55 protein-coding genes (1 of these 55 cut by a window edge) are annotated in these 57,671 nt (G+C 31.6%); 20 read left to right on the top strand and 35 right to left on the bottom strand.

From position 1 onward, the window contains the following. Window positions 1–26 precede the first annotated feature (26 nt). Both SM9_RS02425 and SM9_RS02430 read right to left on the bottom strand, forming a co-directional pair. Window positions 27–1,100, bottom strand: coding sequence for a heparan-alpha-glucosaminide N-acetyltransferase domain-containing protein (locus SM9_RS02425; protein WP_058738619.1), 1,074 nt, complete (start codon window positions 1,098–1,100; stop codon window positions 27–29). Window positions 1,101–1,796: 696 nt separating this feature from the next. Further along, complete coding sequence (locus tag SM9_RS02430) at window positions 1,797–2,939, bottom strand: metallophosphoesterase (RefSeq protein ID WP_083495813.1); 1,143 nt, start codon at window positions 2,937–2,939, stop codon at window positions 1,797–1,799. A gap of 706 nt (window positions 2,940–3,645) precedes the next feature. On the opposite strand from SM9_RS02430, the gene SM9_RS02435 reads away from it, so the two are divergent. Continuing rightward, window positions 3,646–4,554: a virulence RhuM family protein gene (locus SM9_RS02435; RefSeq protein WP_157064646.1), complete on the top strand. Its 909-nt coding sequence runs from the start codon at window positions 3,646–3,648 to the stop codon at window positions 4,552–4,554. A gap of 254 nt (window positions 4,555–4,808) precedes the next feature. On the opposite strand, the gene SM9_RS11895 is transcribed toward SM9_RS02435, so the two are convergent. Next, window positions 4,809–5,045: a hypothetical protein gene (locus SM9_RS11895; protein ID WP_157064647.1), complete on the bottom strand. Its 237-nt coding sequence runs from the start codon at window positions 5,043–5,045 to the stop codon at window positions 4,809–4,811. A 47-nt stretch (window positions 5,046–5,092) separates the two neighbouring features. Here SM9_RS11895 and SM9_RS02440 point away from each other — a divergent pair, with 47 nt between their 5' ends. Then, a complete protein-coding gene (locus SM9_RS02440) occupies window positions 5,093–7,081 on the top strand; it encodes an ABC transporter transmembrane domain-containing protein (RefSeq protein WP_058738621.1) in 1,989 nt (662 codons plus the stop codon). 285 nt (window positions 7,082–7,366) lie between these two features. Here the strand turns inward: SM9_RS02440 and SM9_RS02445 are convergent, their stop codons facing one another. Both SM9_RS02445 and SM9_RS02450 read right to left on the bottom strand, forming a co-directional pair. Next, the gene (locus SM9_RS02445; RefSeq protein WP_058738622.1) at window positions 7,367–8,971 is read right to left on the bottom strand and encodes an ABC transporter ATP-binding protein; all 1,605 of its coding nucleotides are present in this window, start codon (window positions 8,969–8,971) and stop codon (window positions 7,367–7,369) included. Continuing rightward, window positions 8,961–10,616 carry an ATP-binding cassette domain-containing protein gene (locus tag SM9_RS02450; RefSeq protein WP_058738623.1) on the bottom strand — a complete coding sequence of 552 codons (1,656 nt, stop codon included), beginning with the start codon at window positions 10,614–10,616 and terminating at the stop codon, window positions 8,961–8,963. The genes SM9_RS02445 and SM9_RS02450 overlap by 11 nt, the downstream gene beginning before the upstream one ends. Window positions 10,617–10,917: 301 nt before the next feature. Here SM9_RS02450 and SM9_RS02455 point away from each other — a divergent pair, with 301 nt between their 5' ends. Then, window positions 10,918–11,811: a phosphatase PAP2 family protein gene (locus SM9_RS02455; RefSeq protein ID WP_083495815.1), complete on the top strand. Its 894-nt coding sequence runs from the start codon at window positions 10,918–10,920 to the stop codon at window positions 11,809–11,811. 55 nt (window positions 11,812–11,866) lie between these two features. On the opposite strand, the gene SM9_RS12300 is transcribed toward SM9_RS02455, so the two are convergent. The 8 genes from SM9_RS12300 to SM9_RS02480 all read right to left on the bottom strand — a co-directional run bounded on the left by SM9_RS12300 (window position 11,867) and on the right by SM9_RS02480 (window position 22,861). After that, on the bottom strand, window positions 11,867–12,877 hold the full coding sequence (locus tag SM9_RS12300; RefSeq protein ID WP_232299158.1) for an ABC transporter permease: 1,011 nt from the start codon (window positions 12,875–12,877) through the stop codon (window positions 11,867–11,869). An 18-nt stretch (window positions 12,878–12,895) separates the two neighbouring features. Beyond that, window positions 12,896–13,486: an ABC transporter permease gene (locus tag SM9_RS12305; protein WP_232299159.1), complete on the bottom strand. Its 591-nt coding sequence runs from the start codon at window positions 13,484–13,486 to the stop codon at window positions 12,896–12,898. Between the two features lie 48 nt (window positions 13,487–13,534). Continuing rightward, a complete protein-coding gene (locus SM9_RS12310) occupies window positions 13,535–13,897 on the bottom strand; it encodes a hypothetical protein (protein WP_232299160.1) in 363 nt (120 codons plus the stop codon). A gap of 14 nt (window positions 13,898–13,911) precedes the next feature. Further along, window positions 13,912–14,136 (bottom strand): hypothetical protein, encoded by a 225-nt coding sequence (locus SM9_RS12315; protein ID WP_232299161.1) that lies wholly within the window; start codon window positions 14,134–14,136, stop codon window positions 13,912–13,914. Between the two features lie 226 nt (window positions 14,137–14,362). After that, window positions 14,363–16,018, bottom strand: a complete 1,656-nt coding sequence (locus SM9_RS02465) for an ABC1 kinase family protein (protein WP_058738625.1) — start codon at window positions 16,016–16,018, stop codon at window positions 14,363–14,365. 27 nt (window positions 16,019–16,045) lie between these two features. Then, window positions 16,046–17,971 (bottom strand): MutS-related protein, encoded by a 1,926-nt coding sequence (locus SM9_RS02470; protein WP_058738626.1) that lies wholly within the window; start codon window positions 17,969–17,971, stop codon window positions 16,046–16,048. Window positions 17,972–18,039: 68 nt separating this feature from the next. Then, complete coding sequence (locus SM9_RS02475) at window positions 18,040–20,382, bottom strand: U32 family peptidase (protein WP_058738627.1); 2,343 nt, start codon at window positions 20,380–20,382, stop codon at window positions 18,040–18,042. Continuing rightward, a complete protein-coding gene (locus SM9_RS02480) occupies window positions 20,369–22,861 on the bottom strand; it encodes a U32 family peptidase (RefSeq protein WP_058738628.1) in 2,493 nt (830 codons plus the stop codon). The genes SM9_RS02475 and SM9_RS02480 overlap by 14 nt, the downstream gene beginning before the upstream one ends. Window positions 22,862–22,994: 133 nt before the next feature. Here SM9_RS02480 and tmk point away from each other — a divergent pair, with 133 nt between their 5' ends. Further along, window positions 22,995–23,573 carry a dTMP kinase gene (gene tmk, locus SM9_RS02485; RefSeq protein WP_058738629.1) on the top strand — a complete coding sequence of 193 codons (579 nt, stop codon included), beginning with the start codon at window positions 22,995–22,997 and terminating at the stop codon, window positions 23,571–23,573. 59 nt (window positions 23,574–23,632) lie between these two features. Then, the gene (locus SM9_RS12320; RefSeq protein WP_157064648.1) at window positions 23,633–24,331 is read left to right on the top strand and encodes a hypothetical protein; all 699 of its coding nucleotides are present in this window, start codon (window positions 23,633–23,635) and stop codon (window positions 24,329–24,331) included. A gap of 502 nt (window positions 24,332–24,833) precedes the next feature. Here the strand turns inward: SM9_RS12320 and SM9_RS02495 are convergent. The 5 genes from SM9_RS02495 to SM9_RS02515 all read right to left on the bottom strand — a co-directional run bounded on the left by SM9_RS02495 (window position 24,834) and on the right by SM9_RS02515 (window position 29,592). Next, window positions 24,834–25,037 carry a hypothetical protein gene (locus SM9_RS02495; protein WP_058738631.1) on the bottom strand — a complete coding sequence of 68 codons (204 nt, stop codon included), beginning with the start codon at window positions 25,035–25,037 and terminating at the stop codon, window positions 24,834–24,836. Next, a complete protein-coding gene (locus SM9_RS02500; RefSeq protein ID WP_058738632.1) occupies window positions 25,038–26,000 on the bottom strand; it encodes a tyrosine--tRNA ligase in 963 nt (320 codons plus the stop codon). A gap of 8 nt (window positions 26,001–26,008) precedes the next feature. Next, window positions 26,009–27,061, bottom strand: coding sequence for a 60S ribosomal export protein NMD3 (locus SM9_RS02505; RefSeq protein WP_058738633.1), 1,053 nt, complete (start codon window positions 27,059–27,061; stop codon window positions 26,009–26,011). Between the two features lie 26 nt (window positions 27,062–27,087). After that, window positions 27,088–27,495: a translation initiation factor IF-2 subunit beta gene (locus SM9_RS02510; protein WP_058738634.1), complete on the bottom strand. Its 408-nt coding sequence runs from the start codon at window positions 27,493–27,495 to the stop codon at window positions 27,088–27,090. Between the two features lie 90 nt (window positions 27,496–27,585). Further along, window positions 27,586–29,592, bottom strand: coding sequence for a minichromosome maintenance protein MCM (locus SM9_RS02515; protein WP_058738635.1), 2,007 nt, complete (start codon window positions 29,590–29,592; stop codon window positions 27,586–27,588). A gap of 117 nt (window positions 29,593–29,709) precedes the next feature. On the opposite strand from SM9_RS02515, the gene SM9_RS02520 reads away from it, so the two are divergent. After that, a complete protein-coding gene (locus SM9_RS02520; protein WP_058738636.1) occupies window positions 29,710–30,129 on the top strand; it encodes a hypothetical protein in 420 nt (139 codons plus the stop codon). A 7-nt stretch (window positions 30,130–30,136) separates the two neighbouring features. Here SM9_RS02520 and SM9_RS02525 read toward each other — a convergent pair whose 3' ends face one another. Further along, window positions 30,137–30,760, bottom strand: a complete 624-nt coding sequence (locus SM9_RS02525; RefSeq protein WP_058738637.1) for an RlmE family RNA methyltransferase — start codon at window positions 30,758–30,760, stop codon at window positions 30,137–30,139. A gap of 1 nt (window position 30,761) precedes the next feature. Then, window positions 30,762–31,292 (bottom strand): metallophosphoesterase, encoded by a 531-nt coding sequence (locus SM9_RS02530; protein WP_058738638.1) that lies wholly within the window; start codon window positions 31,290–31,292, stop codon window positions 30,762–30,764. Window positions 31,293–31,403: 111 nt separating this feature from the next. On the opposite strand from SM9_RS02530, the gene SM9_RS02535 reads away from it, so the two are divergent. Beyond that, complete coding sequence (locus SM9_RS02535; RefSeq protein ID WP_058738639.1) at window positions 31,404–32,495, top strand: formate--phosphoribosylaminoimidazolecarboxamide ligase; 1,092 nt, start codon at window positions 31,404–31,406, stop codon at window positions 32,493–32,495. A 2-nt stretch (window positions 32,496–32,497) separates the two neighbouring features. Here SM9_RS02535 and SM9_RS02540 read toward each other — a convergent pair whose 3' ends face one another. From SM9_RS02540 to SM9_RS02550, 3 genes are all read right to left on the bottom strand, one after another. Further along, on the bottom strand, window positions 32,498–32,908 hold the full coding sequence (locus SM9_RS02540) for a hypothetical protein (protein WP_058738640.1): 411 nt from the start codon (window positions 32,906–32,908) through the stop codon (window positions 32,498–32,500). Window positions 32,909–32,911: 3 nt separating this feature from the next. Further along, window positions 32,912–33,289, bottom strand: a complete 378-nt coding sequence (locus tag SM9_RS02545; RefSeq protein ID WP_058738641.1) for a DUF5518 domain-containing protein — start codon at window positions 33,287–33,289, stop codon at window positions 32,912–32,914. Window positions 33,290–33,351: 62 nt separating this feature from the next. Beyond that, the gene (locus SM9_RS02550) at window positions 33,352–35,949 is read right to left on the bottom strand and encodes an ATP-dependent helicase (RefSeq protein WP_058738642.1); all 2,598 of its coding nucleotides are present in this window, start codon (window positions 35,947–35,949) and stop codon (window positions 33,352–33,354) included. 77 nt (window positions 35,950–36,026) lie between these two features. Here SM9_RS02550 and SM9_RS02555 point away from each other — a divergent pair, with 77 nt between their 5' ends. Continuing rightward, window positions 36,027–36,878 carry a HEAT repeat domain-containing protein gene (locus SM9_RS02555; RefSeq protein ID WP_058738643.1) on the top strand — a complete coding sequence of 284 codons (852 nt, stop codon included), beginning with the start codon at window positions 36,027–36,029 and terminating at the stop codon, window positions 36,876–36,878. On the opposite strand, the gene SM9_RS02560 is transcribed toward SM9_RS02555, so the two are convergent. Both SM9_RS02560 and SM9_RS02565 read right to left on the bottom strand, forming a co-directional pair. Then, a complete protein-coding gene (locus tag SM9_RS02560; protein ID WP_058738644.1) occupies window positions 36,879–37,706 on the bottom strand; it encodes a carbon-nitrogen hydrolase family protein in 828 nt (275 codons plus the stop codon). It abuts the gene before it with no gap. A gap of 40 nt (window positions 37,707–37,746) precedes the next feature. After that, complete coding sequence (locus tag SM9_RS02565) at window positions 37,747–38,439, bottom strand: zinc ribbon domain-containing protein (RefSeq protein WP_058738645.1); 693 nt, start codon at window positions 38,437–38,439, stop codon at window positions 37,747–37,749. A gap of 85 nt (window positions 38,440–38,524) precedes the next feature. On the opposite strand from SM9_RS02565, the gene SM9_RS02570 reads away from it, so the two are divergent. Continuing rightward, entirely contained in the window at window positions 38,525–39,007 is a 483-nt protein-coding gene (locus SM9_RS02570) for a hypothetical protein (protein WP_058738646.1), read from the top strand. Here the strand turns inward: SM9_RS02570 and nucS are convergent. Continuing rightward, window positions 39,004–39,786, bottom strand: a complete 783-nt coding sequence (nucS, locus tag SM9_RS02575) for an endonuclease NucS (RefSeq protein WP_058738647.1) — start codon at window positions 39,784–39,786, stop codon at window positions 39,004–39,006. The genes SM9_RS02570 and nucS overlap by 4 nt on opposite strands. Window positions 39,787–39,854: 68 nt before the next feature. Between nucS and SM9_RS02580 the strand changes: the two genes are divergently transcribed. From SM9_RS02580 to SM9_RS02590, 3 genes are all read left to right on the top strand, one after another. Beyond that, on the top strand, window positions 39,855–40,862 hold the full coding sequence (locus tag SM9_RS02580; RefSeq protein WP_058738648.1) for an alpha/beta fold hydrolase: 1,008 nt from the start codon (window positions 39,855–39,857) through the stop codon (window positions 40,860–40,862). Then, window positions 40,859–41,131: a DUF5750 family protein gene (locus SM9_RS02585; protein WP_058738649.1), complete on the top strand. Its 273-nt coding sequence runs from the start codon at window positions 40,859–40,861 to the stop codon at window positions 41,129–41,131. Before SM9_RS02580 ends, SM9_RS02585 begins: the two co-directional genes overlap by 4 nt. A 146-nt stretch (window positions 41,132–41,277) precedes the next feature. Next, on the top strand, window positions 41,278–42,264 hold the full coding sequence (locus tag SM9_RS02590; RefSeq protein WP_058738650.1) for an alpha/beta fold hydrolase: 987 nt from the start codon (window positions 41,278–41,280) through the stop codon (window positions 42,262–42,264). Window positions 42,265–42,293: 29 nt separating this feature from the next. Here the strand turns inward: SM9_RS02590 and nadA are convergent, their stop codons facing one another. The 3 genes from nadA to rnz are packed head-to-tail and all read right to left on the bottom strand — an operon-like array spanning window position 42,294 to window position 44,843. After that, window positions 42,294–43,211 (bottom strand): quinolinate synthase NadA, encoded by a 918-nt coding sequence (gene nadA / locus SM9_RS02595; protein WP_058738651.1) that lies wholly within the window; start codon window positions 43,209–43,211, stop codon window positions 42,294–42,296. 8 nt (window positions 43,212–43,219) lie between these two features. After that, window positions 43,220–43,948 (bottom strand): mechanosensitive ion channel family protein, encoded by a 729-nt coding sequence (locus SM9_RS02600; RefSeq protein ID WP_058738652.1) that lies wholly within the window; start codon window positions 43,946–43,948, stop codon window positions 43,220–43,222. A gap of 1 nt (window position 43,949) precedes the next feature. Continuing rightward, entirely contained in the window at window positions 43,950–44,843 is an 894-nt protein-coding gene (gene rnz, locus SM9_RS02605; RefSeq protein ID WP_058738653.1) for a ribonuclease Z, read from the bottom strand. 76 nt (window positions 44,844–44,919) lie between these two features. On the opposite strand from rnz, the gene nadC reads away from it, so the two are divergent. From nadC to carB, 4 genes are all read left to right on the top strand, one after another. Then, window positions 44,920–45,741 (top strand): carboxylating nicotinate-nucleotide diphosphorylase, encoded by an 822-nt coding sequence (nadC, locus tag SM9_RS02610; protein ID WP_058738654.1) that lies wholly within the window; start codon window positions 44,920–44,922, stop codon window positions 45,739–45,741. 126 nt (window positions 45,742–45,867) lie between these two features. Then, window positions 45,868–46,134, top strand: a complete 267-nt coding sequence (locus SM9_RS02615) for a hypothetical protein (protein ID WP_058738655.1) — start codon at window positions 45,868–45,870, stop codon at window positions 46,132–46,134. Window positions 46,135–46,246: 112 nt separating this feature from the next. Then, entirely contained in the window at window positions 46,247–47,329 is a 1,083-nt protein-coding gene (gene carA / locus SM9_RS02620; protein ID WP_058738656.1) for a glutamine-hydrolyzing carbamoyl-phosphate synthase small subunit, read from the top strand. A gap of 21 nt (window positions 47,330–47,350) precedes the next feature. Then, window positions 47,351–50,527: a carbamoyl-phosphate synthase large subunit gene (gene carB / locus SM9_RS02625; RefSeq protein ID WP_058738657.1), complete on the top strand. Its 3,177-nt coding sequence runs from the start codon at window positions 47,351–47,353 to the stop codon at window positions 50,525–50,527. Between the two features lie 63 nt (window positions 50,528–50,590). Here the strand turns inward: carB and SM9_RS11900 are convergent, their stop codons facing one another. Both SM9_RS11900 and SM9_RS02630 read right to left on the bottom strand, forming a co-directional pair. Further along, the gene (locus tag SM9_RS11900) at window positions 50,591–50,806 is read right to left on the bottom strand and encodes a transglutaminase-like domain-containing protein (protein WP_157064649.1); all 216 of its coding nucleotides are present in this window, start codon (window positions 50,804–50,806) and stop codon (window positions 50,591–50,593) included. A gap of 78 nt (window positions 50,807–50,884) precedes the next feature. Continuing rightward, on the bottom strand, window positions 50,885–51,478 hold the full coding sequence (locus SM9_RS02630) for a hypothetical protein (RefSeq protein ID WP_058738658.1): 594 nt from the start codon (window positions 51,476–51,478) through the stop codon (window positions 50,885–50,887). Between the two features lie 105 nt (window positions 51,479–51,583). On the opposite strand from SM9_RS02630, the gene SM9_RS02635 reads away from it, so the two are divergent. Genes SM9_RS02635 through SM9_RS02650 form a run of 4 tightly spaced genes read left to right on the top strand, consistent with a single transcriptional unit; the run spans window position 51,584 to window position 54,545 of the window. After that, window positions 51,584–52,723: an amidohydrolase family protein gene (locus tag SM9_RS02635; protein WP_058738659.1), complete on the top strand. Its 1,140-nt coding sequence runs from the start codon at window positions 51,584–51,586 to the stop codon at window positions 52,721–52,723. Window positions 52,724–52,768: 45 nt separating this feature from the next. Next, on the top strand, window positions 52,769–53,191 hold the full coding sequence (locus SM9_RS02640) for a universal stress protein (RefSeq protein ID WP_058738660.1): 423 nt from the start codon (window positions 52,769–52,771) through the stop codon (window positions 53,189–53,191). A gap of 42 nt (window positions 53,192–53,233) precedes the next feature. Next, the gene (locus SM9_RS02645) at window positions 53,234–54,073 is read left to right on the top strand and encodes a CBS domain-containing protein (RefSeq protein ID WP_058738661.1); all 840 of its coding nucleotides are present in this window, start codon (window positions 53,234–53,236) and stop codon (window positions 54,071–54,073) included. Window positions 54,074–54,083: 10 nt separating this feature from the next. Beyond that, window positions 54,084–54,545 (top strand): hypothetical protein, encoded by a 462-nt coding sequence (locus SM9_RS02650; protein WP_058738662.1) that lies wholly within the window; start codon window positions 54,084–54,086, stop codon window positions 54,543–54,545. A gap of 29 nt (window positions 54,546–54,574) precedes the next feature. Here SM9_RS02650 and larE read toward each other — a convergent pair whose 3' ends face one another. The 4 genes in view from larE to SM9_RS02670 are tightly spaced (at most 4 nt apart) and all read right to left on the bottom strand, a layout consistent with a single transcriptional unit that may run on beyond the window. Further along, window positions 54,575–55,588, bottom strand: coding sequence for an ATP-dependent sacrificial sulfur transferase LarE (gene larE, locus SM9_RS02655; RefSeq protein WP_058738663.1), 1,014 nt, complete (start codon window positions 55,586–55,588; stop codon window positions 54,575–54,577). After that, entirely contained in the window at window positions 55,585–56,238 is a 654-nt protein-coding gene (locus SM9_RS02660) for a TfuA-related McrA-glycine thioamidation protein (protein WP_058738664.1), read from the bottom strand. Before SM9_RS02660 ends, larE begins: the two co-directional genes overlap by 4 nt. Window positions 56,239–56,242: 4 nt before the next feature. Beyond that, on the bottom strand, window positions 56,243–57,448 hold the full coding sequence (locus tag SM9_RS02665; protein ID WP_058738665.1) for a YcaO-related McrA-glycine thioamidation protein: 1,206 nt from the start codon (window positions 57,446–57,448) through the stop codon (window positions 56,243–56,245). 1 nt (window position 57,449) lies between these two features. Beyond that, window positions 57,450–57,671, bottom strand: partial view of a site-2 protease family protein gene (locus tag SM9_RS02670; protein WP_058738666.1) — the 3' portion only. Its footprint extends 423 nt past the window's final position; the window shows 222 of its 645 coding nt (coding positions 424–645); its start codon lies off the right edge, out of view; the stop codon is at window positions 57,450–57,452.

The following is a 57,671-nucleotide window of genomic DNA, read 5'->3' on the forward strand; positions in this document are numbered from 1 at the left end:
CCGTAAATTTTATCCCGTGGTATTTTCTATTTTGTTGGTTTATATTTACTATATAATAGTGCAGCAAGAGTTGATATCACTAATATAAATATGCTAATTAATGTAATGGATGAATCAGTGAATACAAAGCCTTTATAAAAGTACTCGATAAAAGTCATGAATAATGGGATAAAATACCATTGAGCAACATAAATTCCAGTTACGTGTTTACTTAACATGGTAAATCCATTAATGGGTATGTCGGGTAGAAATTTAGATATATTCCAACAAAAACCTAATAATCCATGAATTAGAATTATACATACTATTGCATCAAGGGTTGTGATAAAATATGCACGTGCATTATCAGAGATGGATCCTGCAGGTGTGGGGGATAAATTACAAAGAATAAATATTAATGGAATAATTAAAAATACAGGCCATAATTTAAAGAACTGGGATTTGTCTTTGACTCTAATGAAATAACTTCCATAAAATATACCTGCTACTGGAAAGATAAACCAATTGAATAATGGAAATGCCGTACATTGGTGAAGGATGGTTCCTATAAAATATCCGAAGAAATAGTTTAAGAAGATATTATTAAAATCAACAAAGCATACAAAACTTCCGATTATAGAAAATACAATTGCCAGAATCAACATTTTTTCATTAGAAATATTAAATCTTTTAAGAATTCCAATAAGTGTGAATGCAACTCCAGCAAATATTAAAATATCGACCTTAAACAATGGCAATAATGTAATCGGAGTATTAGACATATTTAACATATGGCCTAAAACATTTGGGATTATTTGTTCTCCAATATTTACAAAATATCCAATCAACAATAATTCCACGCCTCTTTTAATAAGAAGATCATATTGATTATGTCTTGAGAAAATGATGCCTATTCCCATACAAAACATGAAAACCGGTGCAGCAATGATTGCCACAGTCTGATTTAAAATCAATTCAAATCCTGGGCTAATTGAAATGTTAGAAAAAGATGCAAAAACTATTGCATGACAAAAAATCATGAAAATAATTGCCAATGCTTTTGCAATATCCAATTCCTTTTGTCTTCCAGTATTAACTTTTTTATCTGCTATGAAATTCATTTTTTAAACCCATAAAATAATAGTATAGTTTTCCCAACTTTCAGTATGATTATGTTTTGATTTTTATTTGATATATAATTATGGAATATATTTTTGAATACTTCATTAGGAAAGATTCATTTCAAACAAAAAACATTTTTTAACAGTTCGATATTTCCGAACAGTCCAATAAAACATTATAATATCACACATAATTTAAATTATTATTGGCTAGTTGTTGATTAACATGTTTTTTGGTTGATGATTAATTTTTTAAAGTTCTTTTAATTACTTATTTTCAGGATTTAAACGAGTTTAATTAAAAATAAAAAAAGCAAGTTGGTTGATGATTAAGGTTGATGATTAATGTTTTGTAAAAAATTTTGTCGTTATTTGTTAAGAATGTGGTAAGTATACAATTATTCTTGTAATTGCTATTTGTAATGAAATTTTAATAAGTTATTTACTTCAAATGTGAAATTTTTTATTAATCAAGTCAGACAAAATAGCAAGTATGCGATTTTTCTATTCATTACTTTTTATAAGTAAAATTTTAGTTAAAAATTTATATAATTTGGAGTCTAATATTAATGCGTAGAGTTAAAAGTACATTATATTTTGTATAGTATACGGGCAACAAAATTTTACAATGATTTCTGGTATTTATAATAATCATAATCTTATTATATTATTAGGATAGTGCGTTTAGATTTAATTTTAATTAATATTGATTAAAACATATTCACATTTAGCTTCATTCCTCATTGGCCATCCCCAACCTGTCAAACCTGATGATACTATCATTTCCATTTTTCCAAAATGAAATTCACCATAAACTAAATGACCAGTTAATCTTTCAAAAATTGAATATGGGAATAGCTGTCCGCCATGAGTATGGCCTGAAAGTTGTAAATCAGCACCTTGTTGCGAATTTTCTTCATACTTAATAGGCTGGTGATCTAAAACAACAACATATTGGGATAAATCACTTTCATTAAGTATTTTGCCTATGTCAATTCTATTATTTTCGCCCTCCCACTGTGCATCGCTTCTACCTACCAGAACAATGTCATCATTGATTGATGTTTTTTCATCATTTAAAATTTTTATTCCATTATTAATTATTGATTTATTTAATTCTCTATCACTGAATGTTCTGTTTCCATTTTCATAGTCGATTGAGTCTGGTTGTGTATCGTGATTTCCAAAGATATAATATGTGCCATATGTTGAATTGATTTTTCCCAATTCTTTAAATATTTCATTCATGTCTTCTTTGGTTGTTCTTTCATCGACTATATCTCCACCTAAAACAACTATGTCTGGTTTTAAGTCATTTATTTTGGAAATACTTTCTTTAACTAGTTGTGGATTTTGAACAGTTCCGTAATGAATATCACTAACCCAAACAATGGAATAAGATCCGTTATTTATCTTATCTGTAGTTAAATTATATTCTGTTAATTCAATATGATTCATTCCGTAAACGCCACTAATTATTATAATTGCAAATATAACTAATGCTAAAATGCCTTTTTCATGGTACTGTGGAATGAAATTTAAATATTTGTCCTTAATTAAATATTTCCATATTATTCTTATTACGTCTGCAAGTATGGATGATAAAAATAAGTATAAAGTTAATATGGCTGCATTTGACCATATATTTAAACAGCATATAAATGCTAAAATCGGAATAATGAAATTTATGATTAATTTTTTATTTTTCGATAATTTGCTATTATTTAAAGCATATTTAACTCTAAAATGTGTGTAAAATCCAATAATAATACCCCATATAATTCCAATAAACAAATATTCTGGATAATATCCTAATGTGAAGAAATGTATGGGGTTCATAATTATGGTTATAATATTATTGGATAAAAAGATTATGTATGATTTAGTTTATATCTACACTATTTTCTTTTCAAAAAATAATGAACTGTATCTTAAGCAAGGAATTAAAACATTATAGTACTTTTAATTAGTGCTGGAAGCAATTATGAAGAACTAAAACATGATGGAAAGCTAAAAGCATTAAATACAATATTTATAGAAGACCGTATGGCTGGAAAAACTGAAAAAAACAAACATGCACATATTTGATAAAACCACATATCATAAAGAACTAATATTAAAAAATCGTAAAAATTATAGTCTAAAAGCGAGAAAATAGGAAAAAATACAATTTAATAATTTTAAAAATTGAATAAGGATAAATTTGTTAAACAAATTTTGACACATCCCCAAAAATCGTGAAATGTAATCTGATAAATATTTTTATCATGTATTAATGTTAGTTACTTAGTTTTGTAAAATTGTTTTCACCATGTAAAATTGTTCTGACTGTGTAATATTGCTTTTGTTTTAAACAAAAATTATATTTACTTTCTAATTTTATATAATGTACTATATTATTTTTAATTAATTAAAAAGAAGATTTATTATGGATGAAACTTTTCAGTTTGTTAATACATTATTGTATGAAAGTGATGAGGGTGCAGTTTCTATAAATGTGGTTATAGATAAGGATAATGAAACAATGTGAGCCACTCAAAAAACTATGGCTGAATTGTTTAATGTTTCTAAATCAACTATTAGTGAACATCTTAAACATATTTTTGAAGAAGGTGAATTAAATAAAAATTCAACTGTTCGGAAAATCCGAACAGTTCAAATTGAAGGAAATCGTGAAGTAAAAAGACAAACAACATTTTATAATTTGGACGCCATTATCTCAGTAGGTTACAGAGTCAACTCTAAAAATGCAACATATTTTAGAATTTGGGCAACTAGAGTCTTAAAAGAGTTTATGGTTAAAGGTTTTGTTTTAGATGATGAATTATTAAAAAATGGAACTCGTTTTGGTAAAGATTACTTTGATGAACTCTTGGAAAGGATTCGTGAAATCAAATCGTCCGAACGAAGAGTTTATGAAAAAGTTACAGATATTTTTGCAACATCTTTTGATTATAATCCTAATGCAGAAATTACAATTGAGTTTTTTAAGAATGTTCAATCCAAACTACATTATGTAGTTTCGGGTTTAACTCCTCCAGAAATTATAAAAAGTCGTGCAAATAGTGAAAAAGAGCATATGGGTTTAACTACATGGAAAGATGCTCCTAATGGTAAAATCATGTTAAGCGATACAAAAGTTGCAAAAAATTATTTATCTGAGGATGAAATTTCTGAACTTAATCGAATTGTAAATATGTATCTTGATTATGCGGAAAACCAAGCTTCAAGACATAAGGCAATGTCTATGAAAGACTGGGCTGAAAGATTAGATAAATTCTTAGAATTCAACGAATATCAAATTTTAAATGGTCGTGAAAAGGTTTTAAGAAAAGCTGCGGATGAGTTTGTAAAGACTGAATTTGAAAAATTTAAACCGGTACAGGATAAAAATTATAAATCTGATTATAATAAATTTGAAGAAAGAACAAGGAAATTGATGCTTGAAAAATAAGAGAATTATTTTTCATATCAATTTTCATTATAAATTTTTTCATATTTCTACAGAAATATAAAGGATTTCAGAGCCAAAAGTACTGAATATTTTGTATAGTATATGGACAACAAGATTTTTAAATGATTTTTAGAGTTTATATTCTTTATTAATGTTCTATAATTATTTTTAATTATTTTAACGTAATGTCAGTTATTGTATGGTTTAATTGATAATCTTTAATTATTATAAAAAGAGTTTTTTAAATAAAATTTTTAAAGGCCGTTTTGGTCGTTTCTAGATGAGAACTTATTTGACATATCTTTCAACAGTGTGTTCCTTGTTTGTTCTAAACTACAATTTGTATCATCTGCAGGTATCTGTGTTCTTATTATTATACAAAATGACTGTTGGGAGGAGTTATAATGAAGTCCTGTAACGAAACAGTATTGAAGCTTTTTCAAATACCCATTGACATATGAATTGAACAGCAAAATAATTTTCATTTTCATGCAGTGATGGAATAACATTTATTATTATTAAAAACTAAATTAGTATTATGAAAAAGTTTTTGAATGTTGCATTAAAATCCCAATGGAAAACAATATTATTTATTGCAGTGTTATCAATTATTCAAACAATATTTCAAGTGGAAATAATTGATCTGTTCAGCCATGCTTTGACTGGAGTTAAAAATCAGAATAGTGATTTGCTTTTCAAATCAGGATTATATATGATAATATTCACAGTCCTTTCAATGATTTCTATGTATGCAGTTTATAGTCTCTCGGTAAGGGTATCTTCAAATGCAACATTTAATATCCGTGAAAAAATCTTTCATATTTTAATGAACTTGCCTGATGAAGAACTTGGCAAATTTAAAAATACATCGCTAATTACCTGGTCAACAAGATCGATGTACATAGAACAGGGATTTATAGTGATGATACTCGAACAGTTAATGCTGATTCCATTTACTTTCATAGCAATTCTATATGAAATAGCATTGATTGATGGTACTTTTGCACTTTTCTTCTTAGCATTTCTTAGCATTCTTACCGGAATCGTATTTTGGAAAATGAAACAACTTGTAGAAATATTCTTTAAAATTAAAAAGACATATGGAAAACTAAACCTATTATTCCTATCCAAAATAACTAATATAGCCAACAATATTCCATTTAAAAAACAGAAGGCGGAAGCCGAATTTGAAAAGGCATGTGAGAATTCCTACGATATAAGCATCAAGTATATCTTAAGTCAGTATTACATCGGACCACTGTTATTATGGGGTTTATATATTCTTGTTTTGATTACATTGGCACTGGTTAATTCCGGATATTCCATTGGCTTTGAAACTGACCGTATAATTGATTCATTGATAATTCTGATTTATGTTGCATACTTCATTTCTACCCTGACGGTTATTCCGGCATTGATTGGTATATGGCCAAGTGCATATTCCAATTCAGTGATTTTAGAGGACATCTTTGATCTTGAAGATAAAATCATAAAATCTAAAAACACAAATGATAATCTGAAAAGAATAGAAATTGTTGAGGAAGACATTGTCCAAGAGGATAAAGACATATGGGTGGAAAGAAAAAACATCTTCCATAAATTCACTAGAATATTAAAAGAGGATAAAACCAAAGTAATAATATCAATGGTATTACTTATGGCATCTACATTGTGCATGGTTTATGCTCCTAAAGTTGCAGGAAAGACGGTTGATTTATTGATTTCTAATTCGAATGCATCCAACGATATTGCAATCTACACTAATATTGCCTTGCTAATTGTTTTATATTCTGTAGGCTTTCTGTTTCAATTACCTCCGAAGAAAACAATGGGGATTATTGGTGAAAAAGTATCCTATAATTTAAGAATGGAACTGTTTGATAAGATTGATGTTATAGGTTCCGAATTCATTCAAGAAAATTCAAAAGGCCATATTCTATCTAGACTAAACAATGATTTAATGGTCATCAAGGGGTTCGTCTCTTCTCGCCTTTCCGAAATCTATGCGCAAATTCTGTTAATAGCTTTTGTATTTGTGTTGATTTTAATGACGGACTGGAGATTCGGTTTGATATATCTGGTGATATTGCCGATTCATGCAATTTGCTTATACATATGTCATGTTAAATCTAAAACCAATTTTAATGGTCATCAAAAGCATTTGGGGCGAATGATGGGCTATTTTGAAAGGGGGCTCGCAAATCGTGATTCATTCCATGAAATAGGGTTTGAAAAAATCAATCAAACTGTAACTAGCTATTATGTCAAATCCAGAAACATTACTAAGGTTATGGGGCCTATTACAACATTTTTAATAAATCTGAGTAATATAACTGTTTATATTGCAGGTATTTACTTTTTAATAGCTAATGAAATACACCTGGGAACCCTATTGGCGATTATTATGTATGGGCAATTATTAACAAATCCTATTAAAAAATTAAGTACTTCGATGGATTCTATTGAAACCGCATTCTCCAGTATCAAAAGGATATTTGCGATTATTGACTATCAAAAAGAAAAATAATCGAATTTAAATTTCTTTTGATTGCTATGGTATTTCAAGGAATTGGTTAGGTTTTGTTTTCATCACCAAACAATCGGTTTGTATTAACAAATCTGATTTTTGTAATGGATTTCACAATAGTTTTTTTTTCTAAATCACAACTGTGTTTTTTCATCAGCTCGCTGTTGGAAAATATTTATATAATTATGAAGCATCAATAATCATTTAAATGAATTATATTTGACAGAAATTTACTAATTTTAAAAATTAATAAAAATAAATTTAGTGGACTCTTAAATAAAAAATCTAATTTAATGATAATGTCTTCATATTTAACATATCTCCCACATCATCATCCGGAGCCAATACAATGGCGGTCCTACTCTCAATAATTTTTATAAGCAAATCAACTCCTAAATTATTATTGTAGTCAATAATCAGCAGTTCAGGATCATGTATCAGTGCTCTTGCGATACATATCAGTTTTCTTTCATGGGTGCTTATATTATTTGAGTCATAAGATATTTTGGTCTCATACTTGTCAGGGAATTTTTCAATTAGGCTATGCAATCCAATCAATTCGCAGACTCCTATTACTTCTTCAGGGTCAAATTCATCTCCGCAAATAATATTTTCCTTAACAGTTCCATCAAACACGTAATTTTCCTCTGTTGAAACTCCAATAAGATTTTTGTTTGAATTTATATCATATTGACTTAAATCAAAATCATTCACTCTGACGCTTCCGTTTTCAGCTTCAAGAAGGCCTAAAAATATCTTAATTAAATTGTTCCTGTTGTCTCCTGTAAGAGAGACATGTTCGCCGGGCATGATTTTTAGATTGAAATCTTTTATCTCACAATATGAAATGTTTTCAAATTTGATTTCATTAATGCCGTCAACTTCCGGAAACTCTTTTTTTCTCTTTTCAGGCATATCCAAAATTTCATATATTCTATCCAAACATGCATATGAAGTTCTTATACTATTCAATGTATTTCCAATTGATATTATTGGTTTTTTCATTAGTTGATAGTATAAGACAAAGGTTGTGAATGTTCCCATATCTATGCTTCCGGTATATACCAAATATCCTCCATAAACATATAGAATCACCTGCAGAGTAATTGTTATAAATGAGTTGACCGGATACATTATCTCAGTATAAAACCGGGACTTTTTATAACTGTCCTTTTGTTTGACATTATATTCTCTGAACCTTTTTCGGGAATATTCTTCACTGTTGAATGATTCAATCATCTTACGATTTTTCAGGAAATCTCCAATGAAACCCATTATATTGCCCAAATCATTTTGATGGATTTTATAGTAGTTTCTTGTTTTTTTGTGGAATGGATATATCACAAGAGGATAAACTATAACCAGCGCAAAAAGTATTCCCGATAATTTGAAATCAATATCACTGCTCATCCAAAGGACAAATATTATTATTGTAATATCACTGAGGAAAAGAATTATCGTGTTACTTATAAATGCCTTGAGGTTGGGAACATCATTGTTGAGTCTAGACATTATGTAGCCGTCGAATTCTGACTTATCAATGTTAATATAGCTTAATTTTGCATATAGCTGATTTCTCAATTTCTGAACTACACTTTCACTTGTTTTAGCCATTATTCTATTGGTAGGTATTCTAATCAGATAGCTTGCGGCAAACAGTATCACTATAAGTATAATGTCATTGTATAAAGTTTTTGATGGAGCATCGCTTAAATCTAACGCATACCTCATTAGTGAATTTATCAATTTTCCGACAAGTTTTGGAGCATAAACTGATAAAACAACAGATATTACCATCATAATGATGGCTGCCAGTATTTGATATTTATAATCCTTAAGAAGATTAATCAGTTTGGAGGTCAGCTGCCTTGTGGAATACTTATAAACCATTAATCTCACCGCCATTTAATTCTATGACATTATCAATTTGAGGATAGCTTTTAGTGTCATTATCGATGAATATTACCGTTTTGTTATCAAGTAGGTTTAGGATATTTTTGATTATGATTTTCTTATCATCAGAATTGATGGAGGAAAATGAATTGTCAAAAACATAGATTTTTCTTTTATGGGCTATGCTTCTTGCAATGGACAGTTTCTGCTTTAGGTCACTATTCAAATTTTCTCCGTTTTCATAAACCTCAAAATCCAAATCCCTGTCAAAAAGTGAAATCCTGCAGGCTTCAGCCGCATCATCTAGATTTATGCGATCATCACCCAGCCGAATATTTTCCAACACGCTGTCCTTTAAGAAGTTGGAGTTGTCCGGAGCATAGGAAATCAATCTTCTTAAGCTTTTGGGAGATACGACTTTATTGTCTACTAGGACTTCTCCTTCAAATTCCCGGTAAAATCCCATAAGGAAATTCATCAGACTGCTTTTACCACTGCCAGCATCACCAGTAATCAATGTATGCGAACCCTTTTTAATTTCAAGAGACATGTTTGAAAGAATATGTCTTTCACCGTAAACAAGTGTTATATCATTTAATCTGATTTCTTTAAAATCATTTATTTTTTCAATTTCATTGTTTTCACTTTTTTCTAAAATTAAAACATCTTCAATACGGGTTGCACCAGTGCATGTCATATGAAAAGTGTTTGTAAATGAAATCAATCCATTCAAGCTTCTTATAAAGTAGCTTATAATCAATAGAATTAAAATTATATCTATGATTTTCAGGGAGTCCAGGCTGAAGTTGGTGATGAAATAGGATATAATAAGAATTAATATAGTGTTCATCACGGTTATAAACACAAGGAAAATGTTCAGTTTGTACTGAAAACGGTAGCCTTTATGGTATGACTCATCTGTAACGCTTTTAAATCCGTTTTCACCCAATTTTTCTTTATTGTATTGCTTAAATAAATTTATAACCATGATTTTATCACGGAATCTCCTGTTGATTTTACCTAGAATTTTCTTGACGGGGTAATAACTGATTGCTAAACTCCGTAGTTTATAAATAAAAATGTTTAAAAAAATCAGTGCGAATAATGCGAAAATTAACGACACCATTGGATCTATATCATACAAACCAATAATTATGCTGATTGTCAAAAGCAAAACGAACAATACTTTCTTAATGAATGTCATCAGTGCAGCTTGGAATGATGCAATTCCCCTTACTGTCCTTGTCATCAAACCGGAAAAAGCGATTTTGTCAAATTCATCCATGGAATCCATACTTGCATATATGTCAAAGAGCTTTTCACGGATGTCATAGCCGAAATCGGATGTGAATCTCACTGAAAGATATGAAACTATTCCTGAAGATATAACCAGCAGTATTAATGTAATAAATGTGGTCAACAATCTCATTTCAAGTAGACTTTGGAGTTCTATCGTATATTCCTTAATAACCAACATCAATATAGGCAAGTCGCTGATAATTTCAATTTGACAGTAGGTATAAATGAACATAAAGATTACAATCAATGTCAGTATTTTCCAATATTCTCTAAGCATATATTTGATTAAGATTTTCATTTCAATATTTCCTGCAGGGTAAGTATAATAAATTTTCTCATCCATTACTGAATATATTAATTTATAATTTTATTTTATATAGATTTTTTTAATTAAAATCCAATCAAAAAATCGGATTATTAGATGAACTAGTTATTATAATTAAATTGAAATTTTAACTAAATTTTCATGTCGTAATATTAAAACTTTATGGATTGTAGTGGTTTTGGTGTGATTCTATGCAAAAAAGGTGTTTTGATAGAAATTTATCAGATTCAAAAATGGGTGGATTGAAAAAATAGAGTTAACATATGGATAGTCCTTTTGTTAGTAATCTTTTTATTAAATATAAACTATAATTAATATTATGTTTGAAACAGTTTTCTATTTTCAATGGGAAGTTTGGCTGATACTATTCATGCAAAGTTCCTTTCCAGATTGGGTATTCGGATTCTTTAAACTTGTAGCAAATGTCGTTTCTAAAAATGTTCTTGCCTTTTTATTCATTTCAATCTATTTGGCATATAACAAGGAATGGGGAAAATTCACATTGCTTTCATTGGGTGTGGCCGGTGTGTGCTGTGAATTTGTCAAGGTGACTGTTGCACGTTTAAGACCATATGCTGCAGTCGATAAAATAAAGTGTATCTATCCCAATGAACCAGGCCAGGATCCTTTAAACTTTAAAATCCAGGGATATTCCTTTCCAAGCGGGCATTCTATGATGGCAACCAATTTGTTTTTGGCCATTCCAATATACGTCAGGAATATTCAATATATCGCTATTGGATTGGTTGGTGTTTTGATTGTTGCACTTTCAAGGGTTGGATTAGGTGTTCATTTTCCGACTGATACTATTGCGGGTTTCATCATTGCTTTGGTGATAATTTTAATATTATCCTGTGTTTTCGACAAGATTGAAAATAGGAAATATATCTATTTGGGTATTGTCGTACTGTCTTTGGTGGGAATCGTATTCTGTCCAGCAATAAGTTATATTAAATATGTGGCTTTGGCTTGTGGAATTTCATTGGGTTTTCTTGTTGAGGAAAAATACGTTAACTTCGAAAACCCTAAAAGCAGGAGGGATGCGATAGTCAGGTTTGCAGGAGCAATTATATTGTTTGCATTGCTTTTTGTCTTAATCCCGAAACTTGCAGGAAACACTGACTTGGTTAAATGTATCGAGTATTCTCTATTTACATTTATAATGCTTGCAATATATCCTTTAGCATTTAAAAAGATTGATAGGGATGGATAATCAACTCCCTTTAATCAATTTTACTTTTTTTGGTTTTTGCATTTTAAAAAACATATTATTCGTTGGCTTTTAGTGATTCAACCATATCCAATTTCTTGATTTTACCTGAAAACATTAAATTTACAAGTATTGACAATGAAAATGTTATTGCAGCAGATATTATGATATTTGTATTAGTTAATGAAGGTATTATATAAAATGAAGTTCCTGAAGACGTCCACATGAGGTTTGGGATATACATGCCTAAAGGTACACCTAATAGGAATCCTATGGCTGTAAATATCAGGTTTTGTGTTAACAATAATCTTCTTAATGCGCTGCTTTTAAATCCCAGAACTTTAAGTGTCGCAATTTCTCTTTCAATTTCTGTAAATGACATCAATCCTAAATTATACAAAACAATAATTGCTAAAACACAAGCGAAGAATGATAATATGTATATGAATAACCACATGTTCTGGCTTATTCCGTCCCAATCTTTTTCAATATCCTCATGTGTATTGGTTGTTTTAATGATATCATATGTTTTATTTACATGATCTGAGGTTATGATGCTAGTTGGTGTGTAATTCAAACCCAACTCTTCCAATTTATAGGGGGACATGATTAAACCCTGTGATATTGGATCTGCATGGATTCTATCAATTTTTGTATTGACCCATTTGTCTGATTCCATGATATGCCAATTAACGGTATCGCCAATGCCTACATTTAATGTATCAGACATTTTTTGTGAAATTGAAACTTCATCATTTCCGATTTCTATATGATTTTTATCCTTATCAGTTGGCGTTATTAAATCCGTGTCATTTAAAACTAGAATCGATCCCGATTTTTTTGCATTGCCAGATTCGAGTTCAATTCTTTCATCCATTATTTTATCTCCATTAACATCGCTGGCCACTTTATCAATTTGTGATATTGATGCGTTGTCATCGATTATTAATTTTGATTCATAATGATTTATTTGACTATATTCCCATTCTTTTACATCATTTAACCCATCATATAATCCAAATGCACCAATTAAAAGTGCACTACAACCCATAACTCCGATAATAGTCATGATACTTCTCAATTTATTTCATTTAGCATCCCTGTAATTCCATCGGACATTAAAGGATAATCTTTTCCAAATCCTTAATCTTTCAACAAATCCTGAAGTTGATACTTTAGGTACTTTTGGTTTAATTGCCTCTGAAGGTTTTTCATTAGAAATGCTTGAAACGGCATAATTTGAAACAGCTAGTGAAAATATGGTTATTAAAGCTATTAAAAATATAAAACTCATATTCCATGAAGGACTCCACACTGGTAGTTGATATACCGCAATCATTGATGGATAAAATAGTTTTGGTATTATCATTGGCCCTAAAATCAAACCTAAAATGGATCCCGATAAAACTAAGCAGAATCCATATGATATGTAATGGAATGTTATCGTGCTGTTTTTAAATCCATTGGCTTTTAATATGCCTATTTGTGTTCTTTGATGTGTAATTATCCTTGTCATTGTTGTCAAAAGTATTAACAGTGCAACTATGATGAATACAATTGGAAAAATATCTGCCATCATTTTGTGTTTTGCAATTTTGTCTGAAAACTGATAAACGCTTGGATGGTCGGATTGTTTAACAAATGTGCTATAGTATCCATTTAAACGATAATCTAACAATTTATAATATGTGTCTGGTGAACCCTCAAATTTAACGTTTAAAACATTTTATGGGATGTTATCATCAGGGAATGCTTTATTGGACATGTACGCAAAGCCGATTTTGTTATAATCAGGCATTACTGAATAAGATGATGAATGATAAACATATTCTGGTGAATATCCTAATCCTTTAATTTCCTTATCAATTGTATATCCTTCACTTTCAAAGCTGATGCGGTCTCCAACTTTTAATCCTTTGACATCGGCAAAGTTTTTATCAAGCCATACTCCATCACGGTCATTAATGTCTAATTCTTTGCCTTCCAATAAATAAAATTTTGATATTGTGTTGTTTTCAATTAAATGCAGTGTAATTTCGGGGTCATTTTCAAAGTTCGCTATCGAATCAACAACCAATTGCCTTTCCATTTGTGTAGTTGCACCTAAATGATTAACTTGTTCCAAAAACAATCATTCAGGTATGGTGAATAAATCCAGCCATCAGCCAAATTGGTTTCTTCATAATAGTCGTTTATGTTATCTTCAAGACCGATGTATTCGCCGCTTATGCCTGTAAAAACAAAAACTCCTAAAAATGCCATTAAAAAGATGGATAGGAATTGGGTTTTGTGTTTGAATATGTCTCTTATCATTTTTTTTCCGAGCATCTTCCCACCATTATGATTCATTAGTATTTTTTGGATTTTAATTAAAATGGTTGAAGATTTCAAAAATGTGTATATCTCAATTTTATCCAACATTATTAATGCTGATGCATCTTCCTACTTGAGTGATATCTTAAATTAGTTTTTTTTGAATTTAAATAAAAATTAAGGTTTGATTGCACGAATATCTGTATTAATGAAATATTATGGGTTTGTCAGATATTTCTTTTTAATCCGGGTTATACATGATAAATTGTACTACAAGATACATTCCCAATGCAAAACTTATTACATATCCGAATAATCCTAATAGTGGTATATCTATAAAGGCAGGACCCTTGTCTGCAAACAATGCCAGTGAAGATCCAACAATCAATGCCGCAATGATGATTGCTGTTGTCAGTTGTTTTGATATTTCATTTATTCCTTCTAATTTTAATTTTAAGGTGATTTCGCCACCTTCTAATTTTGACAATGTGCTATTTACTGTTGTAGGCAGTCCTTTTGTCAAATGTCCAAGTTCTAAAAGATGGTTATATCCTACTTTTACCAATCTGCTTGGTGATAATTTATGGGTAACTATTTTTTTAGATAATCTTTTCAGTTCTTTTGCGGTATCAAATTCTGGATTTAATTTTTTACCGCTTTCTTCTACTAATGCCAGCCCCCTTCCAATCATTACAAATTCTCTTGGCATTGATATATTATGTTTTATCATTGTATTAAGCAAGTCTTCTATGCTTCCATTAATATTTTTCAACTTATTTCCATAATATTTTTTCATTAAATCATCAATATCCTCTTTAAGCTCAGGAGTATTCTGAGTGGGTGCAATTATATCCATGTATATTAATTGATTGATGATGTTATCCGCATTACCGTTTACTAAAAGCATAATCAATTCTGCAAGGTTTTCTTTAAATCCTTCGCTCAATATTCCCATCATTCCCATATCTATATAACAGATTGTATTATTGTCCTTGATAATTATATTTGCAGGATGGGGGTCTGCATGGAAGAATCCATCAATCATGATCTGTTTGAAAAATGAATTTGTTCCTCTTTTGGCAATTAATTTTTTATCGTATTTTCCACTTTCATCTTCGATTACTTTACTTAAATCATCTCCTTCAATCAATTCCATGTTGATGACCTTTCCGGAACAGTAATCGTTATAAACTTCTGGAATATAAACGTAAGGGATGCTTTTAAAATTTGATTGCATAATTTCTATATTTCTAACTTCTTCAAGATAATTTATTTCTTTCAATATAGACTTTTCAAATTCGCTAACGATTGCAGGCAAATTGTAAATTTTTGTTTTATTGATATATTTGTCAATTCTTAAAGCCAAAAATTTCATTATCCTAAGGTCTGTTTTAATAATCTCATCACTATTTGGCTTTTGAACTTTAACTGCAACTTTTTTTTCGTTATTTTTTAAAGTAGCCGTATATACCTGTGCAATGGATGCAGAACCTATTGGTACTTCATCAAAATCAGTATAAATATTTTCTAAATCCTGTCCCAATTCAGATTCAATGACTTTCCTGATTTCTTCAAAATCGGTTACTGGTGTATTGTCTCTTAATTTCTGAAGTTCTTCAGATATTTCAATACCCACTAAATCAGGTCTTGTAGATAGCATCTGACCTAATTTGATGTATGCCGGACCTAAATCCTCAAACACCCTCCTTATTCTTACAGGAACAGTATTATCAACGAATGGCATTTCTTCATTTATTTTACGGTTTCTTAGAAAAGGAAATGTTTTAAAAAAAGTATTTTCTTCAATCAAGTATCCGAAATCGTTCTTTTTTAAAACTTTATAAATTTGATTTATTCGCTGAATATCAGAATTGGTCGATTTATTAATAATTTTCATCATGATAATTTTTGCATGAACTAGTATTTAGAATTTTTCTAAAATTCTTGCATACACCACTTTTAGCTCATCATCAGATTTTTCATAAATTCTTTTTAAAATCAATTCAGGTGTACTTTTTGCAAGGAAATTCATTTTTGGTGTTCTGTCAACGATTAGATTATAGTTTTCATCCAAACCTTTTGCTTCTATTCCATCAACTCTAACATCAGTATAATTCATCAGTTCCCTTGCCATATGGGTTACTATTATTCCATATGAGTGTGATTCCTTAATCATGTCTATGAATGTTGATATGATTTTAACTGCAGCTTCAAGCTCGGTTATGCCTTCAAGCTCGTCAAGCAATACCAGTTTTTCGCTGTTGGTTGTTACAATTGGAATGAACACGTTCAGGAATGATTCGAATGCTCCAGCATCAAGTGACCGTTTTTTGGAAAAGTGATAAATCTCATCAAACAGCTTGATTTCACAATATTTTGCACTTACTGGAAGTCCCATCTGTGCCATTATTGAAATCTGCGTCAATGTTTCAAGAAGTGTTGTTTTACCTCCGCTGTTTGCTCCGGTCAGTAATGCGATATTTTCATTTTTTGTCAGTTCATAGTCAATCTTTTGGATGTTTTCATCATCCTTTTTAAGGGATAAGTCTAAATGGAGTGCTCCTTTTAATTTTATTCCATCACCAAATTCTGGTTCTGTTAATTCATATTCGTAGGCAAAACTTCCCAGGCTGAATTCATAGTCGAATTTTATTGCATCCTGGACTTCTTCAATTGCCTTTTGCTTTATTGAATTGAGCTGTATTGCAGCACTTTTCTTAATGTCGAAAATGTCATTTTCCTTTTTGGATGAGCGTTCCAGTTTCACCCTTTCAATTTCCTGTTCGTCTATTTCAATAGGATACTTTCGGAGGTACGGATCAAAGTCCATCCCAGTTTTTTCCTTGATTATTGCCTTCCGTTTATTTATAATTTCGTCAAATATTTTACTTATCTTTGGAGGAAAATTATTGTTTAATAGGTTGAGAATTTCATCTCCTTCAAGGTCAACATTTTTCATTGACTTTTCAAGTTCCTCATCCATCTCATATTTCAGTGAGTTGACAAGTTCGTCAATATCAACTTCTTTTTTGTCGACTATGTTCAATTCGTCTATAATTGGAATTATGTCGCCTAAAACGCTTTCCTTATTTCTTATTTTTTGGATTTCATGAACTCTTTGGAAGGTATCCTGGTTTTGGATAAAAAAGTTAATTATTTTTTCAGGAACGATTTCATAGTCATTTTCATCAATGTTAATCATTACAAGATTTGGCATTCCTTCAAAATCAAGAATTCCCTGTGAATAAACATAAAATATTAAATCATAATTCATCAATTCTTCCTGGAGCAGTGGAGAATCGCTTGCAGTAAGGATTGGGTAGTATTGGTTCAGGCCTAAATCACATAAATATGAATTGTCCTCTTCGCTTTCAACTAAAATTACTTTGCTCGCATCATATTCTGCTTTTGCGTCTTCAAGCTCTTTTAAGTTTTTCATCAGGCCTCTCAATTTGATGATGGGCATTTGGGATACTTCTTTTTTGGCATCCATTACAAACTTAACCTGCTTTTTAATCTTATTCAGGTCTTTTGAAGGTGACAACAATAATATTCTGTTTTTGGAGTATGAAGTATTGGAATAGGCTAATATCTTGTTAATTATGTCTTCATATATTTCCAGTGCCCTGTCGCTTTTCATGAATTCATAATTGTCATTATTCAATAATTGATTCATAATTTGAATAGCTTTTCTTTGGCTGATGCCGTCAATATTAATGATTCTTTCCACATCAACATCATCAATTATTTTTTGGAGTTCTTCTTCCCCTCCAACGCTTTTTATTATTTTTTCAGAGATCTTATCTCCGATACCTTTTATTTCTTGCAATGTATGTAAGTCTCCTTCCATTTTAACCAAACCCTTAATGATATTTAATATTATATATTAATTAGATATTTGCCTAGAGCATTTGACAACTAATAATTGCCTTTTGTAAAATTCTTTATAATTCCTTTATTTTTTGCATTGCCATTCAATGCATCGTTATATAAATCAATCATTTTAATGTAGTCTTTATTTTTATATCTTCCGTCAATCGAAAAGTTAACATAACCGATGGACTTCAAATATCCAATTTCATCAATTAATGATAAATCCTCGTTATTAAAAATAATCAGTTCTTCACCGGATAAGCTGGGTCTTATTGGATATTCTCCATTTAAACTTGCATTTTTTATATTTTCCTTAAATCCGTATCTGGTTTTCATAAGTTCTAGTGAACCCTGAACTAGAATCTCTATTTTTGAGTTGTCTTCACAGTTTTTTATTATGTCTTCATAATCTCTCTTTCTAAGCTCTGGAGATATTGTAATTATTTTATAACCTTTAAGAGAGTTTATTGACTCTGTATTTGCAATGTTCATGGAATAAGGTCCATATTCTCCTTTGAAATCATTGGACATGATTTTTATCGGATAATTCAGTTTATTTAAAATGCCCTTAACTTTCGTCAGGGATTTTACTAAATTGTCATGGGCAATGTCCGGCCATTTCCAAATCAGCTCATAGTCCTTATTGAATGCAGTCTCTATGGATTGTTTCAGGAAATTAACCATAAAGTTAATGCTGTCGTTTGGAGGAATTTCCAAATAAACTCTTTTGACATCAGCAATTTCTTTTAAATCGTCTAAATTATTAGTATAGTATGAAAGAGAAATTTCATCACTTCTTTTCATTTCTATTTGTCTTAAATTAATCTTTTCCTTTTTATTTTCATATAACTTATGGATTTCAGATTCCAAACCTTCAAACAGTTCTCTTCTTATCTTATTGATTTCCTTGATTGGAATAAACAGGCTTCCATCATAATTCATATTGATTTGTGTAATTTCAAATGGATAGTTGTCCAGCTTGGACAATTGTTTTTCAATCGTTTCGCCCGTAACATTCCTTTTGAGAGGAGTTTCAAATTTTGCGGTTCCGACTACTTCATAAGTTACTTCCCTATGGTTTGCTAAGGTTAATCTTCCTTTGACTTTCGGATATTTGTTTTTAAGAGAAAATGTCAATATCAGTTTTGATTTTACAAAGCTTGATCCGCTGTTTTCTATTTCTTTTGCTTTTCTGGTCAGTGAATTTCTTTTGGTTAAATAAACATCACTGTTTTCAAGTTTAAAGTTATTTTTCTTGTTTTGCCTAACTTTTTTTATAATCAAAACTTTATTTTTTCTTGTCAAATCCTTTACTTGCTTGATTTTATTCTTGTTGAAATGATTAAGTGTTGTGACTATTGGATTTTGTGAAATTTCCATTCCGTAGTCATTGTCTTTTTTAATGAATAAGAGTCCATCGCCTTTGTCAGGAATAGTTTTCAAATCATCGTTTAGTTTAATGGCGATTTGGGATTTTTTGGTTTCAATTACTTTTCCAATTTTCAAGCCCAAATGTCCCGGACGGATACTTCGTTCATACGTGCTTTTGAACTGTCCTTTGGTAAATCCGCGATTGAAAACAAGTTTCAAATTTTCAGTTTTTGAAGTTTTATTGCTTTTCAGTTTGTTCAGTGCCTTTCTATATTCGCTTATGACAATGGCCAGATATTGCTTTGAACGCATCCTTCCTTCAATTTTGATGCATCTTATGTTCATTTCGCTGATTTCTTTCAATTCATCATATAGACATAAGTCTCTTGGTGATAAATAGTAATCCTCTTTATTGTTTAATCGGTATTTTTGCCTGCATGGCTGAGCACATGTTCCTCTGTTCCCGCTTCTTCCACCTTTAAAGCTGCTCATCAAGCACTGTCCTGAGTATGAATAGCATAACGCACCATGAGCAAAGATTTCAAGTTCCATATTTGTTTTCAGGTTTTCTATTTCTTCTTTTCTCATCTCACGTGTCAAAACAACTCTTTTAACGTTTTTGCTTTCAAGATAATCTAGTTTTCTTTGGTTTTCACATGTCAATTGCGTTGAGGCATGAATCTTAAGCTTTGGCAGGTGTCTGTTGATCAGTTCAATCAGACCCAAATCCTGAACCAGGACCGCATCAACGCCTATTGCATATAACTCATTCAAATAATTCAAAACGCTTTCAAGCTCACTTTCCTTAATTAATGTATTGACTGTAACATAGACTCTCACATTATGCAGGTGTGCAAGCTTTACCGCTTCGTGAATTTCATCTAACGTAAAGTTCTGGGCAAATTTCCTGGCCCCGTAATTCTTTCCGGATAAATAAACGGAACTGGCTCCTGCATTAATTGCAATTTTTAGATGTTCCATGGATCCGGCAGGTGCAAGCAATTCAGGTATCTTCATGTAATCTTCCTTCAATATAATTTCCTTTATTTATGTATGACTGTGAGAAATCCATTATCTTGAATTTATATTCCTCTAATTTTTCATCGCTGATTTCACTTAAGCTTTCATTATAAATGGATAAAATCTGTTTGGTGTATTTTTCATTCGAATATCTGCAGTCAACAATTAAATTGTCCAAATTAAGATTTTTAATGTCATTCATCTCCTCAATCAAACACAGGCAATCCTTATTCAATATGTGGCTTTGCCTATTGTAGTCGAAAAATATTTTATATTTGAATTTCTTTCTTTTCTTATCTTCGAGGGTTGCGTATTCCGCATCATTTGAAATGATAAAGTCCCGTCCATCATTAAGGTTTGTAAAGTCATCACGGCTAACGATAACCTCCAGATTACCGTGAACAATCATTTCCAAATCGATATTTTTGATATAGTTTTTGCGGGTTATTTCTTTTATTTCTCTTCCGGAAAGCTCTGATGATAATATCAGTCCTTTATATTTTGACAGATTTTCGACAGCGTATGAATTCCACACGTTAAGGTTATGGTTTCCATATATTGGGCAGCTGAAGATTTTTTCTGCTCCCGGTGAGTCTACCATGACGGAAATAAGATATCCTTCACTTTCAAGTTCTTTAATAATTTCATTTGCTTTAATCAGTTCAAATTCATTGATGAATGATGATAAAACCCATACGATTTCAATTTCGGGAGCAATCTGTATTGCTTCTTTTAAAATATCTTTTATGTTATTATAATAATCATCTTTGCTGTTGTATGAACAGTTAACATCCAGATAAATCCTTTTCAAATCAAAACCGTTTGCAGCCCTGACCTGGCTTAGGTCATTTGCAAAAAGGGAGAGTCTGGTTTTTTTGTTTGTCTTGTTTTCATAAGTTTCATAATTCTTTTTGAACTCTTCAATTCTTTTTCTTGCAGCTTTTACAGATTTTTTTGTTGGAGTATAATGATTTAGGAGTAATTCTTGAGCTTTATCAAGGATTTCTCTTCTAATTTTATTCAAACCGCTGATTGGTATAAATAAGTTATCAGGCATATCATTAAACTTGATTTTTTCCATATAAAACGGTGTTCCTCCTGTTTTTTCTAATTGTTTTTCAATTGACTCTTTGGTTATTGGTCTGTTTTTGGCCTTTTCAAATCTGGCTATTGCCTTATGTCTGAAGTTAATCAGTTCATCATCCAAGTAATACTCCACTTTGACTGATGCGGTCAAATCCTTTTGGAAATTGAATGTCACATTAATAGGAATTTTGCTTTTGATTGTTTCATTTTTAAACTGCTTTAGGCTTTCATGGGTTTTTGCTGAATAGCTGATGAACACCTCAGTTCCCACTTTAACACGTCTGGTCGTATCAATAACGATTTCGTTTTCGTCCTGTTTTATTATGTTTTCAAGATATATTCCCTTGATTTTGCCGTTGTATTTGAATGCTATGCCGTCGCCCTTTTCTAAAATGACTGGTATTTCCTTGTTCTTTATTTCTATTGTCACTTTGGTATCTTCAATATTGACAATATCTCCAATGTATAGTCCTTCATGGCCGGAACTTCCTCTTCCCATGACTTCTCCTGGTTTGTCGTTCATTATGTATCCGTTGGTGAATCTTCTGTTGAAAACAAGGTGCAAATCCTTTTCCCAGTCGCCGGGATTTCCGTCAATAATGTTTCTGTAGCTGTTGACGATAGTTCCAATATAGTCTCCGGATTTCATCCTTCCTTCCAGTTTTAGGGAGGTTACGCCCGCATCGGATATTGCTTTGATATTATTGTATGTTGCAAGGTCATGTGTGGACAGTAAAAATCCGTTTCCCACGTTATATCCTCTGTATTTCAGACGGTATTCTCTTCTGCAGGGCTGAGCACATGCTCCACGATTGCCGCTTCTTCCGCTATTGTATGATGACATGTAACAGTTTCCTGATACACAATAGCATAATGCACCATGTCCAAATGCCTCTAAATCCATTTTCAAATTATCTTTTTCAAGTTGGTCATGTATCTGTTTGATTTCTTCAATGGATTTTTCCCTTGGAAGAACAATCCTTTTGATGTTGTTGTCATAAGCCCATTTGATAGCACTGTAATTGCTTAAAGCCATCTGGGTGGATGCATGAACTTCCAAATCAGGAATTAATTTCTTTAAGAGTTGGATAATTCCAAAATCCTGAACGATGACTGCATCAACACCTATCTGGTATAATTTGAATAGGTAGCTTATTACATCAATAATCTCGAAGTTATTTATTAAAGTATTTACTGTAACATGAATCTTAACATCATTCAAATGAGCATAATTAACAGCTTTTTCGATTTCTTCAATTGTAAAGTTTTTTGCAAAGGCTCTAGCACCATAATTCTGTCCTGCAAGATAAACTGCATTAGCACCTGCATTGACTGCAATAACTAAAATATCATAAGAACCTGCTGGAGCCAATAATTCTGATAAAACCATTATTTGTTACACCTTGATATTTTTATAATATTTTAATCTATGTTTTTCGTATTATTTATCTATTTTGAGAAAAATTATTATTTCCAGTATTTTGAAATTAAATTTAAATATTATCTGAAATAAACTTATTTTTATGTATATAGTTTTTGAAGGAATTGACGGAGCAGGTAAATCCACTCAAATCCAATTATTAAAAGAATGGTTGGAAGATAATGGATTGGAAGTAGAAACAATGGTCGAACCAACAGATTCTGAAGTTGGAAAATTGATTAGGAAGATACTGCAAAGACCTGATGCAACAACAGACAGTGTTCAAAAAACTTTAGGTTTGCTTTTTGCAGCAGATAGGATGCTTATTATGGATAAATTGAGTGATGATAAGAAAGTTATCATATCTGACAGGTCATTTATTTCATCTCTTGCTTATCAGGAGCCTGCAGATTGGATTAGTGTCTTAAATAAATATGCAAAAAAACCTGATTTGTTGCTTTTGCTTGACTTGGATGTTAAAACTTCTGTTTCTAGAACTTCTGGTGAAGATACATTTGAAAACGAGGAGTTCTTAACAAATGTCAAATCCAATTATTTGGATTTGGTAAAAGATTTTAATCACGAAATAATTGATGCAAATAATGGAATCAATAAGGTTTCATCAGACATTAAAAAGGCTGTGGCATCACATGTTGGATTGTGCAGGGATTGCATTTTATAAAAATGATTATTATTTCAAATAAAGAATTTTGTTTGGATAAAAAATTAATATTAACTCAAATGACTTCTAATGATACAATAACAAACTCTATGATTAAATTTGTTTCTGGGAGTGATAATTCAACTATCCATAATATAAAAATATTAAATAATAAATCCACTTCTTTCAAGAATACCATATTATTGGAAAATTCTAATAATATTGTAATACATGATTGTTATTTAAATTCAACTAATCCTATTGAATATAATATAATGGTTTTTTCATCCAATTTTACCACTATTTGTAATACCACATTTGTTAAAAAGGGAATAAATGTAACTGACAATCTTATTTTAAATATGAATAATAATCATTTTTTGGATTTTGAACCACCAAAAGTCAATACTATAATATCTGAAAATCTAACAAAAATAGAAAAAAATGCTTCACATTTTGAAGCGAAATTTTTATATGTAATACCCTTTTCAGAAAATGATAAAGTTATTTTTAAAATTAATGATATTGAATATATGAGATCTATTAATGGTGAGGGAATTGCTAAAATTTCTATTAATCTTGATCCTGGAGAATATATTATCCAATCTATTAATCCAGTAACCCACGAAATAAAAAATAATACTATAACTGTTTTACCAAGAATTGTTGAAAATAATGATTTGGAAAAGTTCTATAGAAATGGGTCTCAATATTGGATAAAAATTTTAGATGATTATGGAAATCCTGCAAAAGCAAATGAAACAGTAACTTTAATATAAATGGGGTATTCTACAATCGTACAACAAATGCATCAGGTTACGTAAAACTTAACATTAATTTACAGCCAGGAGATTATGTAATTACTGCTGAATATAAAGGATGTAAAGTATCCAATAAAATCAAAGTAAAACCAGTTTTATCTGCTATAGATTTAACTAAAAAATATGGAACTCTAAATCAATTTAAAGCTAAATTATTGGATGGTCATGGAAATTCTTTAATAAATACTAATGTGACTTTTAATATAAATGGTGTATTTTATATTCGTGCAACAGATATTAACGGTACTGCAAATTAAATATTAACTTACAACCTGGGAAATATATTATAACATCTAGTTATGATGATGCTAATATTTCAAATGACGTAATAGTCACTAATTAAGAAGTTAACACTTCTTTTTTTATATTTTTTTAGATACATTAAAATTTAGATTATTTTGTATCGATTTATTAAATAAAATTAAATTTTTTCATTAATAAAATAAAAAATGGATAATAATTATCCTTGTAATTCTTTTAGTCTTTTAGCTATGGCGTCTGCTATGTATTGTTTTGCTTTTTCAAGTTCTTCATAAGAACCTACTAATTTCGGGCCAAATTCTGTGTGTTCTAGTTTCACATCGAATTTTTCAATAGTATGTGCAAGCATAGCTTCCCCAACACCATTTGGCAATCCCATTTCAAATTCTTGTTCTTCTTCCATTTAATTTTCCTCCATGTATTTTCTTACAGGAGCAAAGAATTCAATTAAGAAATCTTTAATTCCATTTTTCAAATCCATTGGATGTAAGTTGCCTTCACTGAATTCCTTAATTAATTCGTCGTGAGTTAATTCAATGTCTCCGCCGAATTTTTCAGGTCTTTTGATAAGTAAGGTATCTTGATTTGGATAAACAAAAGTTTCTGCAATTTCAATCATTGGGTTGTCTTCAATTTCTCCCTGTGGACAGTAACTCTTGTTGATTTTTTTACTGATTTCTTCAACGGAGTCATCTACTGCAATGTAATTACCTTTACTTGATGACATTTTCGCATCTCCGTCAAGTCCATGTAATAATGGGGTGTGGATACAAACAGGAACATTTTCTCCAATTTTTTCCAGGTTTTCACGTGCCAACATTTGGATTTTTCTCTGTTCCATACCTCCCAATGCAATGTCCACTTCAAGTGCCGCCATATCCACAGTTTGCATTATTGGATAAATTACGCTAGCTACTTTAGGATTGTCATCAGCACGACTTACTTGGTCCATACTTCTTCTGGCTCTTTTTAATGTGGTCATTGTAGCTAATTGGTAAACTTTATCAGTATAATCGGAATCTAATTGAAAAGATGAACCATATACATATTCTGTTGTTTCATCAAGACCTAATGCCTGGAAACATTTCTTATTGTATTCTGCAGTTTCTGCGATTTCTTCAACGCTTCCTTTTCCATTTAAAAATGCATGGTAATCTGCAAGCAATATTTTAATCTTAAAACCTAATTTTTGTAATGTTTTAAGTTTTTGTACAGTCACGGCATGTCCTAAATGGATTTTACCTGAAGGTTCATAACCTGTATAAGCTATAGGATGATCTTTTTTAAGTACTTCTTTTAATTCTTCTTTATCTATAACTTCTAAGGTTCCTTCTTCAATTAACTGAATTTTTTCTTCAATATTCATTTTATCACTTATTTAATCAAGTAAATGTAATTATCAATTTTAATGATTTTGACTTCATCGCCAATATTATAATCTTTAAAATCATCTTTCATTTCCAAATCAACTGCTGAATAGTCTGCAGGATCCAATATTTGAATTATCTTTGGAGACATTGATATTATTGTAGTCGTTTCAATATCCGTTGATTTTTTAATAAGTTTTATATTGTCCATATTCTTCAGTGGAATATTGTGTTTTTTATTGGTTTTGATGTCAATTCCGACAACTCTGTTTTTGTCAATATCACTCACTTGGATAATTCTGTCTTCAAATTCAATAATGTCATTGTTTTCAAATTCCGGAATTCTAACAGAAATCCAGATTCTATAAAGGCCTTTTCCTGTTGATTTGTCTTCGCTGATGAGTCTTGGAGATTCTTTAATCACTCCTCCAAATTCATCTTTCAAGTTCTCGGCAACTTTCCGGCCTGTTTTAAAAGACCCGATATAATAATCATAACCTTCTTTTAGCTTTGCAACCTGCGGACAATAAGCTAATTTATCTACTTTTGCCTGTTTATCCAAAGTTCTTGCAACTATTTTATCAGCTTTAGCATATTCTTCAGATTTAATTTCACGGTTATCTGCTCTGAATTGTATCACTGTTTCATAATAGCCTGATTGCATCTTGCTGCATGGTGGACAAACAGTTTTTTTGATTCTAACTTCACAATCATGAGTTTCATCAAGACTAACTCCGTAGACATCACCTACAACTTCAACAAAACAGTTCGCAATTGTTCCTTTAATCTGGTCAATTTCAAGGTTAATTTCTTCATTTTCAACCAAATCACTGATTTTTATATTTCGTTCCAATGCTCTGTAGATAATTTCATCTTCGGGAAGATATGATTCACTCCATTTTCCTTCTTCTAGACGGCTATTGCAGTGACTGCAAATTTCGACATTAATATTTTTGGGAATTTCAATCATTTGAAAATCCTTTAAAAAACAATCGATGCAGATTTCTCCAACCATCTGTTTATCTTTGCTTCCACATTCTATACAAAACATAAAAATCAACTAAAAATAAGTAAAAAGATAAAAAATTATAATTGTTTAAGCGGAGCAGTCGCACCACAAGCAGAACATTTTAATAAGAAAATTCTGCCTTCCCTTATAATTTTAGTATCTGGTCTGTTACATTCGTGGCAAATAACATATTTGTCCACATAATCTTCAATTCTTTCATTAATTAAGTAATGGGTAAATTTACCTTGCAATATTGCTCTTGCACCATCCACATTACCTGCAGTACCTAATTCTCTCATTAAAAATTTCAATAAATGTTGAGGGTCTCTGTTTAAACCTTCACAAACATCTTTAAAGTTTTTAATAAATGTTCTATTACCTTGGATATCTGAATAAGCTTTAGGAATTTTAAATCTTTTATGTTCAAATACTTCAGGAGGTAATTGGTCTATTGCTCTTTCCAATAAATCTTCATATTTATCCATATTATCGCTCCATAAAAATTAGTATAAGTATAATATATTAAATATGATTTTAATCATTTATTAAGTTATTGTTAAAAATCATTATAATAATTATACTCTTTTAACATTTCCCGGACTTGGTTCGTATAAGATTCCTCTTTGTGTCATGTTCCTTATGAGATTTTCAACTTTATCTTCACTTACACCATGTTTCTCTTCCATATTGGATTTTAAAACAGTTAATGGAGCTTGTCCATTGTACTCTTCTTCAATCAACTTGATTTCATCTACAAGAGTACTCATCTTATCCCTTTCTGATTTTGGTCTTCCTCCACTGACAATGTCGGCTTCAATTTCACCGGTTTCCGGATCAACTCCTGCATCTTTAAGGGATGCCATTTGCAATCTTACGGCTTTTTTAGCATCTTCTCTTTCAACAACTTCTTTTAATTTTATTTTAGCACATGCTTCTGCCAGACGAATGATTGCCTCGAGCTGTCTTGCGGTAATTGGAACTGCTGAATTTTCTTCAGTATTGCTGCTGCTGTTTCTTGTATCTACATAGAAATTCTTCAATACTTCATTTGCTTCATCACTTAAAACAGGATTAACGTTTTTACGAGCATATGCGATGTATTTTCTAAGTAAATCGGGTTCAATTTCATAATCTACGGTATTTGACTGGTGGATATTAAGGATGTGCTGTGCAAGTTCTGAATCTCCTTTTCTACTTGGCTTGTCTTCAACAATCCATATTAAATCAAAACGGGATAAAATTGGTGGCGGCAGTTCAATTTGATCTGCTAAAACTTTAAATCTGTCAAATCTTCCAAATTTTGGGTTTGCTGCTGCAAGAACTGAACATCTTGAATTTAAAGTTGCCATAATTCCTGCTTTCGCAATACTTACAGTTTGCTGTTCTAAAGCTTCGTGAAGTGCTGATCGGTCTTCTGAACGCATTTTATCCAATTCGTCAACACAAACGTTACCCTGGTCTCCTAAAACCAATGCACCTGCTTCCAAAGACCATCCGCCTAATTCGTCGCGAACAGCAGCTGCAGTTAAACCCGCACCGGTAGTACCTTTACCACTTGTATAAATACTTCTTGGAGCCAATTTGGAAACGTATTTCAAAATCTGGGACTTACCGATACCTGGATCTCCTACAATAAGGATGTGGATATCTCCTCTCAAACGGGTTTCATCTTCCAATTGTTTGGCAGATCCTCCAAATAACTGCAATGCGATAGATTCTTTCACGTCACGATAACCTCTAATTGAAGGAGCTGTTGATTTGATAATTTTTTCATAGATGTTTGGGTCTCTTGACAACTCTAAAATTTCCTCTTCATCCTCTTCGGATAAATGCAACTCTTCAAATTCCTGTTCTAAAGGTTCGATATGATTTACATAAATGTAATTCTTAAATTTGCCGCTGCGCTCTTCTCTAAATGTCTTTAAAGTTCCAGTAATTCTTACTTTGTCTCCGGGATTTAATTCATCTACTAAATCATCTTCTAAAATCATCAACATCTGTTTAGGTTCAGTTCCCCCGGATAAATTCTCTAAAGGTTCCTGCATTCTTGCAGTCTGTGTATCTATATAATGTGATTCCTCCTGAAGCAGTCTGAAGGATCTTCCACCACATTCCCCACATAATGAAGGCTCCAGAATTGTTCTATCTGAAGTCTGCTCAACTTCATGTAAACGCATGCACCCTCGGCATTCAAAAACCGCAGTTTCAATACGTGGCCTTATTTCATCTGTTTTTCTGACGATACCTTCCGCTGCAACAAATGACCCAATATACTTACTTAACAATATTTTTAAAGGAATGACGTTTGTCACATTTTTAAATCGAATGTTCAAATCAGCGTCTTTAGCTAATGGGTCGATGTTTTTGACAGCAATTTTTGCGGCTTCAATAACTTCTTCAGGTTTTTCAATCAATAAATCCGCCAGGTCTGGATCAAATATTTCTAAAGTATTATAATCTACAGTCAGCGATCTATTGTCTGGATACGTTTCGAGAATTTCAAATACATCATCCTTATATGATGTTGCAAAAAATTCTTCGAATTTCGCAATTGATGTTTGTGATTTATTAGTAGATTTCATTAATATTACATTATCTTTTCATACTTAAAAAATAATTGGATAGAGCATTTGATAAGTAAAAATTATATATTAAAATAAATAAAAAATATTATTAATATCATTTAAAATGAGGTTATTATGAGAAAATCAAGATTAAACTTATTTAAATCCACTTCTATGTTAATTGCAGTCGTTGGAATTATCATGGTTATTGCTACAATAATTGTAGTGGCATATGTCGGATTTAGTATTGCAAACGAGTCAATCACTGACCAGATTTCTTCAGGAAATCAATATGATGACCTGGCTAATTTAAAATCGCAATATGGCGATATACAATCAAAATTTGATTCCGTTAAATCAACATATTATTCTGGTGGAAGTGATGATGTTGAAAAATATAATAATGCCAGATTAGAACTTTCACGGGCAAGTTCGGCCATTGACAATGTTCAGTCTGCATTGGATGCCAATAAGCCATCAAATGAGGTTGATAGTAGAATCGCTTTTGCTAATCAAAAATTATCTGATGCTCGTCAAGCATACGAAAATCTTTAATCTTTTTTTATTTATTTTTTATCCTGTGTTTATAGCCCAAGCCAACAACATACATTTCAGAACTTTTTTTACGTGATGACGGTGGTTTTGTTGTTTTAACCTGTCTGAATTTCTTTTTAAGACCATCTAACATTTTCTTATATTCTGGGCCCTGAAATACTTTCATAACAAGATTTCCTTTTTGTTCTAGGATATTGTCCGCTATTCCAATAACTGCATTTGTCAGGTCAATTGATCTGAGCTGGTCAAGGTTTTTAATGCCGCATAATTCCGGAGATGCATCGCTCATAACCACTTTTGCCTTTCCTCCAATTACACGCATGATTTTTCCCTGAACTTCCTGTGTGGTGAAGTCCCCTTTTATTCTGAAGTAATTTTCTTCGGGAAGTGTTCTTATATGGTTCAAATCAACACCAACAACAATGCCTTCTTCACCCACTTTCTCTAAGGCTACCTGTGACCATCCTCCTGGTGCAGCTCCAAGGTCAACTACGGTATTTGATTGTTTTATTATTTTGTATTTTTTGTCTAATTGTTTTAGTTTATATGATGCTCTTGAGCGATAATCTTCCGCTTTTGCACGTTTGTAATATGGGTCTTTTTTTCTCTCCATCTGCCATTTGCTTCCCATGTTATTCCTCCGGGTATTGGCTGAAATCCAGTGCACTGCATACTGGTGCACCTATCTTAACAATTTCCACATCAACATTTTTATCATTAATTTCAAGCAGCATTACAGTTCTGTCTGCAAGTCTGGGGACAATCGGACTTCCAGGATTTAAAAGAAGAACATCTTCTACCTGTTCTATTTTAGGCTGGTGAGAATGTCCTGTAACTAAAATATTGACATCCAACTGCTTTGCCAGGTATAATAATTGCTGTGTGTCTGCTCTTGGATAAACTTCGCCGTGTGCCACTCCAATTTTCACACCTTCACATTCAATCACTCGGGCTTTAGGCAAATCCAGACCAGCAACCCTATCCATATTTCCCTGGATAGCAACTACTGGTGCTGTTTCTTCAAGTTTATTAATAACATCCATTGTTGTCAAATCCCCTGCATGTATTATCAAATCAACATTTTCAAATGATTGCAAAACTTTTTCAGGTATCTGTCTGGCCCTGTCGGGAATGTGTGTATCTGAAATTAATCCTATTAGCATAATATTTTCCTCAAATATATTTTGTTTATCATCACTATTAAATTTAAAATAAAAACAGTTATTAATTTATAAATATATAAATATTATTATCATCTTCGAGGATTGATTTTTATGGGAGAAGTAAAAAAAGAAGATATTTTGGAGATTTTAAGTAAATATGATAAAGACGAAATAACCCTCGCTACATTAGGAAGCCACACTTCTTTACATATTTTGCAAGGTGCAAAAGAAGAAGGTTTCAGAACCGCTATCGTCTGTGAAAAAGGAAGGGAAGTTCCTTATCAAAGATTTGATGTAGCTGACGAATATATTATTGTTGATGAATTTAAGGACATTGTAAATGAAGATGTTCAGCAGCAATTAAGGGATATGAATGCTATTGTAATTCCGCATGGTTCCTTTGTAGCTTACGCAGGTTTGGATAATGTCGAAGACAAATTCAATGTTCCTATGTTTGGTAATAGGGATGTTTTAAGATGGGAAGCAGAAAGAGATAAGGAAAGAGCATTGCTTGTAGAAGGAAATGTACGTATTCCTTATAAATATGATAATCCATCACAAATCGACAGACCAGTAATGGTTAAATTCCCTGGAGCAAGAGGAGGAAGAGGTTATTTTGTAGCATCATCTCCAGAAGAATTTGATTCCAAAATCGAAGCAATGAAATCTCGTGGCTGGTTGGAAGACTCTGATGTTGAAGCAGCACACATTGAAGAATATGTTTCAGGATGTAATTACTGTATTCACTATTTCTACTCCGCATTGGAAGATAAAGTTGAATTGATGGGTATGGATACAAGATATGAATCAAGTATTGATGGTTTTGTAAGAATGCCTGCTAAAGATCAATTGGATATTGATTTAAGTCCTTCCTATGTTGTAACCGGTAATCACCCTGCTGTAATCAGAGAATCATTACTTCCACAGGTATTTGATATGGCTGATAAGTTAGTTGAAAGCGCTAAAAAATTAGTACAGCCAGGTTTAAACGGACCGTTCTGTATGCAGACTTTAGTCAACGATAACTTGGAAGTAATTTGTTTTGAAATCAGTGCAAGAACTGATGGTGGAACAAACACCTTTATGGACGGATCTCCTTATTCATACTTAACTTACGGAAAACCGATGAGTATGGGAAGAAGAATTGCTTTAGAAATTAAAAATGCTATAGAAAAAGAAGAATTAGAAAAAATAATAACATAAATTCAGTTATTATTTTTATTTTTATTTTTATTTTTACCGATTTTTTGCTTTTTTTCCTGTTCTTTCAATGCTTTTTCACGGCTTCTTTTAGCCCATGCACCAACAAAACCAATAAATGCACCTACAAGAAGGATAATCAACACTAATGAAACTGTTCCTGTTGGTGTTGAAAAGAATCCGCTAAATTCTCCAAATGTTCCCTGAAATGCCAAAACTACAATTGGCGTTGCTGCAAGAGCACCTAATATAATACCATATTTGATGTTTTTAGCTGTATATCCAACATATATTAATCCTATGGCTGAAAATAGGAATAACCAATCATATGTATGTGCTGCAAGAATAATCAATCCTGCAGTAACTGCAGCACCAATTATCAATGATTTCCAATCAATATCCATTTTTGAACTCATATATTATCTCCCATCTTTTTTTGAAGAAATTGCTCCTCCGACTGCTCCAGTAATTCCCATTACTATTGCATAGTAAATTAAATCTTTAACTACTTCAATTAAGCTGGCCACTCCGGAAATTGTAAATCCGCTAAGTCCACCTAAAACTCCCATAAAGCTTCCGCCAACTGTGGCAAGTATAATAAAAAGTATCGCGGCTACTATCGTACCAAATGCTCCGGCAACAGCGGCATTCCATAGTCCACCAGTTATGCCTGAATGGGCAATATAACCAACTATAAATCCAACAATCAATAATCCTATAAATTCATAGTGTGAAAAGAATGCTCTAACACCTAATGTTAATATAAAACCAACGATTACCGCACTCCATTTAGTCATTATTTCACCTTAAATAAATTACTGAATAATAATTTGTATTTTCATATTAAATAATTTATGATTTAATATATGTCAGACAGTTTGTCTTTAATCTTTTCAAGCACTGCCAAATGCATTCTTTTTGTAAACTCTGCCCTATCATTCTGGTTCAATACATCAAGATATCCCTGTGAAACAAGATTAAATGCAAATGGTGTTGGAATTACTGTATTAATGGTTTTTATTTCCATTTCTTCTGATGCAATCCATTCTATTACTTTCTGTGCATTTTCAACATCCATATAATCTTCTAAGGCTTCTCTTTTAGCTTCCTTTAATATTGAGAAATTTTCATCCATTTCCTGGACAAACTTCAGCAGTATTTTTCCCCGCACCTGCTGGCGGCCAACGGATTTTGATTCCCCTTTGTATCTTCTCAGCGTCATCAATGATCTTCCGGCACAATGTCTGAATCTGCTGGCAAGTGTTTCTGTCTTGTCCAGTGACTGCGTAAGTATCGGACGGAAATTTTCAGGAGTCAATTCATTAAATGATTCAAGTCCTCCAATTTTGCTGTCTGAACTTAAGTAAAATCCGTTGTCTGATATGGATATTGTAACATTCATATTGTATCTTCTTGCTACCAAGTAAGCTACTGCACGTGACAGTGCATCATTCACCTTTCTTCCGAACAAACTATGAAATATTACAAAGCGTCTGTCACCAAAACCGCGGTAATATTCAACCAACATTTTTCTGTTGCTTGGAATCTGAGCATATTTGAACTGTTCAACAAAATATTCATATATTGAATTGGCCGCAAAGTCATCAACATAGAGGTAATCATAAATAAACTCCATAATATCTTCTTTGCTTCTTCGGTATTGGAACTTTGAATCCATGAGTGCTCTAAAGCGTTGAATGTCCATGGCCAAATCAAAGGACAATGGTAGCTGTTGTGAAAACCATGATGGGATTGTTGGCGGGCCGCTTGATGGTGAAACATTAATTGTCATTCCTTTTCCATAATTAAATCTGTATGTGCTTCCTCCTAAAACGAATGTATCTCCTTTTTTGAGTCTTTCCATAAATTCCGATTCAATTTTACCTACAGTTTCACCGTCACACTTAACCAAAACGCCAGAACTGTCTGGAATTGTACCGATATTTGTTGAATATAACATTCTGGCTAGTTTTCCTCTTTTTCCAAATGTTCTTTTCTCATAATCTATCCATATTTTAGCATAGACATATCTTTCTTCAAGCTGAGGATATTCTCCCGCCATATAACTTAAAACATCTTCGTAATCATCTTTTGTTAAGTCTTTATAACAGTAGCTTTTTCTTATCACGTCATATGCATAGTCAATATCCCAAACGTTTTCAATGCTCATTCCATAAATATGCTGGGCTAAAACATCAAGGCAATTTTTAGGAATCTGTATTTTATCTATTTTTCCTTCTTTGGCATTTTTTAAAAGAACAGAGCATTCAACCAAATCATCTCTATCGGTTACAATAATTTTTCCTCTGGACTTTTCATGCAGTCTATGGCCGCTTCGACCAATTCTTTGCAGTGCTCTTGAAACGGATTTTGGCGAGTTAATTAAAACGACCAAGTCTATATATCCGATGTCAATTCCCAGCTCAAGGGATGTTGAAGATACAACAGCTTTGAGATTTCCCTCCTTTAAATTATTTTCTGTTTCAAGGCGAACTTCCTTTGAAAGGGAGGAATGGTGTGCCATGATATTTTTGCTGTTGTAGTTCATTGGAAACATTTTTTTAAGATTATAGACAAATCTTTCAGTTCCGCTACGGGTATTGGTAAAGATAAGTGTTGTTTTATTTTCCTGGATTAAATCGTCAAGTAAACTGTATAATCCTAAACGGGTATCCTCTTCATCTGCAATGGTGATGTCGCTAACCGGACACATCACTTCCATATCAAGGTCTTTTAAATAATTGATGTTTACAATTTCACAGTCACGTTCAACGCCATATTCATATCCAACCAAAAAACGCGCTACTTCTTTAAGCGGACTGACTGTAGCAGAAAGACCAATCCTTGTAAAATTTCCAACAAGATGTTGAAGTCTCTCAAGTGACAAGCTTAAGTGAACTCCACGCTTATTTTCAGCTAATGAATGTATCTCATCAATGATTACATATTTCACATGACTCAATTTTTCCCTAAACTTAGGCGCAACAAGAAGAATGGACAGGGTTTCGGGTGTTGTAATCAGGATGTGTGGCGGAACCTTAAGCATTTTTTGCCTTTGATACTGTGTTGTATCTCCTGTCCGCACGGCTTTCCTAATGCCTAAGGGTTTACCTGCAATTTCTTCTATTTCTCGCAATGGTTCATCAAGGTTTTTTTCAATATCGTTATCCAATGCTTTTAGGGGAGAAATATATATGCAGTATACCTTATCTTCAAGCTTTCCATTTTCGGACAGTGCTGTTAATTCGCTTATGATTGATAGAAATGATGTTAATGTTTTTCCGGAACCTGTTGGTGAAGAAACTAAAATGTTTTTATTTTTATGGATTTCAACAATTGATCTTTTTTGAGCAGGAGTAAAATCATCAAATTTTGAATCAAACCATTTCCTTACCCATGGATGAAGTGTTTTATAAATTGCCTTTTTAGAATAATTTTTTGTTTGCTCATGAATCATAGTAATCAATTTTTTGTCTTAAAGATTATATATTTACGAAATCTAATATTAATATACTGATATTAGAGGTTATAAAAATGTCTAATTTAACAATGACTGAAGCGATTGAAAATCTTCAAAATGATGATGTAAGTATTAGAAAAGAAGCTATTGAATCATTAATTGGTGTAACTGATGAGGCAGCTATCGACCCGTTAATTGAAGCTACAACAGATGAAAATGCACAGATTAGATTTAAAGCTGCTGAAATTTTAGGAAATATGGGAAATGTTGCATTTGATAGATTGGTTTCTAAATTTGAATCTGAAACTGGTAAAAATAAAAGATTTTTAGCATTCGCTTTAAAAGAAACTAACAACGAAAAAGCTATTCCTCTATTTGCACAGGCAGTCAGTGATGAAGATTTTGGTGTTAGAAAAGTTTCAATTCGTGCTTTGGGTGAACTTCAGGCTCATGATGAATTGGATACTATAGCTAAAGGATTGGATGATGAAGACTGGGGTGTTAGATTGGCTGCAATTTATGCTTGTGCTGATTTGGCCTCTGACGATTCAATTGCATTAATCAAAAAAGCAAGAAGGGATGAATCAGATAAGGACTTTAAGAAATCCTGTAACAAGGCCATCAAAAAAGCTGAGAAAAATCAAAAAGCTAAAGCTGAAGGAAAGGTTGTCTCCAATACAATTCCTATGAAAACAATTAAGGAAATGGAAAAGACTAATCCTCAAAAAGCCATTAAAGAATATAAAAAATATGTTCAATCTGAAAGTGATAAGGATGCACCATATAAAAGATTGGCTATTCTATACAGAAAATTGCGCCAGGATGAAAATGAAATTGCCGTGCTTGAAAAAGCTATTGAAGTGCTGTCCGTAAAAAAACCTGGAAAAGAAGATTGGTTTGTTAAAAGGTTAGCAAAAATGAAATAATTATTTTTCAATTATTTCATATAAATCATTTCTTTTATTTTTTAAAATAGGGATTTCCTGTCTTACTTTTTTTATTTCGTTTAAATCAATTTCAACTATTTTAAGTTCTTCTTTTTGTTTTAATTGACAAATTACCTCTCCCCAGGGGTTAACTAGAATTGAATGCCCATAACTGTGATAGCTTGCATTCTCATTCAATGCAGGTGCAACACCGATACAGAAAACTTGGTTATCAAGGGCTCTTGATCTAAATAACAGCTCCCAGTGGGCAGGGCCTGTTGTCATATTGAATGCTCCTGGATAAACTAATATTTGAGCACCTTTTTCAACATTTATTTGTGCCAATTGGGGGAATCTGACATCATAACATATTCCAAGACCTACAGTTCCAAAATCACACTCGCAGACATTGAACTTATTACCTGGTGTTAATGTGTCTGATTCTTTAAAATAAATTCCACCTTTAACGTCAACATCGAAGAGATGCATCTTTCTATGTTTGCCAATAATACGGCCATTTTTATCAAACATGTAACTTGTATTGTATATCTTGCTTTCTTCTTTTTCGGGAATGGATCCTGCTAAAATATACATTTCATGTTTTTTGGCTAATTTGGAAATACTTTTGATGGTGGGGCTGGTTTTTTCTTCTTCAGCATACTCTGTAAACTTATCGTTTGAATAAGGACAGTTAAACATTTCTGGAAGAACAACAAAATTAGCATTATAACTAGCAGCTTCATCTATCATTGAAGTTGCTTTTAATATATTTTTCTGCTTATTGTCAACCACATTCATTTGACATAAAGCTATTTTAATTTTACTCATTTTAATTCAAAAATAAATTGAAAAGTATGAGTTTATCATACTATTCAATATGTGCTGTTTTTAATACTGAATCAATTTCACTAGATGTAATGTCATTCATTGTTTTTCCATCTATTTTAAATACATATAGGTTACCGTTATTGAGTAAGGATATGTATCTTGTGAAATTACCGTTTGCATTTTCAACAATAACATCTGATGCATTTTTTCCATCTAGTTGCATTGGTTGAATTGTATTAATATGAGCACCACTTTCTTGAGCAGAACTTATTCTTTGACTATTTATATCATATATTGATGAAAATCCACTAGTGACATTGTAATATTCAATTACAGTACCATTGCTACCTTCAAAAAATATGGCTCCTGTGTGTAATGAATCACTTCCATTTACCTCATTCCAACTGGAGGGGTATGAGAATGTGAAGTTCGCATCTGAAAATTTGTTTGATCCATTTACATTGGATGTTGTATTGGTGGCTGGTCCTGTAGCTATAATTATTCCAATTACAATTATGGTTATAAGTAATATTGCTCCAATAACGATTTTATTTTCTTTAATTATATCAAGTGTACTTGGTTCATTTCCACTTTTTTTAATTATTGGTCTATCTTCGAAGATATCCTCTTGTACAGGAGCTTTTGTTTTAGGTTTGGGGAATTTATATCCACAATTTCCACAAACCGGAGCACCATCATAACTAGGATTTCCACATTCAGGACATTTTTTCACAGATTTACCTCCATTAAATTTTAATTATATTACTTATAATATTTAAACTAAATGATTATAATATATATATTAAGAAGTGGTAGAAATGTCTGATGATAAAAAAATTGATGTTAATGATATTAATTATGCTGTTTATAAATTAGGAAATTGGAAAAATGATTATGAAATCAATCAAATTGGATTGTCAAAAGAAATTCCAGTTACTGAACCAACTATTACTCATATTAAGTTTTCCATGGATGAAATAAGAAAATCCCAATTTGATATTTCAACAAAAACTGTTAACGGTTTTGTAGCTATTGCATTACAGCTAAATCCTAAAGTTCAGGAGATGGATTTGGATGATGTAATTGAATTGGAACAGAAGGAATATGATAATATAATTGATGAGTTGGATAATCTGGAATTACTGGCTGATGGTTCAACAATAGATCTTGATGATGATACTTATCTTATATATAAGTTAGAAAAAGAGTGTCATGTGACAACATCCATTCCTGCTAATGAGCATACTAAAAAATATTATGAAGCAGAAATGAAAAGAATTGATGATGCGGTTTTAAATTAAAACGCATCCAATGTTACTTTTTTATCTCTTTTCAATTCGCGGGGAGGTTCGACACTAACGAATTCAATGCCTTCCTCTTCAATCATTTCACGGGCATCTTCCATGATTGACGGTGCAACAAGTATTCCCCTAATTTTCTTTTTTTGAGCTTTGCATTCTTTCAGATAATCATTTTCGGTATTTTCCAAGTCTTGCAAATACCTTCTTATCTGTTTGACGGCACTGACTCCCGCTTTACGTGCTTTTAGTTCTAAAACCATCAGATTTCCATCATTATCTTTACCTAAAATATCAATGAAACCATGTTCAACACTGTACTCTCTGGTTTTTGGAGTAAAACCCTCTTCGATAAGGTGCGGCCTTTCCATTATCATGTCGCTCATGTCCTTTTCATATCCTGCCTGTTCGAGTTCTTCAAAGTCCTCCATATTGGCATAACTGATGAATTGTATTTGTCTGACTTCAACGGTCAACAATTCTTTAGGTGTACGTCTATGACTTTCAAGAATCAGTCTCTCTCCGCTCAGATAACTTCTAGTTTTGGATTTTGGAGGCTGCCAATTGACCGGTTCTACTTTTTTGTCTTGATGAATTAAAAATGAACCGTCAGGTTTAATTAATATTATCCGTTCTCCCCAGTTCAATTGACTTAAAGCACGTCCTTCGTATTCCACTTTACAGCAGGCAAAAAGAGTGATTGTTGCTCTTTTACGCATTGCCTCTTCAACTAATTCATAAGCTTTTTCACAATCGGGTTTTTCTAAAATTTTATATTTCATTACTTTTTACATTGGTTAGATTAATTTAAATATTTTGTTTTCAAAAAGTAATTTCAAGAAAACTATATATGGTGGGATTAAAAATTTGTGAAGATGAGTATTTCGATGAAAAAAGACAGGAATATGTGATGGAATCTTTTGAATTTTCAAATGGAAAGGTTCTTGAAAATGTTAATGTTGAGTATATGACATTTGGAACTCCAAAATATGATGATGACATCATTACTAATGCAATTATTTATTGCCATGGTTCTTTAGGCAATTTCACTGGAGTTAAAAAGATTTTTCCATTAATTCATGATGGAGCACCATTTGATGAGAAAAAGTATTTTTTCATTTCAATGTCTGCTCTGGGATCTCCGGGATCATGCAGTCCGTCTTCAACAGATTTGAAAAATAATTTTCCCTCTTATTCTATTGAGGATGTAGTAAATTTCCAAAAACAATTTTTGGAAGAAAAATTCAATATAAAACATGTTTTAGGTATTATTGGAAATTCCATGGGAGGATTTGTAGCTTTAACTTCAGCTATTCTTTACCCTGATTTTGCGGAATTTATAATGCCTGGTGTAAGCAGCTATAAGGTTGCAGGGCATGATTATATATTATCCAAATTTGTCAATGAAATCATCACTTCTGATGAAAACTATGAAAAGGGAATTGTCAACGATTCACTTAAAAGAACATTAAAGCTCGCCAGTTTGGCCGAATTTAATTTTGGTCTTTCAAAAGAAGCCTTAAGGGCAACTCCAAAAGATGAATTGTCACAAAACTTTGATGAATTCGGTGAGGAAAGTGAATTTTTGGATATTTATGATGTTAAATATTGCAATGAGGCCTGCATGAATTATGATGTTGAAAATGACTTGGATAAAATTGAATCTAGTGTTTTAATTATTTCATGTGCTCAGGATCCTCATTTTCCACCGGAACTTGATGGAATTCCAATGTCTAAAATGATTAAAAATTCTGAATTGATTGTCATGGATTCCGAATTGGGACATTTATGTTTTAATGAACTTGAAAATATTTCTGATGAATTAAGCAAATTTATGGGGAAATTTGTGATTAGATGATAGTTAAAATAACAAATTTTGATGAAACAGCTGAAATTCCATTCATTGATTATGAAATTTCTGGATTATCACAAAATCAGATGGATTTTCTAAATGAAAATTTGGATGAGGAAACTTCTATTGGTGAAGGCATTTTAAAAATTAGACTTTACTTTAAAGAGGTTTTTCCTTTTCAAAGTGAAGTTGCTAAAATCCGTTTAGATGATTTTATCGCTCGTGAAGAAATTGAAATGAACGTGTTCCTATCTAGTTTTTTAGATGATATGTGAACATTTTTTAGTGATTTTTATTAAATTAAAATTAAAATAATAAAGTCTTTTTATTAACATGTCATCATTCATTATTTTTTTACTATTATTATATATATTATAAAACTACAAAATATTATTACATATCCACTTTTGGAGTTGACTTTATGAATAAGGAAAAATATTTTTTAAAAAATGAACAGCATTTTTTCGAAGAGTTTAAATTTAAAAATGGTTTTGTCATTAAAAATGCAAAAGTGGATTATGGCTTTGTAGGCACTCCGAAATATGATGATGAGGGCAATATTGTAAATGCGGTCTTGTTTTGTCATAATTTTATGGGTAATTACTCAACTATTTCTGATTTTGGAGAATTGGTATCTGAAGATAAGAGTTTTAATAATGAGGATTATTTTTTTATTTCAGTTACTTCTTTGGGTTTTCCAGAATCCTGTTCGCCATCAACTTCCGGATTAAATCATGATTTTCCAAATTATGAAATTGAAGATCTGGTAAATTTCCAAAAACAATTATTGAAAGAAAAATTTCCAAAGGTTAAGAAGTTGCTGGGAATTGTAGGTTATTCTTTTGGAGGATTTATAGCATTGGGATGGTCTATTTTTTATCCTGACGACATGGATTTTGTGATTCATTTTAACAGTTCTTATAAATCTCAGGGAAATAAATATATTTTTGCAAAATTAGCTAATCAGATTATTGAAGACTCCGGACAATATTTTTCTGATATATATAATGAATCAATTTCTAATGTATTGATTTTAGTTTCACAACTGCACTATATTTTGAGTTTTTCAAATGATTATATTAATAGTTTATCCATTGAAGAAATAAATTTTTCAATTGAAAATTTTGCTGATGAGATTTTATTCTTTGATATTCATGATATTAAAGTATGCAATGACTTTTTGTTGTCTTTTAATTTAGAAAATTTGCTGGATAGGATAAAATGCAAATTGCTTGTTATTGGTGTTGGAAATAATAACTATTATATTCCGGAATATGATTCAATTCCTTTACATGAGTTAGTTGAAGGATCCGAGTATTTATTTTTGGATACTGAATACAATCCAAATGAATTGGAATACTTATATAAAATAGAAAAGGATATTAAAAATTTCGTTGATTCAGTTTAAAAAAAGAAAATTTAAGCTAGTAAAACTAGCTATTTTGATGCATCAAGCATATGCTGAACTGCCTTAAGTGATTTGCTTGCAACATCTTCAGGTACAACAACTTCCGGTGCTTCATTTTTAAGTGCATCTCTTACTTTTTCCAATGTATGAAGTTTCATTGTTTCACAGATTGCACCTTCAAGTAATGGGTATAATTTTTTGCCCGGAATTTCACTGTTAAGTCTTGTAATCATATCTACTTCTGTTCCAATCACAAATTCCTCAGCATCACTTTCAGCAATGAATTTCAGCATTCCTCCTGTGGACAGCGTTTCATCACATGCCTCCTGAACATCATCATTACATTCAGGATGGCAGATTATGATTGCATTAGGATGCTCTTTTCTTTTAAGCTCAACATCTTCAACATGGAATAATTTATGAACATAACAGTGACCGCCTTTTGGAACAGGAATTATTTCCTTATCCACTCTTTTTTGAACATGTTTTCCCAAGTTATTGTCGGGTCCAAATAGGATTTTTTCATGAGGTAGGCTCTCGGTTACTTTTACTGCATTTGCGGAGGTACATAGTGTATCCGCATGTTGTTTTGACTCAGCAATACTGTTTACATAAAGAATGACTCCTGCATCAGGATGTTCTTTTTTAGCTTTTATTAACTCTTCTTCAGGCAACATGTGTGCCATAGGACATTCTGCTTCTAAATCAGGAATGACAATTTTTTTATCAGGATTTAAAATGTATGCAGTTTCTGCCATAAAGTCTACGCCACAGAATACTACTAAATCCTTATCATCAATTTCAGATGCTTTAATACATAATTCCAATGAATCACCTAAAAAATCAGCGATTTCTTGAATTTCTTTCGGTTGATAGTTATGTGCAAGAATTATTGCATTCTTTTCTTCTTTCAACTGCTTTATTTCTTCATGTAATGGGCTGCTCATAGTTACACCTATTCAATAAATTTTCTTATTTCGTTTATAATAATTAATTTATAATCATCTTTATTATTAAATTCTTTTATCCAAAAGGATACTTTAATGATTGTTTGCTCAAAAGTTATTTCTTTTGCAAATATTCTTGGTTTGGGTTTATCCAAAACACCATCTAATTTTTCAATTTTTTCAATAATGTATGGGGTAAATTCATCCAAATCAATATTCAAAGGCAATCCTGCTATAATATCCACACGATATTTTTCAGGAGCCTTATACAGTTTAAATAGATTATTCGTTAAAATGGAGTTAGGTATAGTACTGACAATTCCATCATCATCCTTTATGGATGTGGTTCTTAAATGAATCTTTTCAATAACTCCTTTTGTTTTATTTAATTCTATCGTGTCGCCTACCTTGATACTTTTACCGATAATCAGAATTATTCCAGAAAAGAGGTTGGATATCAAATCTTTTGCAGCAAGGCTCACTGCAATACCTACAATACCTAAACTTAATAATGTTCCATATAAATTAATTCCAAAAAGTTGTAATATGTCCATCAATGCTATAAAATAAATGATATATACGATAATGTCTCTTATAAGATATATTCCAGTCATGTCATCTTTAAAACGTTCGATATTATTTAATATATTGGTAATAACTCGAGATATGATGGTTGTTATGATTATAATTATTATTATTTTACATATTGCCCATATGGGATCTGTTGGAATATCCATATTATAACTCCACTTTCATTAAATCTTCAGCTATTTTTGTATTTTCAAAAACTTCTTTTGCTTCGCCAAGCAAATCTTTAATATCCTTATATCGTGTACTTATGTGAGTTAATATTAATTCTTTTGAATTGGAATAAAGCGCAATATTTGCCGCATCGACTGAAGTTGAATGGGAATGTAATTCTGCTTTGTCCTTGTCTTCATCTTTGTATGTTGATTCATGTATTAATAGTGTTGAATCGCGTGCAAAATCAATCAATTCTTCACAAGGCATTGTATCGCCGGAATATGTTAGTTTATTGCCTTTTCGTGGAGGTCCTAAAACCTGTTCAGGTTTTATAATATTTCCATTGATTTCAACAGGAACTCCATTATGAAGTTTTCCGAAAGCAGGACCCACAGGAACACCTAATTCAATTGCTTTTTCACGTAAAAATCTTGGTTTTTTTATCTCTTCAACAGAATATGCTAAAGTTAGGGTATTATGCTTTACTCTTTGGGCTTTAACAACATACTCCTCAGTTTCTACAATTGTTCCACTATCAATTTCAATCCATTCTAGGGGAAAATCAAAATTGGGAAAACCCAAGTTAGCTATTGCTTGTTGCAGGTTATCTAAACCTTTTGGCCCATATATTGTTAATTTAGTTTCGCGCCCTCTAAAATTCATTGACTGCAATAGCCCAGGAATGCCTAATATGTGGTCTCCATGAAAATGTGTAATGAAAATCTTTGAAATCTTCATAGGACTTATTTTTGCATAAATCAGTTGTCTTTGTGTTCCTTCACCACAATCAAATAACATTGTTTCCCCAAAAGCCTTTAAAGCTATTGAAGGGTGACTTCTTTTATATGAATGTACTGCTGAAGAGGTTCCTAAAAATGTAATTTCCATAATATAATCACTTATTTTATATTGTATTTTAAATATATATTTCATATGATATATTAAATTTTTTTAAGGTGATTTTTTGGATAAAATACTTGAATATATGCTTGAAGAAGATGAAGGTTTTGGTGATGTGACTTCCAACAGTGTCATTGATAAAAATGAAGAAGTTAATGCATATATCGTTTCAAAAGATGATGGTATTTTAGCAGGTATCGACGTGGCAAAACAATTATTTGAATCAAAAGATGTTAGAGTTATATTTCATTTAAATGATGGTTGTGGGATTAAAAAAGGCGATTTATTAATGTCTCTTAGAGGTAATGCAAGGGACATTTTATTGGTTGAGAGAACTGCACTTAATCTATTAATGCGCATGAGTGGTGTGGCTAGTGCAGCCAATCAATATGTTAATCTTGTTGATGGAAAAGTTATAATTGCAGGTACTCGTAAAACCCAGCCGGCTATTGGTAAATTTGATAAAATGGCTTTAGAAATTGGTGGTGCTGATACTCACAGATTTAGTCTTGATGATATGGTTCTAATTAAGGATAATCATATTGCAGTAGTTGGATCTCCTATAAAAGCACTTAAAAAAGCACAGGAAAATGTAAGCTTTTCTAAAAAGATAGAAATAGAAGTGGAAAGTTTGGAAGATGCAATATTGTGTGTTGAAAATAAAGCAGATATTGTCATGCTGGATAATATGGATGCTTTGGCTGTAAGCGAAGTCATTAAAGAACTGAAAAATAGAAATATACGTAATAATTCATTAATTGAAATATCTGGTGGAATTAATCAGGATAATATATTGGATTATGTTGATTTGGGTGTAGATATTATTTCAATTGGTGCACTGACTCATTCCTCAAGAAGTCTTGACTTCAGCCTTAAAATTAAATAATTGAGTTTCATTTTTTAAAAAATTTAATATTTTTTGGGCATGTGTGTTAAGATTTTGTTAATATTATGTCAATTGTGTGCTATATAGTGTATATTCATACCATTATCTTTTGATAAATATGTTTATATGACTGCTGATGGTGATTTTTTAGAATTGGTTGCCTATGTTAAGGCATCAAATCATAGAAAAAATATTATTGAATATCTTAATTATGGATTGAAAACTCCAAAAGAAATTGGTGTAGCATTGAATGTTAGAACTAATCATATTTCTAACCTGTTGGCAGATTTAAGGAAACATAATCTTGTCGTTTGTTCTACTCCTAATGTTAGAAAAGGTAGGTTGTATGAACTTACCGAAAATGGAATTAATGTTCTTGAATATCTTGAATGATTTTTCATTAATTACCATTATTCTTTTAAAAAAACAAACTTTTAATAATATTGTAAAAGATATATAATAGAGATAGATAATAATTTATATTTTTCTTATAAATGGTGATTTAATGGTAAAAATAGCTAAATTGGCTTTAGAAGATGGAACTGTTATTAAAGGGGAAGGATTTGGTTATGAAACTACTAAATTAGGAGAACTTGTTTTTTCAACAGGTATGGGTGGTTATACTGAATCTTTAACTGATCCTTCTTTTAAAGGAGAAATTTTAATGTCAACTTATCCTTTGGAAGGAAATCATGGGGTAAGTGAAGAGTGGTATCAATCTGATAATATTCAGGTTGAAGGATTTGTGTGTCGGGAGGTTTGTCGTGAATTATCAAATTTCGGACCTCAAAAAACTTTGGATGAATTTTTAAAAGAATTTAAAACACCTGGAATTACTGGTGTTGATACGAGGGATTTAACTTTAAAAATTCGTGAAAGAGGTTCTCTTAAAGCAGCTATCACTACTGAAGATATAGCTGATGATAAATTAATTGAAATGGCAAAATCACAACCAAGCATTGAGGATAAAGATATAGTTCCTTTGGTATCCACTAAAGAAATTAAAGTATTCAATGAAGATTGTGATAAAAAAGTTGCTTTAATTGATTGTGGTGTTAAAAAGAATATCATTAACTCCTTTTTAGAAAGGGATATTGGAGTTGTTTTATTCCCTTATGATACTGATTATAAAACTATTTTGGATTATTCTCCGAGTGGGTTAATGATTACATCTGGTCCTGGAAACCCTGATAGGGTATATGAAACTATTTCAACCATGAAAAAATTATCCAATAGATTGCCAATATTTGGTATTTGTATGGGTCAACAGTTAATTGCTAAATCTTTTGGAGCTAAATCTTATAAAATGAAATTTGGACATAGGGGAGAAAATCAACCAGTTAAAGATTTAAAATCTGGTAAAGTCTTTATAACATCTCAAAATCATGGATTTACAATTGATAAAGAGTCATTGGATGAAACTGATTTGGTTTTAACTCAAATTAACTTAAATGATGGAACTCCGGAAGGTATTTCTCATAAAGAATTGCCTTTACATTGTATACAGTACCATCCTGAAGCAGGACCTGGTCCAAATGATACAAGAAGTATTTTTGATGAATTTAACCAAATGATGGAAAATTATTAAAAAAATTAATGAGGATTACATATGCCAGTAGATAAAGATATTAAAAAAGTTTTAATTATTGGTTCTGGACCTATTCAAATCGGACAAGCTGCTGAGTTCGATTATTCAGGATCACAAGCTTGTAAATCACTAAGGGAAGAGGGAATTGAAACAGTACTTGTTAACAGTAATCCCGCTACTATTCAAACTGATATTGACATGGCAGATACTGTTTATACCGAACCATTAACTCCTGAAGTTGTTGCTAAAATTATAAAAGAAGAAGAAGTTGATGCTATTTTACCAACCATGGGTGGACAAACTGGATTAAATATAGCAACAGGTCTTGGAGATTTAGGATTATTGGATGGTATTAAAGTTTTAGGATCTGATGTTCAAACTATTAAGGATGTAGAGGACCGTGACTTATTTGCTAATTTAATGGATGAAATTGGAGAAGAGATTCCTAAATGTCAGGCTGTTGAAAGTGTTGAAGATGCGCTTAAAGCTGTTGAAGAAATCGGTTATCCTGTAATTGTAAGGCCGGCATTCACATTAGGTGGAACTGGTGGTGGAATTGCCCATAATGAAGAAGAATTAATTGAAATTGCAAACCATGGGTTAGATATGAGTTTCATTAATCAGGTTCTTATTGATGAATCCGTTCTCGGATGGAAAGAAATCGAATTTGAAGTAATGAGGGATAAGGAAGATACCTGTATCATTGTATGTACCATGGAAAATATTGACCCTATGGGAATCCACACTGGAGACAGTGTTGTAGTTGCTCCAATTCAAAACTTATGTGATGAAACCATCCAAAAAATGCGTGATGCATCAATCAAAATCATCAGAGCATTAGGTATTCGTGGAGGATGTAATATTCAATTTGCATTAAATCCATATACTGATGAATATAAGGTCATTGAGGTTAACCCTCGTGTATCAAGAAGTAGTGCACTCGCATCTAAAGCTACGGGTTATCCGATTGCAAAAATATCATCAAAAGTTGCACTTGGAATGACTTTGGATGAAATTAGAAATGACATTACCAAAGAAACCCCTGCATCATTTGAACCGGCTATTGATTATGTTGTAGTAAAAATCCCAAGATGGCCATTTGATAAATTCAAAGGAATTAGCCGTGAAGTCGGAGTTCAAATGAAAGCAACTGGTGAAGTAATGGCTATTGGAAGAACTTTTGAGGAAGCATTCCAAAAAGCACTCAGATCACTTGACATGGGCTTTGACGGATTTGAATATGTTGAATACACCGAACAAGATTTGGCAAATCCAACTGATTTAATCTATTTCCAAATTTATTCCGCTATTAAAGATGGAATGGACTTGGATAAAATCCATGAATTGACTAATATTGATAAATTCTTCTTATATAAAATCAGAAATATAGTGAACTTTGAAAATGAAGTAACTGCCGATAAATTAGATGATGAAAATTATTTAAGAACAGCAAAACAAATTGGCTGTTCTAATGCAAGATTAGCTAATTTAACTGGCCAAACTGAAGAATATATTAGAAATTTACTTAAAAGATATAATATTAATCAATCATATAAAATGGTAGACACATGTGCTGCTGAATTTGAAGCTAAAACTCCATATTATTACAGCAGCTATGATATTGGAAATGAACTTACTTCAACTACCAAGAAAAAAGTTGTTATTTTAGGTGCAGGTCCAATCAGAATTGGTCAGGGTATAGAATTTGATTACTGCTGTGTTCACTCATCATTAGCATTAAAAGAAGATGGTATTGAAACAATTTTAATCAACAACAACCCTGAAACCGTAAGTACAGATTATGATATTTCCGATAAATTGTTCTTTGAACCAATTACATTTGAGGATGTGATGGGGGTAATTGACCAGGAAAAACCTGATGGTGTAATTGTACAATTTGGTGGACAAACTTCTATTAACTTGGCAGTACCTCTTGCAAATGCAGGAGTAAAAATATTGGGTACTCCATATGAAAGTATCGATAGGGTAGAAGACAGAGAATTGTTTGCAGAGTTATTGGAAAAGTTACATATCCATCAAGCACCATATGGAACCGCAAACTCATTTGAAGAAGCTCGTGAAATTGCAGAAAAAATTACATTCCCGGTACTCGTACGTCCATCATATGTTATTGGTGGAAGAGCTATGGAAATTGTTTATGATAACCATGAGCTTGAAGAATATATGAAAGAAGCCGTAAAAGTTTCACCAGAACACCCAATTCTTGTCGATAAATTCTTAGAAGATGCAATCGAATTGGATGTGGATATTTTATGTGATGGTGAGGATGTATTTATTGCAGGAATTATGGAACATATTGAGGAAGCAGGTGTTCACTCAGGAGATTCTGCATGTGTAATTCCGCCGCAAACTGTTCCAGAACATATTTTAAATACTATTCGTGAAAATTCAAGAAAATTGGCTTTGGAATTAGATGTTAAAGGTTTAATGAATATTCAATATGCAGTTAAACTTGACGAAGAAATGGTTTACATTATTGAAGCAAACCCTCGTGCAAGTAGAACTGTTCCATTTGTAAGTAAAGCTATTGGTGTACCATTGGCAAAAGTAGCTACATGGATTATGAATGGTGCTAAACTCAAAGACTTTGATTTAACAAAAGAAATTAAGATTGACCATGTTGCTGTTAAAGAATCAGTATTCCCATTCTTGAAATTGCCTGAATCCGACACTGTGTTAGGTCCTGAAATGAAATCTACTGGTGAAAGTATCGGTATCGATGAAAGCTTTGGAATGGCATTCTATAAATCACAGCTCTCAGCAGGAATGGATTTACCAAAAGAAGGTAAAATATTCATCAGCGTAAAAGAAGATGACAAGAAAAAAATCAGAGCTATTGCTGAGAAAGCCGATACATTAGGATTTAAAATTGTCGCTACTTCAGGAACCGGTGATGCAACCGGACTTGATAATGTTGAAAAAGTCAAAAAGGTATCTGAAGGATCCCCTAATATCAGGGATGCAATTTTAAACAAAGAGATTGATTTGATTATTAACACTTCTGAAGGAAAACAATCTGCTAAAGATGGATACATCATCAGACGTTTAGCTATTGAACTTGGTATTCCATATGTCACCACATTATCTGGTGCAAGAGCAGCATTGAATGCTATTGAAGCTGTTCAAAATAGTGAAATCAATGTCAAATCTTTAAATGAATATAATGGTGAAGAATAATCTTTCTTCATTAATTTCTTTTTTTTTAAGCTATTTTTACATTACCAATAAAAACGAAGTTAATTAGAAATAAATGGATGAATAATATCCTTGAAGTTTATAATTATTGTTATTCCAATTAACAACTTCGCCCAATGAGTTTCTGCGATTAATTGAATCACTAACGATCCAAATACCATCTATTAATACTTGTGTCCATACATGGCCGCCAGTGTCCCCATTATTAAATATGCAAGTTCTGTGCACATATCTTGCAGGAAGACCTCGCCTATAAAGCAATTGATAAATGTGATAGATCAACACAATTTCCAGTTTTGTGATGTAATGTTTCTATAGCACCATATTTAGTATCATAAATTAATTTGAATATAGGTATTCTTTAATATTAATACCACATGACGGACAGTCTTCCTGGTTAATTTTTAATTTGCTTCTGCAGTTGGGACAATAATTTAGTTTAACTTCATACTCTTTATTCAAGTCAAGTTTTTTGTTAATTTCAATTCTAAGTGTGATTTTGCTTTTTATTGCATTTTCATCCCAATTGTTTTCCATTAAAATCTTTTTATAATAATAGGCTTCTGTCATTGAAGCATAATATCCAAAGATGGTTTCTCCCTTTTGGATGTAAAATCCTCTTTTTTTGTGGTCAAAAAGAATTTCTCCTTCACGTTCCTTTTTGTTTACTTTTATTCCTTTAATCCTTCCTTTTGACCTTTTTTCGGGAAATGGTGGTAGTGTCATATTTTCATATTTGTTTTCAAGGTCACATTCTACAAGCAAATCATAATCGAAATTACAGTAGAATAGTGCATCTCTTTCATATAATGCATCAGATAATTTTTTAAACTCACCATAATCTTTATTGTTATATTTGATACGGTATACATTACCGCTTTTAACAATATTTCTGTAAAAATACCTAATTTCCTGGGAGTTAATTTTAATCATCTCGTTAATTTTTGATGGTAAACATTATTTATGTATCTTGTTAATTAATATATTTTTTTAAATTCCCATAACATTTAAATATTTTCAATTAAAAACTTCTTTTTAATGTTTACTATAACTAATGGGATAATTTTAAGGGGATTAAATTTAGAACCAGTTAAATCAAATATAACAGTGGATGATGGCATTATCATAAATATTTCTAAAGATTCCAAAGAAGGTAGGCTAATTGATGTTGATGGCGCAATTGTATGTCCTTCTTTTTTAAATGGCCATACTCATATTGGAGATTCAATTATTAAGGATGAAGGGTATGGATTGTCTTTGGGTGAAATGGTAAAACCTCCCAATGGAGTTAAACATCGTGCTTTAGCATCTGCTGGCGATGATGATATTATCGAGGCAATGAAATCATCAATGTTGGAGATGGCCGAATCAGGTATTTCTCACTTCATCGACTATAGGGAAGGGGGAATTAAAGGAGTTAAATTACTGAAAGAGGCTTCAAAAGATATTCCAATCACACCAATAATTCTTGGCCGTGATGATAGTTTTTATGGTGATGATCCTGACTTGTCAAAAGTTAAAAAAGCAATTCATAAATTATTAAAATTGGCCGATGGTATTGCTCCAAGTGGTTTTGGTGAAATAACTGATGATGTTGCTAATTTAATTGTTGAAGAATGCAGAAAAGCAGGTAAAATTTCATCCATTCATGTTGCAGAGTCAGAATCTACACAAATCGAATCATTGGATAAATGTGGCCAAACTGAAATTGAGCGTGGTGTCAATTCTAATTTCAATCAATTGGTGCATTGTACCAATCCAAAAAATAATGATTTGGAATTAATTAAAAATTCAAAGGCTAACGTTGTTGTCTGTCCGAGAGCTAATGCCACTTTGAATGTTGGAATCGCGCCTTTAAATGAAATGCTGAAGTTGGGCATAAAACCAATTTTGGGAACAGACAATTTGATGCTTAATTCTCCTAATATGTTTAGAGAACTAGAATTTACTCTTAAATTAATGTCTGTTACTTATAAAAATTATTTAAGTCCCTGTGAACTATTAAAAATGGCAACAACTAATGCTTGTCTTTATGATTTCAACAAATCTTGCATTGATGTCGGTCAGGTTGCCCAGTTCAATGTTATAAAACATTTTTCTAAAAATCCTCATTTATCTATAATAAATCGTTCAGAAACAAAAAATATATTATATACTATTGACAGATATATAAATTAATAATATATTGAACATATAGAATCATATATTATTGGAGATGTAAATATGTACACGAAGATTTTAGTCCCTACAGATGGGTCTGAATTTGCAAGAAAAGCTGAATTACATGCATTATTCTTAGCTAAAGTTAGTGGAGCTGAGATTGTTGCATTAAGCGTATCTGAAAATCATTTTATTAATGGAATTTCCTTAAACGAAGAAGTAGAACAATTAAATCAAATATTAACTGATCGTTGTAAAGAAGATCTAAAAGAATTTGAAGACATGAATGAAGAAGGTGTTAAAATATCCTCAGTTATTAGAGAAGGTTCTCCAGCTAAAGTCATATTGGATGTTGCTGCTGAAGAGGATATTGATTTAATCGTTATTGGTAGTTCTGGTAAATCTGGTTTTGATAGATTTATTCTTGGTAGTGTTAGTGATAAGGTTGTTAACACTGCTAAATGTCCTGTTTTAGTTGTACATTAATTATTATAATTTTTCATGTAAATACTGCATGAGGTGTTTTTAATGTTAGTAAAAAGAGTAATGTCTAAAAAAGTAGTTAGTGTTTCTGTTCCTGGTAGCAGAGAAAAAGTTTTAGACTTGATGAGAAAAGAAAATAAAGCTGTTCTTCCTGTAGTTAAAGAAGAAGATAATAAATTAGTTGGTGTTGTAACCCGTTCTGATTTAATCAATAATCCTGATGAAGAACAAATAGCAATGTTGATGAGTAGAAATCTAATTATTGCAAGTCCTGATGAAGATGTTAAAGATGTTGCTAAAAAAATGATTGATAATGATGTTAGAAGAGTTCCTGTCGTAAATGATGATGGGGAATTGGTTGGTATTATCACTTCATTTGATTTAGTGTCTCAAGCGTTAACAAAACTTGACATCGATGATGCTGTTGAAAATTATATGATCACTACTGTTCCTACTACATGGGAAAAAACTCCTCTAAACGTTGCTTTTGAATCAATGAAACAATTTGGTCTCAAATCAATTTTAGCATTAGATGATGATTCACAATTATCTGGAATTTTAACTGAAACTGATTTCATTGCAGAAAGTGAAATTATTTCTGAAAGAAGTGAACACAGTTCTACAGTTGGTACTGAAGGAGACAAATGGTCTTGGGACAGTACTTCTGTTTTATACATTGAAAAAAATCATTTAAAATTCACTGATAAAGTTGTAAGTGATGTTGCTGTGGGTAATGTTGAAGTAGCTAACTCAAAAACAAAAGTTTGTGATTGTGCTAAAAAAATGAAAACATTACATATTGAGCAAATTCCGGTCATTGGTGTTGAAGGAGATTTAGTAGGTCTTGTCAGAGCTAGTGACTTAATTAAAGCTTTAGTTGAATAATTGTGATACGATGGCAGTTAGTCCAGTTTTAGTTATTAAGATTGTCGATGACAGTTCTGTTGGTGTTAGGGCTAGATGGAGAGATGATTATAGTGAACACCATATTGTTTTGAACTCTGTTCTTACATATTGGTGGGCGAATGACATGCCTCCTGCTGTTAAATTCTTGGAACTTTTCGAATCTGTTATTAAAAGAACTATTAATGAGCTAACTCCTCACAAAAATTTAAATATAAAATACGAAGTTCAAGCGGACAATAGTCTGGAAAAGGCTTCTGAAATTGAAATTAATTTAATTGAAGTTCAGGCGGATGATATTGGATTTAAAATAGATGGTAAAACTTTATCTTTAAAAGGCCTTAGAAATTCAATTGATGATGATGAAAAAACTCCTTTCACTGAGAGTTATGATAAAGTTATAGAAACGCCAGACATTGTTTTAAAGAAATATCTCGAAATGCAAAATAAATAATTTCTTGATTTTTTTTACTTTTTCTTAAATTAAACATTTCTTCTAATTTTTGGCAGTACGTTCATAAATTCAAATAGTGCATCATCGTAATTTTTTAAATCATATCCCTCAATCAGACCGTTTCTATTTATGATTATTTTTTCCAGTTTTAACCTGTTCTGATTTTTTTCATGAATAATATTTTTTTTGAGATGCTTTTTTGTATTTTCAATATCTATTGTGAATGGTAACTGGTATTGGAATTGATTTGATTTATATTGTAAAATTATTTCTTCATTATCATCAAGAGGTGATAAATTTAGACAAACTTTTTCATACCCAACTAATTTTAATTGATTATTGAGTTCATTAAATGAATTGTTATTAATAATTTTAGAAAAGTTATTTATTTCACATACACTAACTTTATTAAAATTCCTAACTTTCACTAATTCACATCCACTTATTTTGGATAGAATTTTTTCACTTTTTTTAATTTTTTCAATTTTGTCCTTTGTGATTTTTGTGTTTGTTGGAATTCTTGTGGCAAGGCATGTTGTTGATCTTGAATATGGTATATTATTTTTTTCAAGATATTCATGAATTTCTTTTGAAGTTAATTTAGCTTCAATTAATGGTGTGTTAAATTCCATTCCATAAGTTATCAGAATACCTGGTCGGTCTGCAACCAAATCGCTAATGTTATTTCCATCGCAGATATAGTCAAAGCCATTTTCCAGAGCATATCTTTTAATCTTTTCATACATTAAATTTCGACAGGAATGGCATCTGCTTTTCAAATTCCTTAAAAATTCTTCATTTTCGTAAAAATTAATATCGATAATGTGGTGTTTTACTCCGAATTCAGAGGTCATGTCCTTGGTGTGTTTAAGAAAATTTTCTGGAAACAGATGATTATCAATAGTTATTGCCAGAACATCTTTGCTTACCTTTGATGCAAGATAAGCTATTAAAGTGCTGTCTGCACCACCGGAAAATCCTATTGCCACTTTTTTATCTTTTAAAATATCTTTAACAATATTTATTTTATCTTCTAAATTCATTTTATCATATTGGCAATATATGTAATTAATTCTTTAGCATCTTCTTTTTTAATGTCAACAGACCTGCGAATAAAATCAATTAACTTACTTTTTGTTTCATCATCTAAAGAAGAACTATTCAAAGTTTGTGAATAATTTCTTTTTGGATAAAATGTAGATTTGGCTATTTTTATCAATTCATCTTTTTGATTTTCTGTTATGATGTTTTCACTGACAGCATTTTCAAAAACATATTCCATATTAATCAATGGTTCAGATAATGCTTCCAGGGTTTCGCTGTCAAGCATAACTGCCACATCATCATCTGATGCAACTTTTCCTGTTGCATACTGTTCATAAACATAACCTATACCTGTCATTCCTAATGTATCCAGTTCAGATGCTCTTAAAGCACCCATGCTGGATGCACCAACTACTGTAATTCCTTTATTGATAACATTTAATATTTCCTTATGTCCAACAGATGAATTTTGATGGAATACTCCGTCAATTATTCCAATGATATCGGGATTTTCTTTGATGTCATGGCCTAAATCCCCTCTTTTGATGGGCCTTTTATAAATTACCTCAACATCATCATGTGAGTCAAGAATTTCTTTTGCCTCATCAAATGAAAGTGACAATCCAGTATAAATAATAATTTTAACCATGTAATCATACTCTTAAAAATCTGTATCCTGCACGGCTCGGGTCAATGGAATATAGCTCCATGGTAGGAATGATAACTCTTACAACATTGACATTAAGCTCAGGACGTGTCAAATCATAATACAGCACATGTTCTATTTCATTGCTTTTCAATTCATCTAAAACGATATCTATATCTTTAGTGATGGAATCAGTACTTCTGTTTTCAATATCGCTTAATCTAATTTTTTCATCTTCTTCTTGGAAATAATATTTATTGATACGTTTCATACGTTCATATCCGGCAGTTCTTGCAAAATCTGCTCTAACAGTATCTTCACGAGCTCCATGAATTTGGGTTGCTCTGCTTTGAGCTACTTCAGTCAATGCCCTTAGAACTGCAACTTCCGGATCCAAATGTGTCCCAATACCTAATGTTAAAAGTCCAGCATCTTTGAGCAATGTATCATCTGCTGATGCAGCTATTGTTGGAATATTTACATCAGCCGTAAAATCCATCAGTTTGATTTTAATGTCATTTTCACTAAATTTTGAAATGGCATCATTTACAGTTTCACTTTCAATACTGTCCAGGTCAATTTGTTTGTAGTTTTTATGAGTTAATTCAAAAATACTCCATGCATCCCTTTCAATCACCTCAAACATACCGTGCAGTATCGCTTCTTCTAAACTATTTCCTGAAGCAAGGCCGTTTGTGTTGGACTTGAATAGGCTTTTGCATGAATTATCCTCTAAAACATAGGGGTGATAAATTGCGTTAGACGGAACATAATAATCATCACCGCTAATTAGGTCATGGCAGATATTCCATTCAAGATTAAATAATTCGATATTTTCCTTTTTAAAATCTTTCGGCAGGTTAAGTGATTCAACATCGATTGTATTTCCTTTACTAGAAATCTCAGAAACTGTTCCAGTAACTAAATTCTCACACTGTTTTTCAGCAGAATATCTTTCAAAACCTTCCATCATGGCAGATGCCTTTGCATGTTCGCTGCTTATTCCTTTACCTCCATAAATACTAATGGCACCATCTTGTGAAGTCGGTCGGATAGCCGAAAAAACAGGAAGTCCTATCCTGTCCAAATGTGTAATTTCAGTGATACGCGTGATTCCTGCAATTTTACATTTTTCTTCATTATTTTTGATAGTTTCATTAGGTGGGATAATTCTGTGGGTTCCCTTAAAATATTTAATTTCCTTTGATGTCATTTTATAATCCTAAAATCATTCTAATTATATTTTCAGCACCCATTGTCATAGATAAGTATGTCATAACTCCTGCAATAGCAATTGTAATAATCCATACAATAATATTCCATGCTAAAACTTTAGATCCGTCTAAATTCCATATAGGAATTAAATTAAAAACAGCCAAATAACTGTTTGTTGAAAAACCTAATGTACATACGATGAATATATATTGCATTGTAGC

Origin of the sequence: Methanobrevibacter millerae, assembly GCF_001477655.1 — an archaeon.
GTDB lineage: Archaea > Methanobacteriota > Methanobacteria > Methanobacteriales > Methanobacteriaceae > Methanocatella > Methanocatella millerae_A.

What these genes read in the sequence shown, in the direction of transcription:
- SM9_RS02425 (WP_058738619.1), bottom strand. Translation starts at nt 1,100, where the DNA reads ATGAATTTCATAGCAGATAAAAAAGTTAATACTGGAAGACAAAAGGAA.
- SM9_RS02430 (WP_083495813.1), bottom strand. Translation starts at nt 2,939, where the DNA reads ATGAACCCCATACATTTCTTCACATTAGGATATTATCCAGAATATTTG.
- SM9_RS02435 (WP_157064646.1), top strand. Translation starts at nt 3,646, where the DNA reads ATGGCTGAATTGTTTAATGTTTCTAAATCAACTATTAGTGAACATCTT.
- SM9_RS11895 (WP_157064647.1), bottom strand. Translation starts at nt 5,045, where the DNA reads ATGAAAATGAAAATTATTTTGCTGTTCAATTCATATGTCAATGGGTAT.
- SM9_RS02440 (WP_058738621.1), top strand. Translation starts at nt 5,093, where the DNA reads ATGAAAAAGTTTTTGAATGTTGCATTAAAATCCCAATGGAAAACAATA.
- SM9_RS02445 (WP_058738622.1), bottom strand. Translation starts at nt 8,971, where the DNA reads ATGGTTTATAAGTATTCCACAAGGCAGCTGACCTCCAAACTGATTAAT.
- SM9_RS02450 (WP_058738623.1), bottom strand. Translation starts at nt 10,616, where the DNA reads ATGGATGAGAAAATTTATTATACTTACCCTGCAGGAAATATTGAAATG.
- SM9_RS02455 (WP_083495815.1), top strand. Translation starts at nt 10,918, where the DNA reads ATGTTTGAAACAGTTTTCTATTTTCAATGGGAAGTTTGGCTGATACTA.
- SM9_RS12300 (WP_232299158.1), bottom strand. Translation starts at nt 12,877, where the DNA reads ATGACTATTATCGGAGTTATGGGTTGTAGTGCACTTTTAATTGGTGCA.
- SM9_RS12310 (WP_232299160.1), bottom strand. Translation starts at nt 13,897, where the DNA reads ATGGAAAGGCAATTGGTTGTTGATTCGATAGCGAACTTTGAAAATGAC.
- SM9_RS12315 (WP_232299161.1), bottom strand. Translation starts at nt 14,136, where the DNA reads ATGCTCGGAAAAAAAATGATAAGAGACATATTCAAACACAAAACCCAA.
- SM9_RS02465 (WP_058738625.1), bottom strand. Translation starts at nt 16,018, where the DNA reads ATGAAAATTATTAATAAATCGACCAATTCTGATATTCAGCGAATAAAT.
- SM9_RS02470 (WP_058738626.1), bottom strand. Translation starts at nt 17,971, where the DNA reads ATGGAAGGAGACTTACATACATTGCAAGAAATAAAAGGTATCGGAGAT.
- SM9_RS02475 (WP_058738627.1), bottom strand. Translation starts at nt 20,382, where the DNA reads ATGAAGATACCTGAATTGCTTGCACCTGCCGGATCCATGGAACATCTA.
- SM9_RS02480 (WP_058738628.1), bottom strand. Translation starts at nt 22,861, where the DNA reads ATGGTTTTATCAGAATTATTGGCTCCAGCAGGTTCTTATGATATTTTA.
- tmk (WP_058738629.1), top strand. Translation starts at nt 22,995, where the DNA reads ATGTATATAGTTTTTGAAGGAATTGACGGAGCAGGTAAATCCACTCAA.
- SM9_RS12320 (WP_157064648.1), top strand. Translation starts at nt 23,633, where the DNA reads ATGACTTCTAATGATACAATAACAAACTCTATGATTAAATTTGTTTCT.
- SM9_RS02495 (WP_058738631.1), bottom strand. Translation starts at nt 25,037, where the DNA reads ATGGAAGAAGAACAAGAATTTGAAATGGGATTGCCAAATGGTGTTGGG.
- SM9_RS02500 (WP_058738632.1), bottom strand. Translation starts at nt 26,000, where the DNA reads ATGAATATTGAAGAAAAAATTCAGTTAATTGAAGAAGGAACCTTAGAA.
- SM9_RS02510 (WP_058738634.1), bottom strand. Translation starts at nt 27,495, where the DNA reads ATGGATAAATATGAAGATTTATTGGAAAGAGCAATAGACCAATTACCT.
- SM9_RS02515 (WP_058738635.1), bottom strand. Translation starts at nt 29,592, where the DNA reads ATGAAATCTACTAATAAATCACAAACATCAATTGCGAAATTCGAAGAA.
- SM9_RS02520 (WP_058738636.1), top strand. Translation starts at nt 29,710, where the DNA reads ATGAGAAAATCAAGATTAAACTTATTTAAATCCACTTCTATGTTAATT.
- SM9_RS02525 (WP_058738637.1), bottom strand. Translation starts at nt 30,760, where the DNA reads ATGGGAAGCAAATGGCAGATGGAGAGAAAAAAAGACCCATATTACAAA.
- SM9_RS02530 (WP_058738638.1), bottom strand. Translation starts at nt 31,292, where the DNA reads ATGCTAATAGGATTAATTTCAGATACACACATTCCCGACAGGGCCAGA.
- SM9_RS02535 (WP_058738639.1), top strand. Translation starts at nt 31,404, where the DNA reads ATGGGAGAAGTAAAAAAAGAAGATATTTTGGAGATTTTAAGTAAATAT.
- SM9_RS02540 (WP_058738640.1), bottom strand. Translation starts at nt 32,908, where the DNA reads ATGAGTTCAAAAATGGATATTGATTGGAAATCATTGATAATTGGTGCT.
- SM9_RS02545 (WP_058738641.1), bottom strand. Translation starts at nt 33,289, where the DNA reads ATGACTAAATGGAGTGCGGTAATCGTTGGTTTTATATTAACATTAGGT.
- SM9_RS02550 (WP_058738642.1), bottom strand. Translation starts at nt 35,949, where the DNA reads ATGATTCATGAGCAAACAAAAAATTATTCTAAAAAGGCAATTTATAAA.
- SM9_RS02555 (WP_058738643.1), top strand. Translation starts at nt 36,027, where the DNA reads ATGTCTAATTTAACAATGACTGAAGCGATTGAAAATCTTCAAAATGAT.
- SM9_RS02560 (WP_058738644.1), bottom strand. Translation starts at nt 37,706, where the DNA reads ATGAGTAAAATTAAAATAGCTTTATGTCAAATGAATGTGGTTGACAAT.
- SM9_RS02570 (WP_058738646.1), top strand. Translation starts at nt 38,525, where the DNA reads ATGTCTGATGATAAAAAAATTGATGTTAATGATATTAATTATGCTGTT.
- nucS (WP_058738647.1), bottom strand. Translation starts at nt 39,786, where the DNA reads ATGAAATATAAAATTTTAGAAAAACCCGATTGTGAAAAAGCTTATGAA.
- SM9_RS02580 (WP_058738648.1), top strand. Translation starts at nt 39,855, where the DNA reads ATGGTGGGATTAAAAATTTGTGAAGATGAGTATTTCGATGAAAAAAGA.
- SM9_RS02585 (WP_058738649.1), top strand. Translation starts at nt 40,859, where the DNA reads ATGATAGTTAAAATAACAAATTTTGATGAAACAGCTGAAATTCCATTC.
- SM9_RS02590 (WP_058738650.1), top strand. Translation starts at nt 41,278, where the DNA reads ATGAATAAGGAAAAATATTTTTTAAAAAATGAACAGCATTTTTTCGAA.
- nadA (WP_058738651.1), bottom strand. Translation starts at nt 43,211, where the DNA reads ATGAGCAGCCCATTACATGAAGAAATAAAGCAGTTGAAAGAAGAAAAG.
- SM9_RS02600 (WP_058738652.1), bottom strand. Translation starts at nt 43,948, where the DNA reads ATGGATATTCCAACAGATCCCATATGGGCAATATGTAAAATAATAATA.
- rnz (WP_058738653.1), bottom strand. Translation starts at nt 44,843, where the DNA reads ATGGAAATTACATTTTTAGGAACCTCTTCAGCAGTACATTCATATAAA.
- SM9_RS02615 (WP_058738655.1), top strand. Translation starts at nt 45,868, where the DNA reads ATGACTGCTGATGGTGATTTTTTAGAATTGGTTGCCTATGTTAAGGCA.
- carA (WP_058738656.1), top strand. Translation starts at nt 46,247, where the DNA reads ATGGTAAAAATAGCTAAATTGGCTTTAGAAGATGGAACTGTTATTAAA.
- carB (WP_058738657.1), top strand. Translation starts at nt 47,351, where the DNA reads ATGCCAGTAGATAAAGATATTAAAAAAGTTTTAATTATTGGTTCTGGA.
- SM9_RS02630 (WP_058738658.1), bottom strand. Translation starts at nt 51,478, where the DNA reads ATGATTAAAATTAACTCCCAGGAAATTAGGTATTTTTACAGAAATATT.
- SM9_RS02635 (WP_058738659.1), top strand. Translation starts at nt 51,584, where the DNA reads ATGTTTACTATAACTAATGGGATAATTTTAAGGGGATTAAATTTAGAA.
- SM9_RS02640 (WP_058738660.1), top strand. Translation starts at nt 52,769, where the DNA reads ATGTACACGAAGATTTTAGTCCCTACAGATGGGTCTGAATTTGCAAGA.
- SM9_RS02645 (WP_058738661.1), top strand. Translation starts at nt 53,234, where the DNA reads ATGTTAGTAAAAAGAGTAATGTCTAAAAAAGTAGTTAGTGTTTCTGTT.
- SM9_RS02650 (WP_058738662.1), top strand. Translation starts at nt 54,084, where the DNA reads ATGGCAGTTAGTCCAGTTTTAGTTATTAAGATTGTCGATGACAGTTCT.
- larE (WP_058738663.1), bottom strand. Translation starts at nt 55,588, where the DNA reads ATGAATTTAGAAGATAAAATAAATATTGTTAAAGATATTTTAAAAGAT.
- SM9_RS02660 (WP_058738664.1), bottom strand. Translation starts at nt 56,238, where the DNA reads ATGGTTAAAATTATTATTTATACTGGATTGTCACTTTCATTTGATGAG.
- SM9_RS02665 (WP_058738665.1), bottom strand. Translation starts at nt 57,448, where the DNA reads ATGACATCAAAGGAAATTAAATATTTTAAGGGAACCCACAGAATTATC.